The sequence below is a fragment of the Bradyrhizobium sp. SHOUNA76 genome, assembly GCF_023006445.1.
Lineage (GTDB): Bacteria > Pseudomonadota > Alphaproteobacteria > Rhizobiales > Xanthobacteraceae > Bradyrhizobium.
Genome location: NZ_JALBHA010000018.1, coordinates 1 through 40,712, shown reverse-complemented (window position 1 = coordinate 40,712; position 40,712 = coordinate 1). Strand labels below are relative to the sequence as shown.

The 40,712-nt window shown below is 63.1% G+C and carries 42 protein-coding genes, 1 tRNA gene and 1 pseudogene; 10 read left to right on the top strand and 34 right to left on the bottom strand.

Features of this window, described 5'->3' with window-relative positions; translation table 11 throughout:
• The coding region (locus MOV74_RS04845) for a serine hydrolase (protein WP_246918644.1) at window positions 1-1,048 on the top strand (1,048 nt) is incomplete at its 5' end.
• Window positions 1,049-1,255: 207 nt separating this feature from the next.
• On the opposite strand, the gene MOV74_RS04840 is transcribed toward MOV74_RS04845, so the two are convergent.
• Together MOV74_RS04840 and MOV74_RS04835 are read right to left on the bottom strand one after the other, a co-directional pair.
• Window positions 1,256-2,023: an SDR family NAD(P)-dependent oxidoreductase gene (locus MOV74_RS04840; protein WP_246918642.1), complete on the bottom strand. Its 768-nt coding sequence runs from the start codon at window positions 2,021-2,023 to the stop codon at window positions 1,256-1,258.
• A gap of 119 nt (window positions 2,024-2,142) precedes the next feature.
• A complete protein-coding gene (locus MOV74_RS04835; RefSeq protein ID WP_246918640.1) occupies window positions 2,143-2,841 on the bottom strand; it encodes a histidine phosphatase family protein in 699 nt (232 codons plus the stop codon).
• A 135-nt stretch (window positions 2,842-2,976) separates the two neighbouring features.
• Between MOV74_RS04835 and MOV74_RS04830 the strand changes: the two genes are divergently transcribed.
• Both MOV74_RS04830 and argE read left to right on the top strand, forming a co-directional pair.
• Complete coding sequence (locus tag MOV74_RS04830; RefSeq protein WP_246918638.1) at window positions 2,977-3,762, top strand: SDR family NAD(P)-dependent oxidoreductase; 786 nt, start codon at window positions 2,977-2,979, stop codon at window positions 3,760-3,762.
• Between the two features lie 1,146 nt (window positions 3,763-4,908).
• Window positions 4,909-6,102 carry an acetylornithine deacetylase gene (argE, locus tag MOV74_RS04825; RefSeq protein WP_246918630.1) on the top strand — a complete coding sequence of 398 codons (1,194 nt, stop codon included), beginning with the start codon at window positions 4,909-4,911 and terminating at the stop codon, window positions 6,100-6,102.
• A 219-nt stretch (window positions 6,103-6,321) separates the two neighbouring features.
• Here argE and MOV74_RS04820 read toward each other — a convergent pair whose 3' ends face one another.
• Both MOV74_RS04820 and MOV74_RS04815 read right to left on the bottom strand, forming a co-directional pair.
• A complete protein-coding gene (locus MOV74_RS04820; RefSeq protein ID WP_246918620.1) occupies window positions 6,322-7,380 on the bottom strand; it encodes a phosphotransferase family protein in 1,059 nt (352 codons plus the stop codon).
• A gap of 136 nt (window positions 7,381-7,516) precedes the next feature.
• Window positions 7,517-8,752, bottom strand: coding sequence for an acyl-CoA dehydrogenase family protein (locus MOV74_RS04815; RefSeq protein WP_246918611.1), 1,236 nt, complete (start codon window positions 8,750-8,752; stop codon window positions 7,517-7,519).
• 213 nt (window positions 8,753-8,965) lie between these two features.
• On the opposite strand from MOV74_RS04815, the gene MOV74_RS04810 reads away from it, so the two are divergent.
• A complete protein-coding gene (locus tag MOV74_RS04810; RefSeq protein WP_246918608.1) occupies window positions 8,966-9,628 on the top strand; it encodes a TetR/AcrR family transcriptional regulator in 663 nt (220 codons plus the stop codon).
• Window positions 9,629-9,630: 2 nt separating this feature from the next.
• On the opposite strand, the gene MOV74_RS04805 is transcribed toward MOV74_RS04810, so the two are convergent.
• From MOV74_RS04805 to MOV74_RS04780, 6 genes are all read right to left on the bottom strand, one after another.
• On the bottom strand, window positions 9,631-10,023 hold the full coding sequence (locus tag MOV74_RS04805) for a RidA family protein (RefSeq protein ID WP_246918596.1): 393 nt from the start codon (window positions 10,021-10,023) through the stop codon (window positions 9,631-9,633).
• A 95-nt stretch (window positions 10,024-10,118) separates the two neighbouring features.
• Window positions 10,119-10,334 (bottom strand): hypothetical protein, encoded by a 216-nt coding sequence (locus MOV74_RS04800; protein ID WP_246918593.1) that lies wholly within the window; start codon window positions 10,332-10,334, stop codon window positions 10,119-10,121.
• Window positions 10,335-10,477: 143 nt separating this feature from the next.
• A complete protein-coding gene (locus MOV74_RS04795) occupies window positions 10,478-11,707 on the bottom strand; it encodes a CaiB/BaiF CoA-transferase family protein (RefSeq protein ID WP_246918570.1) in 1,230 nt (409 codons plus the stop codon).
• A gap of 174 nt (window positions 11,708-11,881) precedes the next feature.
• Window positions 11,882-13,084, bottom strand: a complete 1,203-nt coding sequence (locus tag MOV74_RS04790) for an MFS transporter (protein WP_246918566.1) — start codon at window positions 13,082-13,084, stop codon at window positions 11,882-11,884.
• 146 nt (window positions 13,085-13,230) lie between these two features.
• Window positions 13,231-14,058 carry a 3-keto-5-aminohexanoate cleavage protein gene (locus tag MOV74_RS04785; protein WP_246918563.1) on the bottom strand — a complete coding sequence of 276 codons (828 nt, stop codon included), beginning with the start codon at window positions 14,056-14,058 and terminating at the stop codon, window positions 13,231-13,233.
• A 112-nt stretch (window positions 14,059-14,170) separates the two neighbouring features.
• Entirely contained in the window at window positions 14,171-15,568 is a 1,398-nt protein-coding gene (locus MOV74_RS04780) for an MFS transporter (protein ID WP_246918561.1), read from the bottom strand.
• Window positions 15,569-15,861: 293 nt separating this feature from the next.
• Between MOV74_RS04780 and MOV74_RS40775 the strand changes: the two are divergent.
• Window positions 15,862-15,987: pseudogene (locus MOV74_RS40775) on the top strand (sugar kinase); the annotation flags it as partial.
• Between the two features lie 22 nt (window positions 15,988-16,009).
• Here the strand turns inward: MOV74_RS40775 and MOV74_RS04775 are convergent.
• The 7 genes from MOV74_RS04775 to MOV74_RS04745 all read right to left on the bottom strand — a co-directional run bounded on the left by MOV74_RS04775 (window position 16,010) and on the right by MOV74_RS04745 (window position 21,729).
• On the bottom strand, window positions 16,010-16,180 hold the full coding sequence (locus MOV74_RS04775; RefSeq protein WP_246918548.1) for a hypothetical protein: 171 nt from the start codon (window positions 16,178-16,180) through the stop codon (window positions 16,010-16,012).
• Window positions 16,181-16,222: 42 nt separating this feature from the next.
• Entirely contained in the window at window positions 16,223-16,426 is a 204-nt protein-coding gene (locus MOV74_RS04770; RefSeq protein WP_246918522.1) for a hypothetical protein, read from the bottom strand.
• 58 nt (window positions 16,427-16,484) lie between these two features.
• Window positions 16,485-17,822, bottom strand: a complete 1,338-nt coding sequence (locus MOV74_RS04765; RefSeq protein ID WP_246918513.1) for a sorbosone dehydrogenase family protein — start codon at window positions 17,820-17,822, stop codon at window positions 16,485-16,487.
• Window positions 17,819-18,271 (bottom strand): DUF2231 domain-containing protein, encoded by a 453-nt coding sequence (locus MOV74_RS04760; RefSeq protein WP_246918510.1) that lies wholly within the window; start codon window positions 18,269-18,271, stop codon window positions 17,819-17,821. The genes MOV74_RS04765 and MOV74_RS04760 overlap by 4 nt, the downstream gene beginning before the upstream one ends.
• 268 nt (window positions 18,272-18,539) lie before the next feature.
• Complete coding sequence (locus MOV74_RS04755) at window positions 18,540-19,076, bottom strand: hypothetical protein (protein ID WP_246918507.1); 537 nt, start codon at window positions 19,074-19,076, stop codon at window positions 18,540-18,542.
• 39 nt (window positions 19,077-19,115) lie between these two features.
• Complete coding sequence (locus tag MOV74_RS04750; RefSeq protein ID WP_246918505.1) at window positions 19,116-20,408, bottom strand: pentapeptide repeat-containing protein; 1,293 nt, start codon at window positions 20,406-20,408, stop codon at window positions 19,116-19,118.
• A 19-nt stretch (window positions 20,409-20,427) separates the two neighbouring features.
• The gene (locus MOV74_RS04745; protein ID WP_246918502.1) at window positions 20,428-21,729 is read right to left on the bottom strand and encodes a DUF2235 domain-containing protein; all 1,302 of its coding nucleotides are present in this window, start codon (window positions 21,727-21,729) and stop codon (window positions 20,428-20,430) included.
• 306 nt (window positions 21,730-22,035) lie between these two features.
• Between MOV74_RS04745 and MOV74_RS04740 the strand changes: the two genes are divergently transcribed.
• Window positions 22,036-22,239, top strand: coding sequence for a hypothetical protein (locus MOV74_RS04740; protein ID WP_246918499.1), 204 nt, complete (start codon window positions 22,036-22,038; stop codon window positions 22,237-22,239).
• Window positions 22,240-22,273: 34 nt separating this feature from the next.
• Here MOV74_RS04740 and MOV74_RS04735 read toward each other — a convergent pair whose 3' ends face one another.
• From MOV74_RS04735 to MOV74_RS04690, 10 genes are all read right to left on the bottom strand, one after another.
• Complete coding sequence (locus tag MOV74_RS04735; protein ID WP_246918497.1) at window positions 22,274-23,275, bottom strand: formate dehydrogenase subunit gamma; 1,002 nt, start codon at window positions 23,273-23,275, stop codon at window positions 22,274-22,276.
• A gap of 36 nt (window positions 23,276-23,311) precedes the next feature.
• Window positions 23,312-23,908: a formate dehydrogenase FDH3 subunit beta gene (gene fdh3B, locus MOV74_RS04730; RefSeq protein ID WP_007592757.1), complete on the bottom strand. Its 597-nt coding sequence runs from the start codon at window positions 23,906-23,908 to the stop codon at window positions 23,312-23,314.
• Between the two features lie 12 nt (window positions 23,909-23,920).
• Window positions 23,921-26,869 (bottom strand): formate dehydrogenase subunit alpha, encoded by a 2,949-nt coding sequence (locus tag MOV74_RS04725; RefSeq protein WP_246918434.1) that lies wholly within the window; start codon window positions 26,867-26,869, stop codon window positions 23,921-23,923.
• A gap of 11 nt (window positions 26,870-26,880) precedes the next feature.
• On the bottom strand, window positions 26,881-27,090 hold the full coding sequence (locus MOV74_RS04720) for a twin-arginine translocation signal domain-containing protein (protein WP_246918431.1): 210 nt from the start codon (window positions 27,088-27,090) through the stop codon (window positions 26,881-26,883).
• Between the two features lie 43 nt (window positions 27,091-27,133).
• Window positions 27,134-27,925, bottom strand: a complete 792-nt coding sequence (locus MOV74_RS04715; protein ID WP_246918417.1) for a molecular chaperone TorD family protein — start codon at window positions 27,923-27,925, stop codon at window positions 27,134-27,136.
• A gap of 132 nt (window positions 27,926-28,057) precedes the next feature.
• Window positions 28,058-28,666, bottom strand: coding sequence for a DUF3306 domain-containing protein (locus MOV74_RS04710; RefSeq protein WP_246918413.1), 609 nt, complete (start codon window positions 28,664-28,666; stop codon window positions 28,058-28,060).
• Window positions 28,663-29,175 (bottom strand): DUF3305 domain-containing protein, encoded by a 513-nt coding sequence (locus MOV74_RS04705; RefSeq protein WP_246918411.1) that lies wholly within the window; start codon window positions 29,173-29,175, stop codon window positions 28,663-28,665. Before MOV74_RS04705 ends, MOV74_RS04710 begins: the two co-directional genes overlap by 4 nt.
• Complete coding sequence (locus MOV74_RS04700; RefSeq protein ID WP_246918408.1) at window positions 29,172-30,179, bottom strand: DUF6352 family protein; 1,008 nt, start codon at window positions 30,177-30,179, stop codon at window positions 29,172-29,174. Before MOV74_RS04700 ends, MOV74_RS04705 begins: the two co-directional genes overlap by 4 nt.
• Window positions 30,172-30,654, bottom strand: coding sequence for a DUF6505 family protein (locus MOV74_RS04695; RefSeq protein ID WP_246918653.1), 483 nt, complete (start codon window positions 30,652-30,654; stop codon window positions 30,172-30,174). Before MOV74_RS04695 ends, MOV74_RS04700 begins: the two co-directional genes overlap by 8 nt.
• A gap of 8 nt (window positions 30,655-30,662) precedes the next feature.
• Complete coding sequence (locus tag MOV74_RS04690) at window positions 30,663-31,388, bottom strand: biotin/lipoate--protein ligase family protein (RefSeq protein WP_246918395.1); 726 nt, start codon at window positions 31,386-31,388, stop codon at window positions 30,663-30,665.
• 178 nt (window positions 31,389-31,566) lie between these two features.
• Between MOV74_RS04690 and MOV74_RS04685 the strand changes: the two genes are divergently transcribed.
• Window positions 31,567-33,537, top strand: coding sequence for a 4Fe-4S binding protein (locus MOV74_RS04685; RefSeq protein ID WP_246918648.1), 1,971 nt, complete (start codon window positions 31,567-31,569; stop codon window positions 33,535-33,537).
• A gap of 36 nt (window positions 33,538-33,573) precedes the next feature.
• Here the strand turns inward: MOV74_RS04685 and MOV74_RS04680 are convergent, their stop codons facing one another.
• Window positions 33,574-34,863 carry a c-type cytochrome gene (locus MOV74_RS04680; RefSeq protein ID WP_246918389.1) on the bottom strand — a complete coding sequence of 430 codons (1,290 nt, stop codon included), beginning with the start codon at window positions 34,861-34,863 and terminating at the stop codon, window positions 33,574-33,576.
• A gap of 63 nt (window positions 34,864-34,926) precedes the next feature.
• Window positions 34,927-35,187, bottom strand: a complete 261-nt coding sequence (locus tag MOV74_RS04675; protein ID WP_246918387.1) for a hypothetical protein — start codon at window positions 35,185-35,187, stop codon at window positions 34,927-34,929.
• Window positions 35,188-35,314: 127 nt separating this feature from the next.
• Between MOV74_RS04675 and MOV74_RS04670 the strand changes: the two genes are divergently transcribed.
• Both MOV74_RS04670 and MOV74_RS40770 read left to right on the top strand, forming a co-directional pair.
• Window positions 35,315-35,593 carry a hypothetical protein gene (locus MOV74_RS04670; protein WP_246918385.1) on the top strand — a complete coding sequence of 93 codons (279 nt, stop codon included), beginning with the start codon at window positions 35,315-35,317 and terminating at the stop codon, window positions 35,591-35,593.
• 101 nt (window positions 35,594-35,694) lie between these two features.
• Entirely contained in the window at window positions 35,695-35,817 is a 123-nt protein-coding gene (locus MOV74_RS40770) for a hypothetical protein (RefSeq protein WP_256468856.1), read from the top strand.
• Window positions 35,818-36,243: 426 nt separating this feature from the next.
• Here MOV74_RS40770 and MOV74_RS04665 read toward each other — a convergent pair whose 3' ends face one another.
• Together MOV74_RS04665 and MOV74_RS04660 are read right to left on the bottom strand one after the other, a co-directional pair.
• Window positions 36,244-37,248: an NADP-dependent oxidoreductase gene (locus MOV74_RS04665; protein ID WP_246918646.1), complete on the bottom strand. Its 1,005-nt coding sequence runs from the start codon at window positions 37,246-37,248 to the stop codon at window positions 36,244-36,246.
• Window positions 37,249-37,282: 34 nt separating this feature from the next.
• Window positions 37,283-38,146, bottom strand: coding sequence for an alpha/beta fold hydrolase (locus MOV74_RS04660; RefSeq protein WP_246918383.1), 864 nt, complete (start codon window positions 38,144-38,146; stop codon window positions 37,283-37,285).
• Between the two features lie 275 nt (window positions 38,147-38,421).
• Here MOV74_RS04660 and MOV74_RS04655 point away from each other — a divergent pair, with 275 nt between their 5' ends.
• Window positions 38,422-38,853, top strand: a complete 432-nt coding sequence (locus MOV74_RS04655; RefSeq protein WP_246918381.1) for a helix-turn-helix domain-containing protein — start codon at window positions 38,422-38,424, stop codon at window positions 38,851-38,853.
• A 317-nt stretch (window positions 38,854-39,170) separates the two neighbouring features.
• Here the strand turns inward: MOV74_RS04655 and MOV74_RS04650 are convergent, their stop codons facing one another.
• From MOV74_RS04650 to MOV74_RS04640, 3 genes are all read right to left on the bottom strand, one after another.
• On the bottom strand, window positions 39,171-39,608 hold the full coding sequence (locus tag MOV74_RS04650) for a hypothetical protein (RefSeq protein ID WP_246918379.1): 438 nt from the start codon (window positions 39,606-39,608) through the stop codon (window positions 39,171-39,173).
• Window positions 39,609-39,919: 311 nt separating this feature from the next.
• Window positions 39,920-39,993 (bottom strand) — tRNA-Gly (locus MOV74_RS04645).
• A 318-nt stretch (window positions 39,994-40,311) separates the two neighbouring features.
• Window positions 40,312-40,712, bottom strand: a 401-nt coding sequence (locus tag MOV74_RS04640; RefSeq protein ID WP_246918377.1) for a response regulator, incomplete at its 5' end; no start/stop codon positions are given.

Genomic DNA, 40,712 nt, shown 5'->3' with positions numbered 1-40,712 from the left:
CGGCCAGGTCGGCTGGTTCGAGGCGCTCGGCAAGCAGAGCCCGGCGGCCGCCGCGCCGATGGCGCGGGATTCGATCTTCCGGATCTTCTCGATGACCAAGCCGATCGTCTCGGTCGCCGTCATGTCCCTGGTCGAGGACGGCCACCTCCTGCTCAGCGACGCCGTTGCCAAGTTCATCCCGGAATTTGCCAGCCAGCAGGTCGGAATCGTCAAGGACGGCAAGCTCGAGCTGGTGCCGCCGGCGCGGCCCATGACCGTGCAGGACCTGCTCCGCCACACCTCGGGCCTCACCTACGAGCACCAGGGCGATGGCCCCGTGCACAAGCTCTACCAGGAGTCCCGCGTCCGCAGCCGCAAGATCACCAACGCCGAACACGCCGCATTGGTGGCGAGCTTCCCGCTGGTCTGCCAGCCCGGCGCGGAGTTCAACTACAGCCGCTCCACCGACATCCTCGGCCGCATCATCGAGGTCGTCAGCGGCAAGTCGCTCGGAGCCTTCCTCACCGAGCGCGTGCTCGCGCCGCTGCAGATGGCCGAGACCGGCTTCTCGACCTCCGAGGCCAACGCCGGGCGGCTTGCCGAGCCGTTCGCGGCCGATCCCTGGACCGGCGACAAGGTCGCGCTCTTCAACATGCACGAAGCACCGGTGATGGAGTCCGGCGGCGGCGGGCTGGTTTCGACCACGATGGACTATGCCCGCTTCTGCCTAATGCTGCGCAACGGCGGCACGCTCGACGGCAACAGGATCATCGGCCGCAAGACGCTGGAACTGATGGCGTCCGATCACCTCGGGCCGCATGTCGTGACGAATGGCACGCTGCTGTCGCCCGGGCACGGCTTCGGTCTCGGCTTTGCAGTGCGTCGCGAGGCCGGCATCGCGCCCTTCCCCGGCAGCGTCGGCCAGTATTTCTGGAGCGGCATCGCCGGCACGTTCTTCTGGATCGATCCGAAGGAGGACCTGTTCGCGGTGTTCATGAGCCAGGGCCCCGGCCAGCGCGACTACACGCGGACCTTGGTCCGGGATCTGGTTTACGCGGCGGTGGAGTGAGGTTTCTTCCGTGAAGGGAACGATCGAGCGACAAGCTCAGTGCAACCTCTCCCGCTTGCGGGAGAGGTCGGCGCGCAGCGCCGGGTGAGGGCTCTCTCGGCCAGGCGATTGTCCCATCGTGGAGACACCCTCTCCCCTACCCTCTCCCGCAAGCGGGAGAGGGAGCGCACTGTTCGCCGCGGCCACACCTCGGCCTGATCTCACACCTCAACTAATCGTCGCGCCGCCGTCGATCACCATGGTCTGGCCGGTCATGAAGTCGCCGGCCGCGGATCCCAGGAACACCGCCGCGCCCGCGATCTCGTCGGGGATGCCGATGCGCAAGAGCGGCGAACGCGCGGTCGAGGCCTTCAAATTCTCCGGATTGTCCCACAGCGCCTTGGCAAAATCCGTCTTGATCAGACCCGGCGCGATGCAGTTCACGCGGATGTTGTGCTTGCCGTACTCGCAGGCGAGGTTGCGCGCGAGCTGCATGTCGGCGGCCTTGGAGATCGCGTAGGCGCCGAGGATGGTCGAGCCTTTCAAACCGCCGATCGAGGACACGATGATGACCGAGCCGTCCTTGCGCTCGATCATCTGCGGCACCACCATCGAGATCAGCCAGTTGTTGGCGACGATGTTGTTGTCCAGAATCTTCCTGAACTGATCGTCGGAGATGCCGGCGAGCGGACCGTAATACGGGTTCGATGCGGCGTTGCAGACCAGCACGTCGATCTTGCCGAAGGCGCGGTTGCTCTCGTCGACGAGGTTTTGCAGGTTCTCCTTCGAGGAGATATTGGCGGCGATCGCGACCGCGGTGCCCTTGCCGTATTTGTCGTTGATGCCCTTGGCGACCTGCTCGCAGACGTCGGCCTTGCGCGAGGAAATCACCACCTTGGCGCCGTGCTCGGCCATGCGTTCGGCGATGGCGAGCCCGATGCCGCGCGTCGATCCCGTGATGACTGCGACTTTCCCCTTCATGTCGAACAAGGTCATGTTTCTCTCCCAGATTGATTTTGGTATTCGATGTCATTCCGGGGCGGTCCGCAGGACCGAACCCGGAATCTCGAGATTCCGGGTCTGGTCCTTCGGACCATCCCGGAATGACAACTTCTTCAGGCGAGCTTCTTGACTTCCGGTCCGGCCGGCTGATGCATCGCCGCGTGCGCAGCATCCGCGATCCACGGCTGCTGGTTCACCATCGGCAGCCGCCAGACCGTACGCTCGGGACTTGCGAAATGATCGAGCCGCGTCACCGAGCAATTGTCGATGTCGAACGACAGCCCCCGCTCCGCCTGACCGTCGAGGGCGAGGCCCAGCGCCGCCTTGATCGTGCCGCCATGCGCGACCGCGATCACGTCCTGCCCGGCCGCCTCATTGTTGATCCGCTCGATGGTGCGGCGCGTGCGGTTGTAGAGATCCATAAAACTTTCGCCGCCGGGCGCGGGCTCGTTGATGTCGGCGAACCAGCTCGTGCCGACGGGGCGGCTCGCGACGAACTGGGCGCGGTTCATACCCTGCCAGCGGCCGAGATTTTGCTCGGCGAGGTCCGCTTCCCACTTCATCGACGCAGGCCTGGGGAAGCCGGCCGCCCAGATCGCTTCGGCCGTTTGATGCGTGCGCTGCAGATTGCTCGAATACCAGACCGCGTTGCGTGGCAGCACCTTGGCAACAGCGTTGAATACATAGGTATCGCTGGTGTCGCAGGCGATGTCGGACTGTCCGTAGATGTTGCCGCCGTCGTTGCGCACCGGCGCGTGACGGACCCACCACCACCGTGTCGTGACCACATTGGGCTTGTCTGCACCTGCCATCGAAACCCTTCCATCCCGTTTGATGTCGCTGTACGTCAGTAGTGAGCGTGTCTCAAGACACTTTACCGTTTGAAATCTTGTTTGAAATTCCGTCGCGCGGCAAGGGCCGCGCGAGGCACCACAAGGGAGAAACGCATGGGCCGCCTGCAAGGCAAATCCGTCATCATCACCGGCGCCGGCAGCGGCATCGGTCGCGCCGCCGCGCTGTTGTTCACCAGGGAAGGCGCAAAGCTCATTGCGGTCGATCGCACCGAGGCGGTGAAGGAGACCGTCGAGGAGGTGAAAAAGGCCGGCGGCGTCGCGGAAGCCATGATCGCCGACGCGGGCTCCGAGACTGATGTCATCGCCGTGATCGACAAGGCGGTGAACACCCACGGCCGGCTCGACGTGATCTGGGCCAATGCGGGCGTCAGCGGCGGGCTCGTCCCACTCGGCGAGCAGACCGTGGAGCATTGGCAGGAGGTGTTGCGCGTCAATCTGATCGGGCCGTTCCTCGCGGTGAAGCATGCGATGCCGCATATGGTGAAGCAGCAATCCGGCGCGATCGTGCTGACGGCGTCCGTCGCGGGCCTCAAGGCCGGCGCCAGCGGACATCCTTATGCCGCGAGCAAGGCCGGCGTGATCAGCCTGGTGCAGACCACCGCGTATTCGCTCACCGGCACCGGCGTGCGCATCAACGCGGTGTGCCCGGGCCTGATCGAAACAGGCATGACCAAGCCGATCTTCGACCGCGCCAAGGAGCGCGGTACCCAAGACAAGATCGGCCAGCTCAACCCGCTCAAGCGCCCCGGCCAGCCGCACGAGCTCGCGGCGATGGGCCTGTTCCTGGCGAGCGACGAAGCTTCGTATGTCAACGGCCAGGCGTTCCCGGTGGATGGTGGCCTGACGGCGTCGATGCCGTATACGGGGAAACCGGTGTAGCGGGCACGCGCTCGTGTCCCGGACGCGCTGCGGCGTTCTTACGCTGCTGCGCAGAGCCGGGACCCAGCAAGCCACAGCGCTCGCTGCAACATGGGCCCCGGCTCTGCAGCGCATCACTTCGTGCTGCGCAGCGTCCGGGGCACGAGATGAGGTGTCGGCGCGATATTGCTTCCGCACCGTCATTGCGAGCGGAGCGAAGCAATCCAGGACTGCCGCCGCGGAAAGACTTTGGATTGCTTCGTCGCAAGGGCTCCTCGCAACGACGGAGTGTGCGGGGGCGGCTCGTAGGATGGGTAGAGCGAAGCGAAACCCATCAACACTTCCTTCGTTGAAAGATGATGGGTTTCGCAAGTGCTCTACCCATCCTACGTCTCTCAAATCGCAGACACACCTTCGCATCCTCGCGGCTTGTTTCGCCCGAGCTTTGCTTCATCGCTTCACCCTCAATTGAAAGAGGGCGCAGGGAAGACCGGGCGCCGGCTGGCACCCGCGGTCCACTGTGCGAAAGGCAGTAGCGAAATCTGCACAGCGGCATACAGGTGAAGCCAAACAACCGGCCTTCCCTGCGCAGTGGTTTGACGGCTTATGTCGTGCTCTCCCCGGGGAGCGATGCACTATTGCCCCCGTCGCCTTGCGATGCGCGGACCCGGTCGGGCCGCCACATCACCGCTGAGACTTGACGCACAGACCCCGGGCGTCAGGACCACACGATTTTGCCGTACGCCGATCACACCGGTCGTGCGCGCGAGGTGTTTCGCTCACGGTTGCCCGCCCTGCGAAGCTCTTCGCGCCGATGCAATCAGCGTCCACCGCCGTCCGGCCCGCGTTCGTGACGATCGCGACACGCCCCTCTTCCTTGGGCCGGGTTGCCGCGACACATACGCCATTTCCGAATTTCGGTAAAGCGGAATCTTTTTCTCAGTGCGGATTGACCGACCACTGGCGTGTTTTGCCCGACGGGCAACGCGATATCTTGTAGCCCGGATGGGCGAAGCGACATCCGGGACTCACGGCACCAGAGGTCCCGGGCATCGCTTCGCTCACCCAGGCTACGGGACCATCATGTTGATTTGCTCATTGGAGCCCCACGTTGGTATGGTTCATGCAAGCGCCTCAGCCTCCGTCTTCCTCCGACAAGAAATGACAATGCCCAACCCGATCTTCCCGAGTTCCCGACCCGATCGCATCCGCCACCTTCTCGCTGAGCTCATCGGCTTCGACACCGTCAGCGACCGCACCAACCTGCCGCTGATCGCCCATATCGAGAGCTACCTCGCCTTCCTCGGGGTCAAGGGTGAGCGCATCACTGATGAGACCGGACAGAAGGCTTCGCTGTGGGTCACGATCGGACCGGAGGATCGGCCGGGCTTCGTGCTGTCGGGCCACACCGACGTCGTGCCCGTGGTCGGTCAGGACTGGAGCCACGATCCGTTCAAGCTGATCGAGCGCGACGGCAAGCTCTTTGGCCGCGGCACCACGGACATGAAGGGTTTTGTCGCGGTGTGCCTCGCGATGGTGCCGGAGATGGTGGAGGCCAAGCTCAGGACTCCGATCCATCTGGCGATCTCCTATGACGAGGAGATCGGCTGCGTCGGCGTGCGGCCGATGCTCGGCGAGGTCGCAAAAAAGAAGATCAGGCCGCTCGGCTGCTTCGTCGGCGAGCCGACCGAGATGAAGGTGATCATCGGCCACAAGGGCAAGCACGGCGTGCGCGCGACGTTTCGCGGGCTTGCCCGCCATTCCTCAATCGCGCCCGACGGCGTCAACGCGATCGAATACGCCGCCGAGCTGATCGTCGAGATCCGCCGCCGCGCTGTTGCGCTCGCGGCCGCGCGATCAACGGACAGCCTCTACGATGTTCCGCATTCGACGCTGCTCACCAGCATCGTGCACGGCGGCGCGGCGCTGAACATCGTGCCTGACACCTGCACGGTGGATTTCGAATGCCGCGGTATCGGCATCACGGAGTCGCGCGAGGTCACGGATGCTATCGTCGCCTGGGCCAAGGCCGAGCTTGAGCCCGCGATGAAGGCGCGGCATCCGGAGTGCGGCATCGATTTCGAGGAGATCCTCGACTACCCCGCGCTCGACACTACAGCAGATGCCGCGATCGTCACGCTCGCCAAGAGCCTTGCGGGGCGCAACGACCACGCCAAGGTCGCCTTCGGCACCGAAGCCAGCCTGTTCGCCAGCATGGCCGACATCCCCTCGGTGGTGATCGGACCGGGATCGATCGCGCAGGCGCACACACCGGACGAGTTCGTGGAGATGGCCGAGCTGGAGAAATGCGCGGGCTTCGTGGAAAGGCTGATCGCGCATTGTGCGATGGGCACGGTGTAGGTGCCGTAAGGTGGGCAAAGCGAAGCGTGCCCACCACTTCTGCCAGCGATCGCAGAAAGATGGTGGGCACGGCGCTACGCGCCTTTGCCCACCCTACGGGAGGTCTCGTAGCCCGCATGAGCGAAGCGACATGCGAGACCAATGTCCCGGATATCGCTGCGCTCACCCGGGCTACGACACTTCAAGCAAAAAGGCGCGGCCATCAGCCGCGCCTCTTTCCTACACCGCGCCCGCCTTTTGCGCGTATTCCCACGACGCCTTTGACAGCGGCACGGTGCGCTTGGCTGACTCCAGGGCCTTGGCGTTGGCGGCGGTGCCGTCGCGGACGCGGCCGGCGATGCCTTGCGTGATGCCGGCGAGGCGGAACAGATTGTAGGCGAAGTACCAGTTGAGATCAGGCACCGTCATCTTGGTGACGTTGCAATAGATCTGCGCGGCCTCTTCCACGCTCGGGATGTTGAGCGCCTTGAGGTCGGCGCCATCGAGGCCCGGCATGATCCACTGCATCAACAGATAGGTGAAGTCGGCCATGGGATCGCCGAGCGTCGACAGCTCCCAGTCGAGCACGGCCTGCACGTGCGGTTCCGTCGCGTGGAAAATCATGTTGTCGAGGCGGTAGTCGCCATGGACGATCGAGACGCGCGCCTGCTCCGGCACGGTCTTGGGCAGCCATTCCGCGACCTTCTCGAACTCGGGAATGTGCTGGGTCTCGGACGCCCGATATTGCTTGGTCCAGCGGTCGATCTGGCGCGCGAAATAATTGCCGGGCTTGCCGAACTCGCCGAGGCCGATCGCCGCGGGGTCGTACATGTGGAGTTTCGCCAGCGTCTCGATCTTGCTGGTGAAGATCTTGCGGCGGTCTTCCGGAGCCTGGCTCGGCAGCGTCGGATCCCAGAACACCCGGCCCTCCTCCATCGACATGATGTAGAAGGCGGCGCCGATGACACCGTCGTCCTGGCACAGCGCATAAGCGTGCGCGACCGGAAAACCCTGCTTGCCGAGCGCTGCGATCACGCGATATTCGCGATCGACCGCGTGCGCCGAAGGCAGCAGCTTGCCGAACGGCTTCCTGCGCATCACGTAGGAGCGCTTCGGCGTGTCCAGCCGGTAGGTCGGGTTGGACTGGCCGCCCTTGAACTGGAGCACGACCAGCGGCCCCTCGAAGCCTTCGACGTTGTCGCGCATCCAGGCTTCGAGCCGCATCTCGTCGATACGATGCCGCTCCTCGACCGGCTTGGTGCCGGAGAACTCTTCGTCTTTCCTGACGCCGTCAGCCACGGTGACGCTCCCTCATTTTTTTCGTCATTCCGGGGCTCGCGCAGCGAGAACCCGGAATCTCGAGATTCCGGGTTCGATGCTGCGCCTCGCCCCGGAATGACGGTGAAGAGAGCGCGGTCAGCGCTCTCCGCCGTTTTTAGTGCCTGGGAGAATTGGCATACTTCCGAACTTCGAGCCTTGCAATGGCGCGATTGTGCACCTCGTCCGGACCGTCGGCGAGCCGCAGCGTGCGGATGCCGGCATAGTCCTTCGCAAGACCTGCCTCGTCGGAAACGCCCGCGCCACCGAAGGCCTGGATCGCCTCGTCGATGATCTTCAACGCCATGTTGGGCGCCGCGACCTTGATCATGGCGATCTCGGCCTGCGCGGTCTTGTTGCCAACCTTGTCCATCATGTCGGCGGCCTTGAGGCAGAGCAGACGCGTCATCTCGATGTTGGTGCGGGCTTCGCCGATGCGCTGCTCCCATACCGAGTGCTCGACGATCTTCTTGCCGAAGGCGGTGCGCGACATCAGACGCTTCACCATCTTCTCCAGTGCTTCCTCGGCCTTGCCGATGGTGCGCATGCAGTGATGGATGCGGCCGGGACCAAGGCGGCCCTGCGCGATCTCGAAGCCGCGGCCCTCGCCGAGCAGGATGTTCTCCTTCGGCACGCGCACGTTCTCGAGCAGCACCTGGGCGTGGCCGTGCGGCGCGTCGTCGAAGCCGAACACGGGCAGCATCTTCTCGACCTTGATGCCGGGGGTGTCGAGCGGAACCAGGATCTGCGACTGCTGCTGGTGCTTGGCCGCGTTGAAATCGGTCTTGCCCATCAGGATCGCGATCTTGCAGCGGGGATCGCCGACGCCGGACGACCACCATTTGCGGCCGTTGATGACGTAGTGGTCGCCGTCGCGCACGATGCTGGTTTCGATATTGGTCGCATCCGACGAGGCAACCGCGGGTTCCGTCATCAGGAACGCCGAGCGGATCTCGCCGTCCATCAGCGGCCGCAGCCATTTGCGCTTCTGCTCCTTGGAGCCGTAGCGCATGAACACCTCCATGTTGCCGGTGTCGGGCGCCGAACAATTGAACACTTCCGAGGCCCAGGAGATGTGGCCCATCTGCTCCGACAACAGCGCGTATTCGAGATTGGTCAATCCCGCACCACGGAATTCATCATCCTCATGCTCGTTCGGCGGCATGAACATGTTCCAGAGGCCTTCGGCCTTTGCCTTCTTCTTGAGGTCCTCGAGAACCGGAATCACCTTCCAGCGATCACCGCTCTTGTCCTGCTCGTTATAGACCGGCACCGCCGGACGCACGTGCTTGGCCATGAACGACTGCACGCGGTCGAGCCATTCCTTTTGCTTGGGGGACAGATCGAAATCCATGGGACGCTCCTCGGTCTTGCTTTGCAAAGCTGTTTTGACCGGACTGTCCTCCCGCTGCGCACGGCCCGCAAGCGCGAATGCGCTGACATTGCGAGCCTTTCGAACGCGTTCGCGCGTTGCGAACGGGTTGCGATTGCGGATTGACTTTCTCCGGCCTTCAAACGATAGTTTCATACAAGTGTTTGAATTGCAACTCCCTCCCTGAGGGCATCCATGGCCAGCGATCATACGAGGTCTGCCATTCTCGCCGCCGCCGAACGGCTCTATGCCGATCGCGGCTTTGGCGACGTGACGCTGCGCGACATCGTCGCGGAGGCCGGTGTCAACCTGGCGGCGGTGAACTATCATTTCGGCTCGAAGGACGAGCTGATCGCGGAACTATTTGTCACCCGCTCGATCGCCACCAACCGCGAGCGCCTGCGCGAGTTGAAGGCGGCGGAAGAGCAAGGCGGCGGCCGCGCGCCGATCGAGGTGATCCTGCATGCGCTGGTCGGGCCGACGCTGCGCGGCTGCCTCGGTCCCGAGAACCAGCGCTCGACCGCGGCGCGCTTCATGATCCGCGCCTCGATCGAATCCGTGCCGCCGATCCGCCGCATCAAGAACCGCGAGATCGACCATTTGCGGAAATTCGCCGGCGCGATGCGCCGCGCCCTGCCCGAGCGCAGCGACGTCGATATCTACTGGGGCCTCAACTTCGCGCTGGCGATGGCGCACCACACCATCCGCGAGAGCGAGCGGCTGACGAAACTGTCGGAAGGCAAATGCGATCTCGACGACGTCGAGGACGTCGTCGCGCGCGTGGTCAGCGTGGCGACGATGGCGCTGACGGCGGGCAAGGCGGAGACGAAGGCGCCGTCAAGGGTGGCGGCGCGGTAACCTCATGTCATCGCGATGCAGTCGATCTCGACATCGAAGGGGCCGAACCATTCCGGCGTGCAGACGAAGATCCGCGCCGGCGGATCGATTGGGAAATAACGCGCATAGACCGCGTTGAACGCGGCGAAATGCTTGGTCGAGGTGCTGTAGACGCTGCACTTCATGACGTTGTCGAGGCAGGCGCCGGCCGCCTGCAGGCAAAGTTTCATCTGCTCCAAGATCAGTTCGCTCTGCCGCTCGATCGGCACTTCCGCGATCTCGCCCGTCTCGGGGTCGAACGGCGGCAGGCCGGCAACGAAGATCATGTTGCCGGCGCGCGTCACCGGCGAGACCGGTGCGTTGCGACGGTCGAGAAACGTCGAGATCGGTTCGACGCGGAGCGCTTCGCGTTTCATGGCAACCACCTTCGGTGCGAGCGAGACTGACCGTTGACTACATTATTCTGCAGCCGGCATGCTTCGCTTTTGATCGAAGTGTAGTTGCCGCGAGTTTAGGCCCGCTGAGGCATCTCCTCGGCCTCTTCCTTGGCGAGCAGCAGCAGCATCTCGATGCCCATCTCGCCTTCCTGCGGCGAGCGGATGAACTTGATTTCCTCGGCACTCCGCCGCAGTGCGGCAACGATGGCGACGGCCTGATTGGCGGTAGCCGCCTCGGTCGCCAGAATTGCCTTCTGGTCCTTCGCCTGGAACCCGATCGTGTAGGACATTCACTTCCCTCCCGGACTCACGTGAAGGGATCGAACCAGACTCGCGCGGGGAACGGAAGCCTGTGCGACTACGGACCGGGATTATCTGGGGATTGCCCGCAAGCCCCAGGCAAGCCCGGGGATCGCGCGCGGCTTCGTCAAAGCTAGATGATCCCCTGCTGCTTCAGCGTCTCGATCTTCTCCGCATCATAGCCGAGCTTGCCGCCGAGCACTTCCTTGGTGTGCTCGCCGAGCAGCGGCGGAGCGCGATATTCGGTGATCGGAGTGCCCGAGAGGGTCAGCGCGTTGCGGATCAGCGAGAGATCGGGCTCGAACTTGTGCTGCGTCTTCACCCGCATGCCGCGCGACTGGACGTGCGGATCGGAAAACACCTGCTCGAAATTGTTGATCGGCCCCGAGGGCACGCCGGCCTCCTCCAGCTTCTCCAGCCAGTAGGCCACCGGCTGCTTCAGGAACAGGCCGGCGAAGATCGCCATGATCTCCTTGCCGTGCACGACGCGGTCGTTGTTCCTGATGAAGCGCTTGTCGTTGGCGAGCTCGGGCTCGCCGAGCACGGCGCAGGTGCGCTGGAACTGGCCGTCATTGCCGACCACCAGCATCAGCTCGCCGTCGGTGCAGCGGAACACGCCGGCCGGCATGCCGCCATTGCCCCAGGTACCGCGGCGCGGCGGGGTCTTGCCGTTGACGAGGTAGATCTGCAGCCAGTGCGACAGCGATGCGATGACGGTGTCGAACAGACAGACGTCGATATGCTGCCCCTGCCCGCCGTTGACGTCGCGATGGTAGAGCGCCGAGAGAATCCCGATCGAGGTGTTCATGCCGGTCATGTAGTCGACGATCGACGGGCCGACCTTCATCGGGCCCTCGCCCGGCTCGCCGTCGATATGGCCGGTGACGCTCATCAGGCCGCCCATCGCCTGCAGGATGGCGTCATAGCCCGCGCGCGGCGCATAGGGACCGGTCTGGCCGAAGCCGGTCACCGAGCAATAGATGATGCCGGGGTTGATCGCCTTGATCGTCTCGTAGTCGAGGCCGTACCGCTTGAGGTCGCCGACCTTGTAGTTCTCCATGAAGACGTCGACGTCCTTGGCGAGCTCGCGAATGATGGCCTGCCCCTCGGGCTTGGCGATGTTGACCGTGACCGACTTCTTGTTGCGGTTGGCGCAGAGGTAGAAGGAATTGTTGTTGTTGGCCTTCCCATCCGGATCGGTCAGGTAGGGCGGCCCGAACGCGCGCGCGTCGTCGCCGGTGCCCGGCCGCTCGATCTTGATCACCTCCGCACCGAGGTCGCCCAGCATCTGGGCCGACAACGGCCCGGCGAGGACGCGCGTGAGGTCAAGGATCTTGATGCCTGAAAGCGGCAGGGCCGACATGTCGATTTCCTCCGGGAACTGGATCTTGGCGCGGCGGCTCGAAGCGGCGCTCCCTGCGGATACACCATTTTGGCGCGCTGAGCACTGCACTGGCGGCATACGGCCATCTCCTGCCGGGGACGGAAGGCAATTGCCGTCCGCAACTTTCCGCGCCGCGAATATAGCCTGATCGGCTCAGGTCAGCGCCGCCGCCACCACCCGCGGCCGTCGCCGGCCGAGCAGGACCAGGATCAGCACCGTCGCGCAGGAGCAGACGAAGGTGAGACCGAGCGCGCCGCGGCTGCCGAACTGGGTGAGCAGGCCGACGAGGAGCGGCGGCGAGATCGCGGAGGCGAGATTGAGCGGCAGCGCGATCATCGACATCGCCTTGGCGAATTCCGCCTGGTCGTAGAACACGAGCGGGATGGTGGCCCGCGCCACCGCCATCGCGCCGCTGCCGGCGCCGTAGAGCAGGATGAAGACCGCGACGGCCCAGGTCGCGCCCTCGCTCAGCATCAGCAGCAGCATCGCCAATGGCAGCGCCGTGCCCGCAACGAGCCCGGTCGTGATCCCGTCCCAGCGCCCGCCGCCGAGAAGATCCAGCCCGCGGGCGCTGACCAGGATCACGCCCAGCATCGAGCCGAAGAGGAGCGCCTGCGCCGGCGCCAGCCCCTCCGCCCGCAACAGCTCGATCATGATGGCGCTGATGCCGAAATTGACGAAGGCGTTGAGCGTGATCGCGGCGACGACGAGGCCAAAGGTGCTCCGGGGGATCGCCGGCGGCGGCGGCGACTTGACCGGCCCGCCAGCATCATTCCCGGCGATTTTCCGGCGCGGTGCGAGCGCATAGAGCGGCAGGCTGACGAGGAGCATCATCGCGGCATAGACGAGGCACGTCCCGCGCCAGCCGAGGTGACCGCTCAGGAACGAGGTCGTCGGCCAGAAGATGCTGCTGGACAGGCCCGTCACCAGCATCAAGGCTCCGATCGCGTTCTTGGCCTGCCGCCCGGCGATCTCGTTCAGCATGATATAGGCGCCGGTGGAGAGCGTGGCGCTGCCGGCGATTCCGAGGACGATCCAGGCGGCGAAATAAAGCATCGGCTCGCGCGCAAGGGACAGAAGAATGAATCCGGGCACGGTCACGACCGTGCCGACCATCATCACCGTCTGTGCGCCATGCCGTGCAAATGATTTGGCGAGCCACGGGGCGCACAGGCCCATCGAGACATAGAGAACGGACGTCCCCGCGAACACCGCCGGCAGGCTCATGCCGAGATCGGCGGCGAGATCGCGCCCGACGATGGCGGGAAGCCCGATCGTGCCCCATCCGACCAACTGCGTGATGGCGAGCACCAGCAGGACCCCGATCAGCCTGCTGTCAGATTTCAAGAACCGCATTCCAAACGTTCGCCTGCCCGGCCGGCGCAGATCGCGCCGGTGGGCCTGTCTTAGCCGGGGACTCAGCCCACGGGAACGCCGACCGCCGAATGGCAGAAGGCAACCAGGAGCATGTCAGGCACACGTCAGGCGCGGGATGATCGTCTCTACCCTGCCATCCCGAGCAGGGAGCGCGCCTCTGCCGCAGTCGCGACGCGCCGTCCGTGGCGCGCGACAGCCTCGCAGGCGATGCTCACGAGCTCCGCATTGCTGGCGGCGAGGCGCGTCTTGTCGACCCTGATATTGTCCTCGAGCCCGGTACGAACCGCATCGGCGCCCCGCGCCAGCGCCCAGCCCATGACTTCGGCCTGATGACGTCCGATCCCGGCCGCGGTCCACGTCGCGTTCGGGATCAGCCGCCTCAGCTCTGCCAACAGGATGTCGAGGACTTGTTCGTCCGCGGGCATCGCGTTCTTGACGCCCATAACGAACTGCACGTGCGGACGGGCGTCGATCAGCCTCGCCTCGATCAGACGCCGAGCACCATGCAGATGCGACAGATCGAAGATCTCGATCTCCGGACGAATGCCATTTGCCTTCATGCCGGTGGCAAGGGTTTCGACCAGAGCGGCGCTGTTCTCGTAGACGATGGTCGGAAAATTCACCGAACCTGTGGACAACGAGGCCATATCCGGCTTGAGATAGAGCGACGATCCACGCGCCGAGGGATCGCGCCCTCGCCCACCGGTCGAGAACTGCACGATCATGTCAGGACAATGCTTCCTGATCCCCTCCTGCACCAGCGCGAAGCGCTCCGGGTCGGAGGACGGTGTCTCGTCATCGTTGCGAACATGGATATGCGCAAGGGTGGCCCCGGCCTCGAAGGCCTCGTGCGTCGACTCGATCTGCTCGGCCGGCAAGATTGGCACCGCGGGATTGTCCTTCTTGCGCGGAACAGAGCCGGTAATAGCAACAGCAACGACAGCGGGGTTCATCCTGCATCCTCATGATGATCGCGCTCGAGCGCACAAAGTTCGAAACGAAAGTCACATAACGCCTGGAAACCGGCCGCTGCAACCATCATCGATCGCAGCGGCGTTCCCCTCGTCAGGTCGCAATTGCGGCCGCACCACCCGCCGCTTCCGCACGCTGGCGCTCGTAGTCGGCCCGCGCCATCGGAACGGCCTTGGGATCACCGAGATCGTCGATGCTGATCCGATAGGTTTCGCGGGCCGTGACAGCCGCCAGCGCGGCGATGACCGTGATGCCGAAGGCGATTGCCCCCACCGTCAGGGGGATGTTGGCCGAGCCGGGCGGCGCCACGGTCGCAAACAAGGCCGGAAGCAAGGCGGTAATGGTCGTTCCGATGTTCTGCGAGATCGCCATCGCCGACACGCGTGTGCGCGTCGGGAACAGCTCCGGGTAGAAGCTCGGGAAGATCGCGTTGTAGCCCTGATAGACGACGCCCCACATCAAAAGCGAGAGCAGGATCGCAAGCGGTACGCTCCGGATGCTGATGGCGTAGAGATAGCCGAACGCGAGCAAGCCGGAGAGCAGCGCGCCGACGATGATCGGCGGTTTTCGCCCGACCTTGTCGGAGAGATGGCCGACGAACGGAATGACGAAGACGGCCAGCATGTTTCCGAGCACCGGTATCCAGAGATAGACGTCCTTGGCAAAGCCGATGCCATAGGCCGGCTGCACCGCGTAGGCCGCACCGAAGATGGTCGCCACGACAGGAATGACGTTCATCAGCGCCATGCAGATGACCCTGAGCATGTCGGGCCAGCTCAGCTTGATCGCCTGGATGACGGGCGCCCGCGGCGTTTCTCCCCGCTCGCCCTCCCGCGCAAACGCAGGTGTCTCATCGACCTCGCGGCGAATGATGTAGCCCGCGACGATGACGAAGAAGCTGAGGAGGAAGGGAATCCGCCAGCCCCAGCTGTTGAAGGCATCGGTCGGCATGTAGGCCGCCAGCGGCAGGAAGACGGCTGCTGCTAGAATCTGCCCGGCCTGCACGCCCTGGAGCGCAAAACTTGCATAGAAGCCGCGCCGGCCGAACGGCGCGTGCTCCAGGATCATCGAGCTCGCGCCGGAGATTTCACCGGCAACAGCAAATCCCTGCACCAGGCGCAGGATGACGAGCAAAACTGGCGCGAGGATGCCGACCTGCTGATAGGTCGGCAGGATGCCCACGGCCATCGTGGAGAAGCCCATCAAGAACATGCAGACGATGAGAACGGTCTTGCGACCGTGGGTGTCGCCCCAATGTCCGAGCACAAAGGCGCCGATCGGGCGGGCCACATAGCCGACGCCATAGGTTGCCAATGAAGCGACGATGGCGACCGTAGGATTGTCCGAGGGGAAGAAGATTTGCGGGAAGATCAGCGACGCGGCAGTCGCGTAGATGAAGAAGTCATAATATTCGAGAGCCGACCCGATCCAGCCGCTTGCGGCAGCCTTCCTGGATTGACTCATGACATGGATCGCGCGCGTCGAAGCCATCAGAAAAATTCCTCCCGATCTTGTTTGTTGACGTCCCGTTGGCGGGCTTCGTCGGACAATTAGCAATTCCCGGACGCTCTGCGGAGCTCCGCGAGCGCTTGGCACTGCCGGTGGTGTCTTGAGTGAGGACGACAATAGGCTTTCGCCGGGCTAACACAATTACCCAGTTATGAGATAAACCTAACATGATGTTATGGACTACTCGGACCCGCGGCGACTATGCCCGCAACCCGCAGCAGACACGAAGCTGCGCGGCCTTGCTTCTGGGCCGGGCGCTCGCTTCCGCGGATTAATTGCGCATCCGCTCGCTGATGGCGGGCGTCATCTTCAGCGATGGCGTCGAAGCCGACCGGCTCGATTTCAATGCAGGTGCCGAGGTTGTCGGGATTGCAGAGCGGCGCGGGCGGTTGATCGTCTGATCATGTGAACGGCCGAGCCGCATCAGGCCGTATGGCCGGGATCGACGTGCTTCGGTGTCTTCTTGTCGCGTTGTGGCGTCATCTTGGCAGGGTCCGGCGCACCGGGGACCCCACGAGGACCCAGCTGCTCGCGCTGGATGTCGTCCTCGGAGCGGGCTGGCTCGACGCCGTTCGGCTCACGGGGCTTGGTCATCGCGGCCTCGTTTTCTCGCATGCCGTTCCGCGGCCAGTCGCCCTACACACCGGGCGCATTGTCGCCGGCTTCGCGGCCGGGCACGCTGACATGGACTTCATGCCCCTCACGAAGCGCGAGGGATGCTGCGGCGACAGCCGATTCGAATGCGGCTTCCTTGGTGGCGTATTTGCTCCTGACGTCGCCGTCGTGCAGCACGCCCCATTCGTCCTGCACCGGAACGATGGCATATTGAGCAAGGCCCATAGTCGAACTCCTGGCTTGGCTTTCAAAGGAACGTTTGCCTGATAACGCGCCGGCGGGCTTAACGTTGCGTCAGCTGCGGATGGACCGCGCTTACCCGCCACACCGTGTTGCCGACATCGTCTGCGACCAGCAAGGCGCCTGATTTGTCGATGGCGACGCCGACGGGACGGCCACGCGCCTTGTTGTCGCTGTTCAGGAAGCCCGTCACGACGTCCTGCGCCGGTCCGCTCGGCTTGCCGTCCGTGAACGGCACGAACACCACCTTGTAGCCGTTGAGCACCTGCCTGTTCCAACTGCCATGCTCGCCGACGAAGGCGCCGCCGCGATAAGCGACCGGCAGGCTGGAGCCGGTGTTGAAAACCATCCCGAGCGGCGCGACATGCGAGCTCAGGGCATAATCCGGCACGATCGCCTTGGCGACGAGATCCGGCCGCTGCGGCTTGACGCGGGGATCGACGTGCTGGCCGTAATAGCTGTAGGGCCAGCCGTAGAAGCCGCCGTCCTTCACCGAGGTCATGTAGTCAGGGACGAGATCGGGACCGAGCTCGTCGCGCTCGTTCACCACCGTCCACAGCGCGCCGGTCTGCGGCTCGAAGCTGAGCCCGTTCGGATTGCGCAGGCCGCTTGCGAACACGCGCCAGCGGCCGCTGGCGCGATCGACCTCGAGGATCGCGGCGCGGTTGTGCTCGGCCTCCATGCCGTTCTCGGTGATGTTGCTGTTGGAGCCGACGCCGGCATAGAGCTTCGAGGCGTCGGGGCTGGCGACCAGGCTCTTGGTCCAGTGATGGTTGATCGGCCCGCCCGGCAGCGGCGTCAGCACCGTGCCCGGCGCGGTGATCTTGGTATCACCTTCCGTGTAGGGATATTTGACGATGGCGTCGGTGTTCGCGACGTAGAGATCGTTGCCGACCAGCGCAATGCCAAACGGCGAGTTGAGATGGTCGAGGAAGACGCTTTGCGTCTCCGGCACGCCGTCGCCATTGCCGTCACGCAGCAGCGTGAGGCGGTTGCCCGGCCCGGTGTCGTCGCCGCCTGATGTCGCCCAGGACTCGATATATCCCATGACGATCTCCTTGGGCCGCTTGATCGCGCCCCCCTTCGGGGCCTTGGATTCCGCCACCAGCACATCGCCATTGGGCAGCACGTAGATGAAACGCGGATGCTGCAGGCCGGTCGCAAAGGCCTTGACCTGCAGGCCCTGCGCCACGGTCGGCGTCTCGTCCTTCTTCCAGCCGACGATGCGGGCGATGTGGACCGGCGGCAGCAGATATTGCTGGATGTCAGGGAGAACAGGGTTGGCGCCCACTTGCGCCTTCGGATCGCCGCTGCCGTCATTGCAGCCGGCAAGACACAGCAGCGAGGAGCACAACAGCGCGCGGGCAATCGAGAACGTCATCGCGCAACTCCCACGCCGTGGCGATAGACCATGGCCCAGCCGAGCCAGCCGGTGACGGGCAGGATCAGCACCGTGATCACGGACAGAACGAGCCCCGTCGGCCACACCGAGGTCCAGGCATCGCGGGTATGGATCAGCGCGTTGACGGTCGCGAGGACCAGCACCACGGCATTGCCGATGAAATGCGGCCAGGCCGGCGTCTGCGCCCGCACCAGCCGGTTGCCGAGGAAATCGGTCAGGCCCGCGATCGCCGCCAGCACGCCGAAGACGACGCCGACGAGCAGCAGCCAGGCGGAAAAATCCGCCCACATGATCTCGGCGCTGGCGACATAGGCGATGTCGGTCAGCAGCGCCCCGACGAAGCACGCGATCGGTATCGGCACCAGCATCGGATGAATGGGATGACCCGCGATCTGCGCGGTGGTGCGCACGCGCACGTCTTGCTGCACGGACTTGCCTCTTGCCAAGGGCCCTTTCCCCTATGGCAAAACTCGACCTCGTTGCGAAGGTTCCTCAGCTCCCTGGGCCGCAGGCAGCGCTGCAGCTGGGCTTTCGCGCGGAACTAACAAGCACGAGTGGCCATGAGTTCGATCACCGATCATCTTCCCGGCGTGAAGGTCAGCGGGCAGCCTCAGGGCGGCGCGGTCGACCGTGCGCGGAAGGAACGCGAGCAGCGAGAAAATAGCCTTCGGCAGGCCGCGCTCGTCCGGGCGGCAATCAGGCTGCACTCCAGAAAATTGCGCAAATTCCCAGAACAAGGGTCTGAGCCGCAGCCGCTCCAAACGACCAGATCTTGATCGTCGTGGCCAAGCGCATCAAATTGAATGTCCTATCGCTCACATCCTGACGCGACATGACGTATGCGATTAAAGCATCTTCCACGAGATCACTGAAGATATAGACAGCCGGCAAGATGCAGACCCCGATACAATACGGCCACCACTCGACCGGCTGAGGCCATATCAGCGCCGACACCAGCCATATAGAACCCAGTATGAAAAACCCTCCGACGAGGGAAATATACACGACGTCCAATGGCATGATGAGATAGGCATAGGGCTTCCGGAATGGACCGTTGTCGGGCGACCTGAGCCACTTCTCGAGCGATTTTCGGGTCAGGGCGTTGCCCGTCGACGGAATGTGTCCAGGACGCTCGAGGAAGCGAGCGCTCACATCGGCGCCGAGTTTGCTGGAAAACATGGCTACGATGAACGGCCAGATGATTGCCGCGGCGGCCAGAGTGATAGCGCGCATCGTTCCCTCCCGAAATTCACATAGAACAGCCGGCGCCTTTCAGCGGCGCGGCCGGTTGATCAAGGCATTCGACATTTGAGAATTTGGCTGGCAATCGCTGCGCCGAGCTCCGCACCTGGCGATGCGCTTGAAATCGTCGGAAAAATATCGCTCCAGGCCCAAGGGCTGTGAGGCGACGATGGTGTCGTCATCATCCTCCGGCCGACCGACGCAGGCCTGCCGCAGCATGGCGGTCGTAAGACCCTTGGCGCCCGTGAAATTGGCCCGACTGACAGTGGCACCACACAGATTGGCCCCCGTTAGATCCGCGCGCCTGAAATCGGCACCCCCCAGAGCAGCGTTCTCGAAGTTGACACCGCGGAGATCGGCGTAGCGCAAATCGGTGATGAAGCAGCGATAAGTTTGCCATACGTCCAGCTTGGGAAGCGAGCTGTCTTTCGCCTTCTTCGACTCCGGTGCCGGATCGGTTTCATCGAACCCAATGCTCTCGGCGGTGAACCGCGACGTCACGCGATCCTTTGTCCACCATTTCGAAGTGGCCGGGGAGCCCGGGATGTCCCAATCCGCAAGGCTCGCGCCGCCAAGATCCGCCCCAAAGAGATTGGCGTGCCGAAGACTGACCCGACGCAGTTGGGCTTGCGTCATGACCGAGCACGAAAGGTCGAGCCAACTGAGATCGAAATTGTCTAATCCAAGATTGGCGAGATTCAAGGGCTTGCCGCCGGCACACGACCTGCCGGTGGAGGAAAGGCGGAGTCTTGCCAACGCAGCGCCGCCGAGTTGCTGGATGGCGGCCTGAGCGGCGGGTGGCGGCTCTTCGCGGCGCTCGACGATCGGCCGTTCCCGGGTGGGATCCCCTGCATCGCAGGTACCGGACACCCGCATCCGGTTGCCCTTCGTATGATCGATGACGACGCTCTCCAGAACCGTGACGGCCTGCTGCCTGAGAGTTGGACTCTCCGAGACGAGGTTGGCGATCCGCTGCGCCGCAATCTGCGCGTAAGGCTTGTCGCCAGCCTCAACCAGGCTACGGGTCGCCTCAGCGAACTGCTGGCTCTGCTCGTGATCCAGACGAAGCCTGTAATCTGCATTCCACTGATTGCTCGTGAGCCAGAGTTGGACGGCGCCTGCAATGAAGGTTGCAACAAGCCCGAGCCCGGTCAGGACCTGGTAGGATGTCTGCCGCAGGCGGTCCTGCACCTCAAGCTGCTTGATCTGATCGGCGTCGAAGTGAAGCGGAACCTGTGCACGGGGCGCCGCCCACCAGAACCAGAGAAATGCGCCGAGCAGGAAAGTCGCGATGAAGATGAGAGGCACGATCAGGAAGAACATGACGACGCTCCGCTCGCGGTTACCCGACTCTTTGCAGCCCCTGCCGGATCAATGCCGTCGCCAGTTGCGGCGCCATAGACTCGGCGTTCCAGTCCATGACGGCGACGCCGCCATTCGGTGCAACCAGATGCTTAAGGGCCGACACGAGGTTGCGAGGAGCGTAGGTCGCGTCAGCGCCGCCGATCCTGACGGGCAGGCCCAGGCGCTCGATGGCGCTGACGTGGATCGCCTCTCCGATCGGCTTCGCGTGTCGGTCGAAGCATACGTTCCGTTCGAACGGCCTGGGTGCGACCGGCACCGGCAGATTTCCGATCGACCGGTAGACATATGGCAGGAGCCGATACAGCCCGCGACGCGGTTCGTGCTGAGGCGCCACGATGCAACCATGCTGAACCAGGGGGGGTGCCGGGTCCAACGGGAAGTCGTCGCCGGCAATGTCACGAACGCGCTTGATCATCCAGTCCAGGGTGATGTCGTCGAGCCGATGCGGTCCCGAGCGATCATAGCCGCCGCCGACGTCAGCATGAGCCCCCGCGAACCAGACCTGCTCCACGTTCGCAGGCCGCGCGGTGAAGGGCAGCCGCCGCCAAAGGGTGGCTTCAAATGCCTCGCGGTGCTCGTCGATAGCCAGCGCCTGCAGGCTGTGCTCGCAGATCTCCGATAGGCCGACGTCATGAAAGCCGTACAGGTCGCGATTCTCCCTCCAGAACGCATTCAAGGGAATCCCCAGGGCACCCACGGTGTCGAACACACCGAGCACCTTCACCGGCACACTCCTCGGGCCTGACGAGATCCTCCTCAGTCGGATCTCGTCACGGGGAAGGCGATTTGCCGGATGCGTGCGGTAATATGCCCACAGCAGCGACAGAGCCTTCGCGTCGAATTTGTTGCGGTGGACCAGACCGACGGCCGCCAGACATCCTACTAACGAACGGGCAGTGTAGGAGCCCCGCGAAAAGCCGAAGATGTAGATCTCGTCGTCCTGGTTATAGTGCTGAGCCAGAAAGGTGTAGGCACGGAGAACGTTGTCCGACAGGCCAAGTCCGAGGGCGCCGCCGCTGAACCGGTCCAGGAAGCCACTCGTTCCAACTCCTCGCGCATAGAGGATGACGTTCTCAAGGCCGCCCTGCTTGCCTCCTGTCAGCACGAATGTCTGCTGGCGCACCGCGCCGGAGCTGGTGACATCGCTCGTAGCGCGAGATTTCGCGTTGGAGAGATGCTCCGCAATTCTCTGCCGGAGACGAACTATGTTGGTATCGGCGCCGCCATCATCGGCATCGTTCCACGTGCCGTCCAGCAGCAATATGATCCGCTTCGCCACCCCAGCCCCCCGGCCTGCACCGACAGAACACGCGATCAATCAAGCGATCGTACCCGCCCGCCAGCAACTTGAGGATGCTACACTTGCCCGGACGATGTCCAGCAGGTTCGCCGACACGCCTTTCCGAGGGCCGCTGTTTTGCGTAGCCCTTGGGTAGGCCGGAAACCGAACCAACGAGGATCGCCCCGCCCTTTGTCAGCCGTGGGAACCCGAAAAAACTCGGAAAGATGTGAAGCGGCTCACATCACCGGGGCGAATTAAAGCTTACTCCGTCCTGGCGGATGCAACTCCGGATGGAGATGTCGGATGAAACGCATTATGCTTTCGCTCGTCTCGGCTCTGCTCGTCATCAGTGCGGCCAGCAGCATGCTCAGATCGCACGCACTTTTTCGCTCTGCACAGAGCGGCATGCCAAACATTCAAGAACTGCAAACAGGCCAGGCGGGCACGCTGCCGGAGCAGCAGATCGAAGACCGGTCCGTCCTGTTCGCCAGAGAGCGGACGCAATAGAGCATACCGAACCAACCTGTATCAGCCGTTCTTTTCATTCAGCCGCAGCGGGCGCCCGTTGCGGCTTTTGATCGTTCGGTCCAGTTCGCGCCATCTGCTCGTCGAGCCAAAGCCTGTGATGTTCGCGCGCCCAGTTGAGGTCGACCTCACCCGAGCCCATGGCCTCGAAGGCTCCCTCCATCCCGATCGTGCCGATGTAAACATGCGCGATCATTGCGGCCACGAACAGTACAGCCACCACGGAGTGGATGATCTGGGCCATCTGCATGCCTTCGATGCCACTCATGTAGAACGGGAACATCAGCGCGTATCCCGTTGCGGCAACGAGGCCGCCGCCGATCACGACGATCCAGTAGATCATCTTCTGGCCGGCATTGAAGCGATTGGCCGGCGGATGATCATGCCCGACAATGCCTCCTCCCCGCTTGATCCAGGCAACGTCCACCTTGTTCGGGATATTTCCCGCGATCCACATCAGGAAGATCAGGATGACGCCGATGGTGAACGGGAAGCTCAGATAGTTGTGGGCATACTTCGCCCATTGCGACCACTCGGAGAAGGCTTCAAACCCCATCAGAGGCAATAGCAGCGGCCGCCCGAAGGTGATGTTCAGACCCGAGATGGCGAGGATGATGAAGCAGGTGGCCGTCATCCAATGCACGAAACGCTCAAAAACGGTGAAGCGCACGATCGTGCGTCCCGATCGCCCGCTTTCGAGCCGCACCATGCCACGGGTGAGATAGAAGATCACGAGCACAGCCAACATGCCGACAATCGCAACGCCACCGATCCAGCGCAGCGTGACATTGCGAAACTCCCGCCACTCGCGCCCCTGCGGTTGCTCGAGCACGCCCGACCTCTGATCCGGAATGCTGACACGGCCCTGGATCCGGTTGAGTTCCTGCAGCAGTTGCTGCTCCTTGACAGAGCTCGCGGTCGGGTTCACCTGCTGGGCACTCGCAGGAACCGCCGTGAGCACCAGAAGCAGCGCACATACACCAAACAGCAAGCTTGCAAATCTTCCAAATGACGCCATCTGCGCCTCCCGTATCGCGTCCTTCTGCCGTCCGCGTCAGGACTCGATCGTCTCGCGATACGCGGTCTTCCAGCCCCACGCGCCGGAGCCGTAACCGCGCTTCATCACGCGTTCCTTGTAAATCTGAGCAATGATCTCTCCGTCGCCGGCGAGCAGCGACTTGGTCGAGCACATCTCGGCACACAGCGGCAGCTTGCCCTCCGCCAGCCGGTTCGCGCCGTATTTCTCGTATTCCTCCTTGCTGCCGTCGGCCTCGGGGCCGCCGGCGCAGTAGGTGCATTTGTCCATCTTGCCGCGCGAGCCGAAGTTGCCGACCTTGGGATATTGCGGCGCGCCGAAAGGACAGGCGTAGAAGCAATAGCCGCAGCCGATGCAGAGGTCCTTGGAGTGCAGCACCACGCCGTCGGCGGTGGTGTAGAAGCAGTTGACGGGGCACACGGCCGCGCAGGGCGCGTCGGTACAGTGCATGCAGGCCATCGAGATCGAGCGCTCGCCGGGCTTGCCGTCATTGATGGTGACCACGCGGCGCCTGTTGATACCCCAGGGCACCTCATGCTCGTTCTTGCAGGCGGTGACGCAGGCATTGCATTCGATGCAACGGTCGGCGTCGCAGAGGAATTTCATACGTGCCATCGTCGTTGCTCCCTATACCGCCGCGATCTGGCAAAGCGTGACCTTGGGCTCCTGCATGCCCGTCGCGGGATCATATCCGTAGGTCGTGATGGTGTTGGCGCTTTCGCCGAGCACGATCGGATCGGTCCCCTTCGGGTAGGCGCTGCGAAGATCCTTGCCTCCCAGCCAGCCGCCGAAATGGAAGGGCATCCAGGCGACGCCCTTGCCGACACGCTCGGTGACGAGCGCCTTCATCCGCGCCCTGGAATTGTTCTCGGCACCCGTGACCCAGACCCAGCCGCCGTCCTTGACGCCGCGATCAGCGGCATCGGCCGGATTGATCTCGATGAACATGTCCTGCTGAAGCTCGGCAAGCCACGGATTGGTGCGCGTCTCCTCGCCGCCGCCCTCGTACTCGACCAGACGGCCCGAGGAAAGGATGAGCGGGAACTGCTTGGCGATCCCCTTCTCCACGGCTGCCTTCTGCACCGAGAAGCCGATGTTGGGCATGCGGAACTGCTTGGCATCGGGCAGCGTCGGATATTTCTCGACGAGGTCGACACGTGGCGTGTAGATCGGCTCGCGATGGACCGGAATCGGATCAGGCAGGCCGAAGGCGTTCATCCGCGCCTTGCCGTTGCCATACGGCACGCAACCGTGTTTGAGCGCGACCCGGTGGATGCCGCCTGAGAGATCGAGCGACCACGACACCGAATCCGGATTGGCCGGATTGACCTTCATGATCGTCGCCATTTCGGCTTCGGTCAGATCCGTGTCCCAGCCAAGCTTCTTCAGGCTCGCCAAGGTGAATTCGGGATAGCCGTCCTGGATCTCGGAATCCTTGGAGTAGGATTTGTCGGCCAGCAGGCTGACCTTGCGCGTGGTGCCGTCGGGCAGCTTCTCCTCGCGCTCGATGCCGAAGCGCGGCCGGAACGTGCCGCCGCCGTCCATCACCGCGAGATTGGTGTTGTAGAGCAACGGCGTGCCGGGATGCCGGACTTCCGGCGAGCCCCAGCACGGCCACGGCAGGCCGTAATAATCGCCGCCGACCTCGGGATCGTCTTTGGGCGCACGCATCGTCAGCATGTCGAACTTGGCCTGGTTCTTCATGTGCGCCTTGAGCCGCTCGGGCGATTGCCCGCAATAGCCCGTCGACCAGCTGCCGCGGTTCATCTCGCGCAGCACATCTTCCGCTTCAGGCAGATTGTTCTCGACCTTGATTTTCTTGAACATCTGGTCAGCGAAGCCGAGCTTCCTGGCCATCAGGTAGATGACCTCGAGGTCGTCCTTCGATTCGAAGATCGGTTTGACGATCTGCTCGCCCCATTGCAGTGAGCGGTTCGAAGCGACGCGCGATCCCTTGCACTCGAATTGCGTGGCCACCGGAAGAATGTAGACACCCTCCTTGCGCCCGGCTTCGACCGCCAGCGATGCCCAGGTCGTCGGATGCGGATCGGCAATGACAAGCAGGTCAAGCGCCTTCAGGCCTTTGAGAGACTCCGGAATGCGCGTGATGCTATTGCTGGCGTGTCCCTGAACGAACACCGCCCGCACATTGTCCTTCTGAGCGACCTGCTCCTTCGGCAACGTCACCGCCTCGAACCAGCGGGTGAGCGGAATGCCGGGAGTTTCCATGATCTGCTTGGAATCGAAGCGCGACTTCAAGAACTCGTAGTCAACGTCCCAGACCCGCGACCAATGCTTCCACGCTCCCTCGGCGAGGCCGTAGTAGAATGGCAGTGTCACGATATCGAGCCCAACGTCGGTCGCGCCCTGCACATTGTCGTGGCCGCGGAAGATGTTGGCGCCCATGCCCGGTCCACCGACATTGCCGGTCAAGAGCAGCAGGATGCAACTCGCCCGCACATTGGCGGTGCCGACGGTCTTCTGGGTCTGCCCCATGGCCCAGATCAGCGTCGACGGCTTCTCGGTCGCGAACAACTTGGCGACCCGCTTGAGCTGTTCGCCGGGAATGCCGGTGACACGCTCGACCTCTTGCGGATTCCATTTCTCCACTTCCTTGCGGAGATCGTCGAAGCCGTAGACGCGCTGCCTGATGAATTCCTTGTCCTCCCAGCCGTTCTGGAGAATGTGCCACATCATGCCGTAGAGCACCGGAATGTCGGTGCCCGGACGCATCCGCACGTATTCCGTCGCGTGCGCAGCGGTGCGCGTCATGCGCGGGTCGATGACGATGAAGTTGGCCTTTTGCAGCTCCTTGCCCTCGAGCAGATGCTGCAGCGAAACCGGATGCGCCTCGGCCGGATTGCCGCCCATGATCATCTGGGTCTTGGCATTGCGGATATCGTTGTAGCTGTTGGTCATCGCGCCGTAGCCCCAGGTGTTGGCGACGCCGGTGACGGTGGTCGAATGACAGATACGTGCCTGATGGTCGGTGTTGTTGGTGCCCCAGAACGCCCCGAGCTTGCGGAACAGATATGAGCCTTCATTGGTCATCTTGGCCGATCCGAGCCAATAAACGGAATCGGGTCCCGACTTTTCGCGAACCTCGAGGATCTTGTCGCCGATCTCGTTGATCGCGGTCTCCCAGGAGACGCGCGTCCATTGCCCGTTCACGAGCTTCATCGGATAGCGCAACCGCCGCTCGCTATGCACCAGCTCGCGTACGGAAGCACCCTTCGCGCAATGCGATCCGCGATTGATGGGGGACTCCCAGGTCGGCTCCTGGCCGATCCAGACCCCGTTCAACACTTCCGCTGTCACCGTACAACCGACCGAACAATGCGTGCAGATGCTTTTCTTCACGGTGGCACCGGCGGCCAGCGGACCGGCCACGGCGGCCTCCGCCTTGCGCACGCCGGAAACCGGCATGGAGCCGAGTGCCGCGAGCGTGCCAGCCGCAAGACCGGACCTTTGCAGGAAGGCGCGGCGATCGAGACCGCGGGTCTGACTTGCCAGGGTGTCCGCGACCGAACCACGGCGCTCGGATCCGGAATGCTGATCTGTTCGCTTGATAAGCACGGCAGCCTCCCTCAGGCGGGATAGCGGTTGACGCGGTAATAGGCCTTCACGTGATCGGTTTCCTTGTAGCGCGCCTTGCGCTTCTCATCGCTGTTCTCGCTGTCGGCTTGCGCAGAGCCGACGAGCGGCGTCGCCAGCGTGGCGCCAGCGCCTACCGTGCCGATGCCAACCTTGCGGAGAAAGTCGCGCCGTCCAACGATCGCTTTTTTTTCATCGCTCATCGCATCTCTCCCGGACCACCCTTGGCTTAGTCACTTGGCTTGGTCACTTGGCGAACGAAAATCCTCGTCTCTCGATTTCGATAAACAGGCGGCCGAGCGTGCCGACCGTGCGATAGAACCTTGCGCTCGCCGCGTGTTCCATGTCCGCAAACAGACGTCCCATCCAGGATGAAACGTGTTTATCGAACAGCGCACGCTGCGCAGCGAACGGCGCTTCCAAGCGGCCGTCAGCCATTCCGGCCATGATTTCGCAGAGGATGGCGGCATGATCCTCGGGTTCGGTATTGCCCTCGGCGCGCGCGATGCCGAGCGCCGAGAGATCGGTTCGCAAACGTGACAGCGGCCGTTCGTTGAGGAAGCCGGTCAAATAGTAGGAGGCGTAAGGCAGCAACTCGCCGCGGCCGAGGCCGACGAAGAGGTCGAAATATTCGCGCTCAACCTGAGCTGCGCTCGCGCGCGAAGCGGCTTCCGCCAAGCCGGCGTGAGCCTGACCGAGCGGGGTCACATCTCCGCTCAAACCGGCAAGCCGGTCGAGCAGGCTCTTCGACGGCGCCGCCGCGAGCAAGACGGCGAGAAGGCCATATTCCTGCGCCCGCGCGATATCGATCGGATCGATGCTGTCTCGCGCTACCGTGCGCTCGTGATGTTGATCAGGATAGAGATCAGGCCGCAGCTCGGCGCGGGGAACGCCCGTTGCCGCTTCCACCGCCATTACCCGCTGGGCGGGTATCTTGCTCCAGTTCGAAACCGAGGGCTGGCTGATGCTTATTTTGCGCGCAAGGTGGGCCACGCCGCCTGCGGCGTTAATGGCACGATCAAGCCCGGCGTCACGCATAGGGACCTCCTTGCACGAGACCCGAGTGACTGATTTTGCTTGCGTAACAAAGCGCTAGCGAAGCGTAGACCTGGTTCCGCAGGCGGTCAATTGCCGACCCATAGGTTAAGGCTATAGCCTTTGGTCGCAACCCTAGCGAGGCAGGGCACCGCCGTGTGTGCGGCGCCGAACAGTGCTGGCTTCCATCGTCGGTTGCGATGCAGCGGAAGTCGCGATCTCCGTGAGGACAGCTTCATCAGGCTTCTCTGTAAGCACGGCGGAGTGCACAACATCCGCGTTCGGAACATCCGAGAACTCCTGCAACTGCGTCGGCACGTCAGCCTGCGCCTCTGCGGCGTTACGCAGGCCGCCGACGATCCGGTCGACCCAGGCGCTCAGCTCAGCCTGCGAGCAATCGAGCGGTCCGAACCCCGGCATGGCAGTCGGATCGTTGAAGTCCCAGGCGTTCTCGGCTAGTCCCACGAAATCGCGGATCGCCGGATCGGCCGTCCAGGCGCGGCGAAGAGCCAGATGCATCAAGTCCTGCGGAACACCTTTGCGCAGGAACGCGGTGATGTCGGTCCCCGCCGCGATCGCATCGATCGACGGCAAGCTGGCGAGATCCACCTCCGGTTCGGCCTCGGCCGCCGGAGATGGTCCCGCGGCTTCATCGGCCGGCCCGGCTATTTCCGCTGGCGGAGCATTCGGTTTTGACCCGCGCTTAAGGCGCGACCAACGTGCGAGAAACTCTTCCTCAGTCATTCATGCCCGCCTTCATCCTGCCGACGCGCCAGGGCCTCCGGATCGGCGCGCCGTCGCTCGCGTTTGACGAACTCTCTCTCGACGTGGTGTTCGGCAACGAAGCATTCAATCACCTCGCGGACCACCTCGGGCATCGGCACGGCTTCAACCAGATTGTCAGCGGCCTCGGTAAACCCCTCTCCTTCCGCGGGATCAGCGGTCGCGGCGGCGATGCCATAAGGCCAGTCTCCCTCGGATGGGCTCAAGACCACCCAGATGCTCGGCGTTCCGGAGGCAATATTGTCGCGGTAACGCGCGGTTTCCGACACGTACAGGTCAACCGTTGCGCTGCCGGCATAAAACAAGGTGTTGCCCTCCTGCTCGCGCAAGATTGTCCAGGGCTTCGTATTCGGTTCGTCCGGCAACACGGCGGCGCTCCGCCAGATGAAATCTACCCAAGGCGACTCCGCCTTGCGCCGTTCGACGACGATGCCGACGGGGATACGCAGGATTGGCAGGGCAGCGCTCATGAGATGGTCTCCAGGCGCCTGATCGGGAGTCCCGTCAGCAGATTCTGCGGTTTCATGCGGAGCTTCTGATCCGCTGTCGTCGCCAGGATCAGATAGACCGGCTCGCCCTGCAAGGTCTCCATGGCGAGCCGAGAATCCGCAAAGGTCAGGCGAAACAGCGAAAGCACGCGCCCTGCGCTGGGCTCGTCAAGTTCCTCGCCGTGCCAAAGCCGATCGCCCAGCTTGGTGGCGTCAGCGTCCAACCCGATATACCAGGTCAGCTTCACCTCGCATCGTTCCGTCAGCGGTTCAATGGCAACATCGATCCCGAGCAGATGGGAGACCCAGCGTGTCATGGCCTGCGCCAGCGCGCGCGCCCCTCGCCCACCCGCGGTGAGATCGAGGGCCATATCGAACTGGTCGCTGCGGTCCCAATAGCTCTCGGCATTGTCCTCGCTCAAAACGTCGAGCTGCGCGTCCGTCTTGGTGCCCAGCATCGAGATCAGCGACAAGATAGGCGTCGGGCTGCGACCGCCGACGACCTCTTCATCGCCAAGCAGCAACGCCTGTTCATGCGGTAGGATGCGCTGCGGCCGAAAAAACAGCTCGGCGGCGCGCAGCACGAACGGATCGTCGGTGTCATCAAGCGCATTGCGCAAGATCACGTGCACGAGCTGATCGATGAACAGCGGCGGCAGCTCGCTTGACCGCGAGCGCAGGGCCGCGAGATACGCAGCTTCGAGCGTCGGGTGCCGCAACACGAGATCGCGAAACCCCAGTACCAAGCGCCAGTTCTCCCGCGCGTCCTCATCGGCGATCGCAGCGACCTCGTCGGCTACGACCACCCGGCGCGGATCTGCAAGCATCTCACGATGCAGTCTTCGTTCGACCGGACACGCGTCCTTCGGGGGCATCAGCTCGGGGCGGACAAAATAAGCCTTCAGGAATTCGTCGGTGACGCAAAGCCCGCCGCTCTCGTCGCGATCGAGCAGATGATGGCCGCATGCGATCCAGAAATCACTCATCCTCGACTTCCATGAACGAGAATGCCTTGCCATGCCGCTGCCCTTCCCGCAGTTGCAGCTTGCGGAAGACCTCGTGGACTTCGCCGTCGCGCCCCGAGCGGTGGACCGCAATCAGCGAGCTGATCGGATGCGTGCAGAGCGACTGCGCAAACGTGACTTCCTCTTCCGCAGCGGTCCTCGCAATTGCCATGTCCGGTGCGCCGAAGAGATCCACGAGTTGGCTGGCAAGCAGTTCGATCAGCGCCTGGCAATCATCCTCAGTCGCCGGAACAATCTGCGCCAGCGTCGACCACCCCCAGGAGCGCACGCCGAGAAAGCCGCTGCGGAAGGCGGCCCGCGCCTTTCCGCTCAGTTTCGCCGGATCCTGATCGCAGAAGCGGAAGGCGCCCGAGACCGCCCATTCGCCTGAGATTGCCGGCGCGTCGAACACGAAGGTGTCGGAGGCATCGAGCGCGATGGTGCGCAGAAGTTTCACCGCCTTTTTCACGACCGGGGCCCTCCGAGCTTTGGATCGAGCCAGGATGGCGTGGCGAGCGCTTTCACGAGGTCTGCCCGCTCGGTCGTGTCACGACCGATGCGGCGCGTGAGCAGATCACCGCGATCGTCGATGCGTCGAACCGCCTGCCGCTCGCGAGGGATGCGGTTGAGATATTCGCGCGCGACGCTGTCAAATCCATCGACCTGCCAGCTATCGGTCGCCCGCATCAGGTGCCGCGCAAAGCTCTCGGTCACCTGCACCGCGCCGGCCTCGCCAAACCCTTCCTCATCAAGGGCCGAGGCGAGCGGATGAACTCCTGGATCGTGATCGTTCATCATGACTGTCCGGAGCATGGCCCCGAAGACGAGCCAGTCCGGCGGCTCATCCTCGTCCGCGGACGCGGGCCACCCCAGCCGTCCCCCGCCGACCAGCCCGCCGTCAATCCTCACCGCATCAGGCCAATCGATCGCAACCGCCTTGGTCGGCGGCGCATAGGCACGCAGGGCGTCCGTCAGGGCGACCATGCCGGCGTAGAAGGCGCGGCGCGCGGTGATCAGCGGCTCGGCCGGCTCCAGCACCACCGCGAACTCGGCCAGATCAAACCGTCCGACATAGACTAGCGTGCCGGCACCGCTTTCGGGTGCAATGCGGCATGCATGAGCAAAGGCATCTCCGCTCTCGCGCAACCGGACCAAAGTAAAGGGTGGCGGCAATTGGATCGGTTCCGCCATGGAAGCGTGGCTGGTTGGGATCGACCGCAGGCCGTCCTCCACTTTCCCTTTTTTCCCAATTGACAATATTTATACGAGGCAAAGGATGAGCGCGAGCCCACCATTCGTCGCCTTCTCGGGAGGGATGAACCTGGAGCAGCCAGCGAAGACCATCCTGATTTGCTCGTGCGAAGACACGATGCGGCTCGATACGGCTGCCATCAAGCGCGGATGCGGTAATAGCGACATCAAGAGCTTTCGTCACTTGTGCGGCGCCGAGCTCGACCACTTTCGCGCAGGCGCAAAGGCAGCGGGCCCGCTGACCGTTGCCTGCACGTATCGGCAATCCTTGTTTGCGGAGGAAGCCGGCGAGCGTTGCGCGCCCATCGCTTTCGCGAACATTCGCGAGACGGCAGGCTGGTCGACCGAAGGCGCGCAAGCGGGCCCCAAAATGGCGGCGCTGCTCGCAGCGAGCGCCGTGCAGGCACCCGATTATCCGCTGGTCACGCTTGCGAGCGACGGGGTCATCCTGATCTATGGCCGGGATCAGACGGCGATCGAAGCCGGGCGGCTACTTTCGGATCATCTCGATGTGACGGTCATGTTGAGGGAGCCTGGCGAGACCATATCGCCTTTGGCAACGCCCTTCCCGGTCGTGAAGGGAACGATCCGGAACGCCAGAGGACATTTTGGCGGTTTCGAGCTCACGATCGACGAATACGCTCGTCCGCGTCCCTCCTCGCGCGATCACTACGTCTTTGAACCTCCACGCAGCGGCGCCACCTCGCATTGCGACATCGTCCTTGACCTATCGGGAGAGAGACCGCTGTTTCCGGCGCATGACCTGCGCGACGGTTACCTGCGGGCCGACCCAAAGGACCCGGGCGCCATGCTCCGCGCCGTCCTGAGCGCGCGCGATCTCGTCGGACGTTTCGACAAGCCAAAATATATCGAATTCACGCCCCACCTTTGCGCCCATTCGCGCTCGAACCTGACCGGCTGCCATCGCTGTCTCGATTTATGTCCCACGAGTGCGATCACACCGGCTGGTGATCACGTCGCCATCAATGCGGAAATTTGCGCCGGCTGCGGCCAATGTGCCGCCGCCTGTCCGACCGGCGCGGCGTCCTACGCGTTGCCGCCTGCGGACACCCAGCTTCAGACCATCCGCGCCATGCTGCTCGCCTACGACCGGGCCGGCGGATCGAACCCGGTCCTGTTGCTGCACGAGGGCCAGCATGGCACGCCGCTGATCGACGCGCTCGCCCGTCACGGCGATGGTCTGCCTGCGCAAGTCATCCCTCTTGCCGTCAATGAGGTGACGCAGGTTGGGATTGAGGCTGTCATCGGTGCTTTTGCCTACGGAGCAGCCGCGTTCCGGTTTTTGCTCCGCGGCAAGCCGCGGCATGACGTGACCGGGCTGAGGCAAACAATCGACATGGCAGTGACCATCCTTGCCGGCCTCGGATTTGAAGGGCGCCGGGTGGCTGCGATCGAAACCGACGATCCGGATGCCTTGCTGGAGCAGTTGCGAGGCATCGAGAGACTTGCTGCGGTGAAGCCCCCGGCGACGTTCAAGACAATCGGCAAGCGGCGCGACCTGCTTCGCTTCGCGCTCGGCGAACTGCATCGCCTTGCGCCGAAGCCGGTTGACGTCATCGCCCTGCCCCAGGGCGCTCCGATTGGCGCGGTGAACGTTGATACCGGGGGATGCACGCTGTGCCTGTCCTGCGTTTCCGTCTGCCCGACCGGCGCGCTCCGCGACGATCCTGACCGCCCGGTGCTCAAGTTCGTCGAAGATGCCTGTGTGCAATGCGGCCTCTGCCAGAGCACTTGTCCCGAGAGGGTCATTACGCTGAAGCCCCAGATCAATTTCCACGCCGGCCGCGCGCCCGCGATTGTGATCAAGGAGGAAGAGCCTGCGCTTTGCGTCCGCTGCGGCACGGCGTTCGGCGTGAAGAGCACGATTGACCGCATCGCGGCCAAGCTCGAGGGCCGGCATTGGATGTATCCGGCCGGCGACAAGCGCCTCGACGCCATCAGGATGTGCGCGGATTGCCGCGTGATCGTGATGAGTGAACAGCAGTTCGATCCGTTCGAGGGCGTGCCGGAACGCGAGCCGCCCCGAACCACTGATGATTATTTGCGCCGGCCGGACACCAAGACCTGAGCGCGAACGCCCGCTCGGTGGGGTTGGAGCCCTCACCTATTGCGAGGTCGCCCGGGCCAGGAAGTCGGTCAATGCGCGGCGGTCTTCTGCCGATCCGATGCGCTGCTCCGGCATCTTCGTTCCCGGCGTGTAGGCGTTGGGCCCGACTTCAAACAGCTTTGCGACGGTCTCGGGGGTCCAGACGATATCCATCGTCTTGAGCGCCTCGGAAAACCGATAGCCGGGGAGCGAGGCGATTTTCCGGCCGAACAATCCGGCAAGCGTCGGCCCCGCACGTTGCGCCTCCTTGGCCGACAGCGTGTGACAGGCAACGCAGGCGCGAAAGATTTCGGCGCCATGATCGCCCGCATAGGCGGCCAGCGGACCCGAAGATGTCCCGAGCAGGTTTGAACCGACCGGCTCACCGCTCTGCAGATTCCAACGCCGGATCTTTCCGTCCGCACCTCCGGTCACGATCGTTGCTGCATCATGTAGGAAGACGACAGACCAGACCGGGAAGCTGGGCCCCACGAGTGTCCTCAACACACTCCGGGACTTACGCTCCACAATGGCAACCGTGCCGCCGATGCCTGCGGCGGCGATCAGCGTCCCATCGTCTGAAAGCGCCAAGCCGACGATCGGTGCCGAGCCTGCGGCCACCTCGCCGACCGGCTTTCCGTCCGTCGTCAGCATGCGCAGCTTGCCGTCCGCCCCTGCCGCGACGATCTCGCCATCGGGCGCGATGGCGACCGCGTTCAATGGCGCCGGCAGTTCCACCGTTTCAGGTCGGCCTTCCGGCAAGCGCCAGATACACAAAGCACGATCGTAGCCGACGCTCACGAGGGACATGCCGTCCGGAGCGAAGGCCACACCGTTCACATTCTGCGTGTGGCCTTGAAACACGCGGGACGCACCATCGGCCAGGGACCAGAGCCGCACGCTGTGGTCCCACGACGCCGAGGCGAGCGTCGATCCGTCCGGCGCCACGGCGAGTGCCACGACCGGACCGCTATGTCCTTCCAGGACTTGATCGGGCTGCTGGCGGCCTGCCGTCCAGACCGCAAGCCGAGCGTCGGCCCCCGCGGTGATCATGCGGCCGTCCTGGAGGAACGCAACGGCGTTGACGGCAGCCGCATGATACCGCAGCACCTCGCCCGCCGCGTCGGTCTGCAGCGACCAGCGGATGGCGGACGTATCGAAGCTGCCCGACAACAGGCTGTCGCCGTCAGCCGAAACAGCGAGCGCCCGGACGGGGCCGCCGTGGCCCGCAAGCTGCGCGTGCGCCGCTGACGCAGCGACAATCTCGAGGAGGGCTGCAATGGCCCAGGCGCACCAAGCCCATCTCATCAATCTCTGCCGAACATGGTCACGTCCACGGCTGCGCTGAAATAAAGCTCCGCGGCACCACGTCTACTTCTCCGGTGCCACGACCTTCTTGGACGAGCCCTCGGGCGCCGCCTGCATCCCGGCTGGGCTCTGGCCTTGCGGGCTTTCGGCGGGCGCGCCGCCCGAGCCTGTATTGATCGGGCCCGTCCAACCCTGTGGCTGCGGTTGGCCCTTCTCTTCGGGCTGGGTCTGTGTCGCAGGCGGCCCTGTCTGTCCGGACTGGGCGAGCGCACTGTCGAAGGCTGCGACCGCTGCCAGGCATAGGATGGATGTCAGTGCCTTCACGGCGAATCCTCCTTTGGAGCCCGAGCTTCAACGAGCAAGGATCGATATCCGTTCCTCAGCGTGCGCTGCGTCAGTTCGCCCGTCGTCGGCATTCTTCCCTTGAATGCCTGCGGCGCGAGTCCTAGCATTGGTTCGTCACGTCTTTGCTCGTCATGTCAAGGAAAACGGCATGCAGGAGCAGTCGAGGCCATTGCTGCGGGTGATCTCATGGCTACGCGCCGTGCGCGTGCACTTGATTGCCCCAGATCCAGCCGCACGGGAAGCCTCGCCTCTCCTCATCCTCACGGTCGTCGTGCTTGCGCTGCTCCTCGCCATATTGGAAGTGGAATTGCACAGCGCCGACCTTCAATCGTTGGGCTTGATCGGCGATGCATTTCCAATCGACCCGGTTTTCAAGAGCCCCTAGAGTCGGCAGGAACGGCGGGCGAAGTCTGGATTGTTCGTCACGACTGCCCGCAGGAAGCGGCATCGTAAGATGCGTGCGGATTGAAAGTGATGGAGTTTGGCATGAAGGCTTTTCTGCTCGGCTGCGCCGCAGCCATTGTGATCGCAATTGCGGCGATGGCGGTCCTGGATCAGGTACAGGAGCCCGTTGCCCAGGCGTTTGCCACAACCGGTGTGCGCTTGTAAGACCGCCCCCGAAAGAGAGAGACGGCGGGGCCGCCGCTTGCGACAACGTGATCGGTTGTTGGAGCATTGATCGCGCCTAGGGCGGAATGCGTCAGGAATTCCACCTTGAAGTTGTCCGCGTCATCTGCCGGACTGGCGATTCTTGCTTCTCACTTCCTTCCATCGCCTCAACTCTCCAAGCCTGAGCTTGGGAAGTCGGCCGGGAATTGGCGCGAGTGCCTGCCTGAACCGATCAGAGATCCGTGAAGTATGGGCGGCAACGCCTGTATCAGCAAAACGGTGCTTCCGCCTAATACGCTCGCCCCGGCCACGAGCAGGGACAGGACGCGTTCCCAAATCTTTTCGTTGCCGGCGACGTTATGAGTTTGGCATCCGTGTGCACCCGCATGAGCGGCATTGTGATTTTCGATGGGCCCACCGTGGATGCTAGTCCGCCACCCTGATCACGACCTTGCCCTTTGCGCGCCCGGTCTCGACATAGGCGAGCGCATCGCCGGTTTTTTCGAACGGGAACACTTTGTCCACGACCGGACGGATCACGCCGGATTCGATCAGGGACGTGATTTCGCTCAGCTGCTGCCCCTGCGCGCGCATGAACAGGAATGAGAAGCGAACACCAAGGCTCCTGGCTTTCTTCCGCACACTACGGCTCAGCAAGCGCATCACCAATTTCAGGAAGAGGTTCATGCCCTGCTCCCTGGCGAATTCGGGGTCGGGCGGCCCGGAGATCGAGATGAGCAGGCCGTCCGGCTTGAGCACGCGCAGAGATTTTTCAAGCGTCTTGGCATCCTGGCTGTGCAGGACCAGATCGTAGCCCGACAAGACCTTCTCGAAATCCTGCGTCTTGTAGTCGATGACCAGGTCCGCGCCGAGACTCTTGACCAGCTCGACATTCTTCGCGCTCGTCGTCGTCGCAACGGTCGCACCGAGATGCTTGGCGAGCTGGATCGCGAAAGTCCCCACGCCACCGGAGCCAGCCTGGATGAAGACCTTCTGGCCAGGCTTCAGCTTGCCCACCTCGACCAGCGCCTGCCAGGCGGTCAGTCCCACCAGCGGGATGGAGGCGGCTTCTTCCATGCTGATGTTCGTGGGCTTCGGCGCCACGTCGGCTTCGTTCATCGCAATGAATTCGGCGAATGTTCCGATCCGATGATCGCGCGGCCGTGCGTAGACCTCGTCGCCCGCCTTGAACCGCCTGACATTGCGGCCAACCCTGACGACTGTCCCGGCAACATCGTGGCCCAGAGTGAAAGGCGGACGATACGGCAGGATGAGCTTGAATTCTCCATCCCTGAGCTTGGAGTCCAGAACGTTCACAGCAGTTGCGTGAACCCGAACCAGGACATCATCGTCCCGCAGCTCCGGTTCTGGCATGGTTGCCAAGCGCAGAGCGCCTTTCTTCTTGTATTTGTCGACAACGAATGCCTTCATGATGTCATCTCCAATTTGAGATTTGGTCCCGGCGTCAGGCGTCGAGGAAGGACAGCGCCTTCGGCACGAAATCGGCGTGGTTCTGGAAAATCCCGCCATGCCCGGCATCTTCGTAGATGACCAGTTGTGCGCCCGGGATACGCCGTGCCATGTCGGTGCTGTTTGCGGTCGGCACCATGATGTCGTTATCGCCATTCGCGATGAGGACAGGGATGCGGAGGCTGCCGAGATCCTGAGGCGCCTGCTGGCCCCAGCCCTTAATCGCCTTGAGTTGCCGCAACAGGGCCTCTGGCGTGGCTCCTTTGTCCCGATCTACCTTGCGCTCCTTCAACCTTGCCAGAAAGGCCTTTGCGGCCCGGCGGCCATTGGCCGTGGAGGTGAAGAACAGGTAGAATTTCGGGTCTCGCAAGGTGAGCAAGCCCTTGATCATCAGCGGCCAGGACACCGGCCCAACCTTCTCGATACCTTTGCCGCCTGCCGGGCCCGTGCCGGTCAGAATCAGCTTTCGCACGAGACCCGGCGCCTTCAGCGCGATGTCCTGGGCCACGAAGCCGCCGAGGGAAAAGCCGAGCAGATCGACTTTTTCGAAGCCCAGCGCGGCGATCAGAGCAATCGTATCTTGTGCCATTTCGCCGACGGTAACAGGCGCTTTCCCGCTTGAAGCGCCGATACCTCGGTAATCGATCGCGATGACGCGATGCCTGGTGGCGAGCCCATCGACGATCGGTGGATCGAAATTGTCGAGAACCGCGCCCCAATGGTTGAGAAGGATCAATGGCACGCCAGTGCGCGGACCGATGTCGCGATAGGCGAAGGTTGTTCCTGCAGCACTGATCGAAAGATTTGGCGCATCCACGTAGCGCAGTACCGATCCGGCGTGGCAGACATAATTAGACATCACTTACTCCATAGTTCGGCTGAAACCGGGTCCCAATGATGGAAGGGACATCGGTCGGATGGCGCGCCTCTTCCTTTGCTCGCCACCAGATGCACTTGCTGATCGCTCCGGAGCGCTGGCGCCGACGCGAGCCCAATGCTGGCGGAAGCACCCGGGATCAGCGCAATGCCGCGTTCTGTCTTGCTCGGCTCCGGCTTCTCAATTTGCTGTGGAACACCGACGCTCGATCTGTTACTATCAATTTAGTACCAAGTCACTACTAAAACGAGACTGACATGAAAAAACTTTCGACCCAGCCCTGCATGATCGCCCGGAGCTTGGCGCTGGTCGGGGACGCATGGAGCATGCTGATCATGCGGGACGCCCATGGGGGGCTGACCCGCTTCGACGACTTTCGTAAGAGTCTCGGTATCGCGCCGACGATGCTGACGGGGCGGCTTTCAGCCCTGGTTGACGAAGGGTTGCTGGAGAAACGTCGCTATTCAGCGCGTCCGCCACGGGACGAATATGTTTTGACGGAAGCCGGGCACGACTTCCTGCCGGTGCTCTTCGCGATTGGCGCGTGGGGACGCAAGCATCGTGGCGGAGGCAAGGTTATCCGGTTTTTCGACGCCGAGAATGGAACAGAGATTGATCCCCTTACCATCGACCGCGCGACCGGCGCTCCGATCGGAACACGTCCTATTCGTATCATCGCACCCGAATGAGCAACCCTCTTGGCATCTCCATCTTGTGCGGTTTGGCCGCGCTACCCCAGTAGACTCGGCACTTAGGCGGCGGCCGCCAAGACACTTCTTGGAAAGTGTCAACCTACTTCAACGTCGCCGTTGAGCGTGACTTTGACGCGGTAGAAAGGCATCTGGCCGGGGACCTTGTCGGCGGAGAGCTCACCATCATAAACCCGCGATGTCCGCTTAGCCGCCAACAGCGGCGTACAAGCGGACACTGCACGAGGTCCGATAAGGGGGCCAGAAGCGGACGTTCGCGATTTGGAGCAGGCCGCCAACTGATCGCCTAACCTTGCTCATTTGATGAGGAGTTTCCGTGCATCTTCCGCCGCTCGATCCAGGCGTATGCGGCGCTTCCCTTGGCCTAGTTCTTCACGATATTGACTAAGAGAGAAAACACTGAGTTCTTTGACGGTCACCGCCCCAGCAGCGCGCGGAATCTCGAAAGTAACAACCGACCGGTCATCGATGAGCACGGTGTATATGTCTTCGTATTGCTCTTGAATGTGATTTAGGACGTGAAAGACCGTACCGCGTTCGCCGTTGGCCGCCATGAGGCCTATTAAATCGGCGTCTCGACTACTTTCATGCGGCTGCAAGATGCGAGACTTGTATTTGTCGTGGAGCCGTTGCGGTGACATCCGTCTAACCCTTCCCACCACGCTAACGTTCGGTAGATCTCGCATCAGTTCAAGGCAGTCGCCTTGGCGCAAATCAAATTCATTGTCATTCATAAATTGGGGCCACGTGGGTTCGTGGCTGTGATGATGTTGTCGCGAATTATCCGCGCGAAACTATTTGCCGTGATAAAATATGATCAAAGACGATCGCGAAGCACGAATCAAAAACGACAGTCAGCACGAAGATGAATTTTCAGGCTGATGACTTAAAGCGCTCAGAGTCTGAAAGCTCCGATGCATCAATCGCTTTCGAAGATTCTGCGCCCTATTTGCGCCCTAAGAATCGTCAAATCAGAAATTGATTGTTGACGTGATTCAGCGAACCGTCTAACGAATTGATCCTGCAGGGGAAAATAGAGAAGAGCTGGAGCGGGTGAAGGGAATCGAACCCTCGTATTCAGCTTGGAAGGCTGCTGCTCTACCATTGAGCTACACCCGCGTGATGGGCTCCCTAACACGGCCGGGCGGCGGTCTCAACTGCCCGGGAGGCAGCCTTCCCCGTCTTGCGCGCCGCCCTGGTTCCTTCCGGGCCCGCCGCCCTTAACAGCGGCGGCAATGCCGCCTATATTGAAATCTTCCGAAACCAACGAAAGGAGGTGATCCAGTGTCTCTTACCAAGCGCTGTCACCTCGCTGGGATCGCCCGCTGAGCTCTGGATAAGGGCTTGGCATCGGGGCGCTCTCGGCCCTGGACCAGCGAGCAAGAAATCGGGCGCGACGGGGCCTCCCCGCCGCGCCTTTTTCGTCGATCGCACGGCTCAGGCCGGCGGCTCGCCCGCAAGCACCTCGCGAATCTTCTGTGACAGCTCCGATTTCCGGTAGGGCTTGCCGAGCAGCGCCACGCCGGGGTCGAGATGCCCTTCGTGGACGATGGCGTCATCGGTGTAGCCCGAGGTGTAGAGCACTTTCACGCCCGGCCGGCGCAGCCGGACGGCGTCGGCCAATTCCCGCCCGTTCATGCCGCCGGGCATGATGATATCGGTGAACAGGAGATCGAATTTCGCGCCCTGGTCGACCAGCGCCAGCGCCGAAGCGCCGTCGCCGGCCACGAGCGTGCGATAGCCGAGGCTGCCGAGCTGGGCGATGACATAGCCCTGCACCAGCGGATCGTCCTCGACCACGAGGATCGTCTCGTGTCCGCGTGTCTTGGCGCGCGGGT

Coding starts and splice junctions, on each gene's coding strand:
- MOV74_RS04805 (WP_246918596.1), bottom strand. CDS start 10,023: ATGAAACGCGAAGCGCTCCGCGTCGAACCGATCTCGACGTTTCTCGAC.
- MOV74_RS04705 (WP_246918411.1), bottom strand. CDS start 29,175: ATGAGCGCTGCCCTGCCAATCCTGCGTATCCCCGTCGGCATCGTCGTC.
- MOV74_RS04665 (WP_246918646.1), bottom strand. CDS start 37,248: ATGAAGGCATTCGTTGTCGACAAATACAAGAAGAAAGGCGCTCTGCGC.
- MOV74_RS04650 (WP_246918379.1), bottom strand. CDS start 39,608: ATGAATGACAATGAATTTGATTTGCGCCAAGGCGACTGCCTTGAACTG.
- MOV74_RS04800 (WP_246918593.1), bottom strand. CDS start 10,334: ATGTCCTACACGATCGGGTTCCAGGCGAAGGACCAGAAGGCAATTCTG.
- MOV74_RS04780 (WP_246918561.1), bottom strand. CDS start 15,568: ATGGCTTCGACGCGCGCGATCCATGTCATGAGTCAATCCAGGAAGGCT.
- MOV74_RS04765 (WP_246918513.1), bottom strand. CDS start 17,822: ATGACGTTCTCGATTGCCCGCGCGCTGTTGTGCTCCTCGCTGCTGTGT.
- MOV74_RS04810 (WP_246918608.1), top strand. CDS start 8,966: ATGGCCAGCGATCATACGAGGTCTGCCATTCTCGCCGCCGCCGAACGG.
- MOV74_RS04720 (WP_246918431.1), bottom strand. CDS start 27,090: ATGAGCGATGAAAAAAAAGCGATCGTTGGACGGCGCGACTTTCTCCGC.
- MOV74_RS04770 (WP_246918522.1), bottom strand. CDS start 16,426: ATGGGCCTTGCTCAATATGCCATCGTTCCGGTGCAGGACGAATGGGGC.
- MOV74_RS04710 (WP_246918413.1), bottom strand. CDS start 28,666: ATGACTGAGGAAGAGTTTCTCGCACGTTGGTCGCGCCTTAAGCGCGGG.
- MOV74_RS04785 (WP_246918563.1), bottom strand. CDS start 14,058: ATGAACCCCGCTGTCGTTGCTGTTGCTATTACCGGCTCTGTTCCGCGC.
- fdh3B (WP_007592757.1), bottom strand. CDS start 23,908: ATGGCACGTATGAAATTCCTCTGCGACGCCGACCGTTGCATCGAATGC.
- MOV74_RS04735 (WP_246918497.1), bottom strand. CDS start 23,275: ATGGCGTCATTTGGAAGATTTGCAAGCTTGCTGTTTGGTGTATGTGCG.
- MOV74_RS04700 (WP_246918408.1), bottom strand. CDS start 30,179: ATGAGTGATTTCTGGATCGCATGCGGCCATCATCTGCTCGATCGCGAC.
- argE (WP_246918630.1), top strand. CDS start 4,909: ATGCCCAACCCGATCTTCCCGAGTTCCCGACCCGATCGCATCCGCCAC.
- MOV74_RS04750 (WP_246918505.1), bottom strand. CDS start 20,408: ATGTTCTTCCTGATCGTGCCTCTCATCTTCATCGCGACTTTCCTGCTC.
- MOV74_RS04715 (WP_246918417.1), bottom strand. CDS start 27,925: ATGCGTGACGCCGGGCTTGATCGTGCCATTAACGCCGCAGGCGGCGTG.
- MOV74_RS04740 (WP_246918499.1), top strand. CDS start 22,036: ATGAAACGCATTATGCTTTCGCTCGTCTCGGCTCTGCTCGTCATCAGT.
- MOV74_RS04660 (WP_246918383.1), bottom strand. CDS start 38,146: ATGTCTAATTATGTCTGCCACGCCGGATCGGTACTGCGCTACGTGGAT.
- MOV74_RS04690 (WP_246918395.1), bottom strand. CDS start 31,388: ATGGCGGAACCGATCCAATTGCCGCCACCCTTTACTTTGGTCCGGTTG.
- MOV74_RS04815 (WP_246918611.1), bottom strand. CDS start 8,752: ATGGATTTCGATCTGTCCCCCAAGCAAAAGGAATGGCTCGACCGCGTG.
- MOV74_RS04840 (WP_246918642.1), bottom strand. CDS start 2,023: ATGACCTTGTTCGACATGAAGGGGAAAGTCGCAGTCATCACGGGATCG.
- MOV74_RS04755 (WP_246918507.1), bottom strand. CDS start 19,076: ATGCGCGCTATCACTCTGGCCGCCGCGGCAATCATCTGGCCGTTCATC.
- MOV74_RS04680 (WP_246918389.1), bottom strand. CDS start 34,863: ATGAGATGGGCTTGGTGCGCCTGGGCCATTGCAGCCCTCCTCGAGATT.
- MOV74_RS04790 (WP_246918566.1), bottom strand. CDS start 13,084: ATGCGGTTCTTGAAATCTGACAGCAGGCTGATCGGGGTCCTGCTGGTG.
- MOV74_RS40770 (WP_256468856.1), top strand. CDS start 35,695: ATGAAGGCTTTTCTGCTCGGCTGCGCCGCAGCCATTGTGATCGCAATT.
- MOV74_RS04655 (WP_246918381.1), top strand. CDS start 38,422: ATGAAAAAACTTTCGACCCAGCCCTGCATGATCGCCCGGAGCTTGGCG.
- MOV74_RS04775 (WP_246918548.1), bottom strand. CDS start 16,180: ATGACCAAGCCCCGTGAGCCGAACGGCGTCGAGCCAGCCCGCTCCGAG.
- MOV74_RS04835 (WP_246918640.1), bottom strand. CDS start 2,841: ATGGCAGGTGCAGACAAGCCCAATGTGGTCACGACACGGTGGTGGTGG.
- MOV74_RS04685 (WP_246918648.1), top strand. CDS start 31,567: ATGCGGCTCGATACGGCTGCCATCAAGCGCGGATGCGGTAATAGCGAC.
- MOV74_RS04830 (WP_246918638.1), top strand. CDS start 2,977: ATGGGCCGCCTGCAAGGCAAATCCGTCATCATCACCGGCGCCGGCAGC.
- MOV74_RS04795 (WP_246918570.1), bottom strand. CDS start 11,707: ATGTCGGCCCTGCCGCTTTCAGGCATCAAGATCCTTGACCTCACGCGC.